The 56,499-nt window shown below is 52.6% G+C and carries 53 protein-coding genes and 5 pseudogenes (2 of these 58 running past the window's edge); 20 read left to right on the forward strand and 38 right to left on the reverse strand.

Features of this window, described 5'->3' with window-relative positions; translation table 11 throughout:
* The 4 genes from PHU01S_RS09575 to PHU01S_RS09590 form a co-directional block, all read right to left on the reverse strand.
* On the reverse strand, positions 1-109 hold the beginning of the coding sequence (locus tag PHU01S_RS09575; RefSeq protein ID WP_127507350.1) for an MFS transporter. The gene continues 1,157 nt to the left of window position 1, outside the view; only the first 109 of its 1,266 coding nucleotides appear in the window; the start codon lies at positions 107-109; the stop codon falls past the left edge of the window.
* A gap of 43 nt (positions 110-152) precedes the next feature.
* The gene (locus PHU01S_RS09580; RefSeq protein WP_049868563.1) at positions 153-962 is read right to left on the reverse strand and encodes an SDR family NAD(P)-dependent oxidoreductase; all 810 of its coding nucleotides are present in this window, start codon (positions 960-962) and stop codon (positions 153-155) included.
* A 328-nt stretch (positions 963-1,290) separates the two neighbouring features.
* On the reverse strand, positions 1,291-2,505 hold the full coding sequence (locus tag PHU01S_RS26990) for an isochorismatase family protein (protein WP_218032437.1): 1,215 nt from the start codon (positions 2,503-2,505) through the stop codon (positions 1,291-1,293).
* A 107-nt stretch (positions 2,506-2,612) separates the two neighbouring features.
* A complete protein-coding gene (locus PHU01S_RS09590; protein ID WP_127507352.1) occupies positions 2,613-3,863 on the reverse strand; it encodes a helix-turn-helix domain-containing protein in 1,251 nt (416 codons plus the stop codon).
* 148 nt (positions 3,864-4,011) lie between these two features.
* Here PHU01S_RS09590 and PHU01S_RS09595 point away from each other — a divergent pair, with 148 nt between their 5' ends.
* From PHU01S_RS09595 to PHU01S_RS09605, 3 genes are all read left to right on the forward strand, one after another.
* Positions 4,012-4,767: an SDR family NAD(P)-dependent oxidoreductase gene (locus tag PHU01S_RS09595; RefSeq protein ID WP_021878151.1), complete on the forward strand. Its 756-nt coding sequence runs from the start codon at positions 4,012-4,014 to the stop codon at positions 4,765-4,767.
* Positions 4,768-5,011: 244 nt separating this feature from the next.
* Positions 5,012-5,611: a TetR/AcrR family transcriptional regulator gene (locus tag PHU01S_RS09600; protein ID WP_048743543.1), complete on the forward strand. Its 600-nt coding sequence runs from the start codon at positions 5,012-5,014 to the stop codon at positions 5,609-5,611.
* 72 nt (positions 5,612-5,683) lie between these two features.
* Complete coding sequence (locus PHU01S_RS09605) at positions 5,684-6,913, forward strand: MFS transporter (protein ID WP_048743545.1); 1,230 nt, start codon at positions 5,684-5,686, stop codon at positions 6,911-6,913.
* A 90-nt stretch (positions 6,914-7,003) separates the two neighbouring features.
* On the opposite strand, the gene PHU01S_RS09610 is transcribed toward PHU01S_RS09605, so the two are convergent.
* The 3 genes from PHU01S_RS09610 to PHU01S_RS09620 all read right to left on the reverse strand — a co-directional run bounded on the left by PHU01S_RS09610 (position 7,004) and on the right by PHU01S_RS09620 (position 8,926).
* Entirely contained in the window at positions 7,004-7,765 is a 762-nt protein-coding gene (locus tag PHU01S_RS09610; protein WP_127507354.1) for a FlxA-like family protein, read from the reverse strand.
* Between the two features lie 128 nt (positions 7,766-7,893).
* Positions 7,894-8,448 carry a hypothetical protein gene (locus PHU01S_RS09615; protein WP_127507356.1) on the reverse strand — a complete coding sequence of 185 codons (555 nt, stop codon included), beginning with the start codon at positions 8,446-8,448 and terminating at the stop codon, positions 7,894-7,896.
* Positions 8,429-8,926 carry an RNA polymerase sigma factor gene (locus PHU01S_RS09620; RefSeq protein WP_048743549.1) on the reverse strand — a complete coding sequence of 166 codons (498 nt, stop codon included), beginning with the start codon at positions 8,924-8,926 and terminating at the stop codon, positions 8,429-8,431. The genes PHU01S_RS09615 and PHU01S_RS09620 overlap by 20 nt, the downstream gene beginning before the upstream one ends.
* 252 nt (positions 8,927-9,178) lie before the next feature.
* Between PHU01S_RS09620 and PHU01S_RS09625 the strand changes: the two genes are divergently transcribed.
* Positions 9,179-10,039: a hypothetical protein gene (locus PHU01S_RS09625; RefSeq protein ID WP_127507358.1), complete on the forward strand. Its 861-nt coding sequence runs from the start codon at positions 9,179-9,181 to the stop codon at positions 10,037-10,039.
* A 133-nt stretch (positions 10,040-10,172) separates the two neighbouring features.
* On the opposite strand, the gene PHU01S_RS09630 is transcribed toward PHU01S_RS09625, so the two are convergent.
* Both PHU01S_RS09630 and PHU01S_RS26275 read right to left on the reverse strand, forming a co-directional pair.
* Positions 10,173-11,180 (reverse strand): SDR family NAD(P)-dependent oxidoreductase, encoded by a 1,008-nt coding sequence (locus PHU01S_RS09630; protein ID WP_127507359.1) that lies wholly within the window; start codon positions 11,178-11,180, stop codon positions 10,173-10,175.
* A 135-nt stretch (positions 11,181-11,315) separates the two neighbouring features.
* Positions 11,316-11,579 carry a hypothetical protein gene (locus PHU01S_RS26275; RefSeq protein ID WP_127507362.1) on the reverse strand — a complete coding sequence of 88 codons (264 nt, stop codon included), beginning with the start codon at positions 11,577-11,579 and terminating at the stop codon, positions 11,316-11,318.
* Between the two features lie 153 nt (positions 11,580-11,732).
* Here PHU01S_RS26275 and PHU01S_RS09640 point away from each other — a divergent pair, with 153 nt between their 5' ends.
* Positions 11,733-12,716 carry a nucleoside hydrolase gene (locus PHU01S_RS09640; RefSeq protein WP_048743552.1) on the forward strand — a complete coding sequence of 328 codons (984 nt, stop codon included), beginning with the start codon at positions 11,733-11,735 and terminating at the stop codon, positions 12,714-12,716.
* 146 nt (positions 12,717-12,862) lie between these two features.
* Here the strand turns inward: PHU01S_RS09640 and PHU01S_RS09645 are convergent, their stop codons facing one another.
* The 5 genes and pseudogenes from PHU01S_RS09645 to PHU01S_RS26280 all read right to left on the reverse strand — a co-directional run bounded on the left by PHU01S_RS09645 (position 12,863) and on the right by PHU01S_RS26280 (position 15,975).
* Entirely contained in the window at positions 12,863-13,726 is an 864-nt protein-coding gene (locus PHU01S_RS09645) for a type II CAAX endopeptidase family protein (RefSeq protein WP_127507364.1), read from the reverse strand.
* A 290-nt stretch (positions 13,727-14,016) separates the two neighbouring features.
* A pseudogene (locus PHU01S_RS09650) lies at positions 14,017-14,430 on the reverse strand (TMEM175 family protein); the annotation flags it as partial.
* Positions 14,431-14,549: 119 nt separating this feature from the next.
* Positions 14,550-14,993 (reverse strand): SRPBCC family protein, encoded by a 444-nt coding sequence (locus tag PHU01S_RS09655; protein ID WP_021878138.1) that lies wholly within the window; start codon positions 14,991-14,993, stop codon positions 14,550-14,552.
* A 12-nt stretch (positions 14,994-15,005) separates the two neighbouring features.
* A complete protein-coding gene (locus PHU01S_RS09660) occupies positions 15,006-15,494 on the reverse strand; it encodes a MerR family transcriptional regulator (RefSeq protein WP_127507366.1) in 489 nt (162 codons plus the stop codon).
* A 121-nt stretch (positions 15,495-15,615) separates the two neighbouring features.
* A complete protein-coding gene (locus PHU01S_RS26280) occupies positions 15,616-15,975 on the reverse strand; it encodes a hypothetical protein (RefSeq protein ID WP_127507368.1) in 360 nt (119 codons plus the stop codon).
* On the opposite strand from PHU01S_RS26280, the gene PHU01S_RS09670 reads away from it, so the two are divergent.
* Positions 15,962-17,050, forward strand: coding sequence for an MBL fold metallo-hydrolase (locus tag PHU01S_RS09670; protein WP_048745111.1), 1,089 nt, complete (start codon positions 15,962-15,964; stop codon positions 17,048-17,050). The genes PHU01S_RS26280 and PHU01S_RS09670 overlap by 14 nt on opposite strands.
* 166 nt (positions 17,051-17,216) lie before the next feature.
* Here the strand turns inward: PHU01S_RS09670 and PHU01S_RS09675 are convergent, their stop codons facing one another.
* From PHU01S_RS09675 to PHU01S_RS09685, 3 genes are all read right to left on the reverse strand, one after another.
* On the reverse strand, positions 17,217-17,681 hold the full coding sequence (locus tag PHU01S_RS09675; protein ID WP_048745110.1) for a DUF8821 family protein: 465 nt from the start codon (positions 17,679-17,681) through the stop codon (positions 17,217-17,219).
* Positions 17,682-17,764: 83 nt separating this feature from the next.
* The gene (locus PHU01S_RS09680) at positions 17,765-18,367 is read right to left on the reverse strand and encodes a class I SAM-dependent methyltransferase (RefSeq protein ID WP_127507370.1); all 603 of its coding nucleotides are present in this window, start codon (positions 18,365-18,367) and stop codon (positions 17,765-17,767) included.
* A gap of 89 nt (positions 18,368-18,456) precedes the next feature.
* Positions 18,457-19,137: a TetR/AcrR family transcriptional regulator gene (locus PHU01S_RS09685; protein WP_127507372.1), complete on the reverse strand. Its 681-nt coding sequence runs from the start codon at positions 19,135-19,137 to the stop codon at positions 18,457-18,459.
* Positions 19,138-19,275: 138 nt separating this feature from the next.
* Between PHU01S_RS09685 and PHU01S_RS09690 the strand changes: the two genes are divergently transcribed.
* Positions 19,276-20,628 (forward strand): MATE family efflux transporter, encoded by a 1,353-nt coding sequence (locus tag PHU01S_RS09690; protein ID WP_048745114.1) that lies wholly within the window; start codon positions 19,276-19,278, stop codon positions 20,626-20,628.
* Positions 20,629-20,709: 81 nt separating this feature from the next.
* Here the strand turns inward: PHU01S_RS09690 and PHU01S_RS09695 are convergent, their stop codons facing one another.
* The 4 genes from PHU01S_RS09695 to PHU01S_RS09710 form a co-directional block, all read right to left on the reverse strand.
* On the reverse strand, positions 20,710-21,057 hold the full coding sequence (locus PHU01S_RS09695) for a VOC family protein (protein ID WP_048745108.1): 348 nt from the start codon (positions 21,055-21,057) through the stop codon (positions 20,710-20,712).
* 189 nt (positions 21,058-21,246) lie between these two features.
* The gene (locus tag PHU01S_RS09700) at positions 21,247-21,720 is read right to left on the reverse strand and encodes a PAS domain S-box protein (protein ID WP_127507375.1); all 474 of its coding nucleotides are present in this window, start codon (positions 21,718-21,720) and stop codon (positions 21,247-21,249) included.
* 1 nt (position 21,721) lies between these two features.
* A complete protein-coding gene (locus PHU01S_RS09705) occupies positions 21,722-22,561 on the reverse strand; it encodes an alpha/beta fold hydrolase (protein ID WP_127507377.1) in 840 nt (279 codons plus the stop codon).
* A 327-nt stretch (positions 22,562-22,888) separates the two neighbouring features.
* Complete coding sequence (locus PHU01S_RS09710) at positions 22,889-26,857, reverse strand: S-layer homology domain-containing protein (protein ID WP_127507380.1); 3,969 nt, start codon at positions 26,855-26,857, stop codon at positions 22,889-22,891.
* A 298-nt stretch (positions 26,858-27,155) separates the two neighbouring features.
* Between PHU01S_RS09710 and PHU01S_RS09715 the strand changes: the two genes are divergently transcribed.
* Positions 27,156-28,319 carry a response regulator gene (locus PHU01S_RS09715; RefSeq protein ID WP_127507382.1) on the forward strand — a complete coding sequence of 388 codons (1,164 nt, stop codon included), beginning with the start codon at positions 27,156-27,158 and terminating at the stop codon, positions 28,317-28,319.
* A 27-nt stretch (positions 28,320-28,346) separates the two neighbouring features.
* Here PHU01S_RS09715 and PHU01S_RS09720 read toward each other — a convergent pair whose 3' ends face one another.
* Both PHU01S_RS09720 and PHU01S_RS09725 read right to left on the reverse strand, forming a co-directional pair.
* A complete protein-coding gene (locus tag PHU01S_RS09720; protein ID WP_246029189.1) occupies positions 28,347-31,439 on the reverse strand; it encodes an ATP-binding protein in 3,093 nt (1,030 codons plus the stop codon).
* Positions 31,440-31,814: 375 nt separating this feature from the next.
* The gene (locus tag PHU01S_RS09725; RefSeq protein WP_127507384.1) at positions 31,815-32,411 is read right to left on the reverse strand and encodes a TetR/AcrR family transcriptional regulator; all 597 of its coding nucleotides are present in this window, start codon (positions 32,409-32,411) and stop codon (positions 31,815-31,817) included.
* Between the two features lie 209 nt (positions 32,412-32,620).
* On the opposite strand from PHU01S_RS09725, the gene PHU01S_RS09730 reads away from it, so the two are divergent.
* Positions 32,621-33,025 carry a VOC family protein gene (locus PHU01S_RS09730; protein WP_127507386.1) on the forward strand — a complete coding sequence of 135 codons (405 nt, stop codon included), beginning with the start codon at positions 32,621-32,623 and terminating at the stop codon, positions 33,023-33,025.
* Positions 33,026-33,428: 403 nt separating this feature from the next.
* Here PHU01S_RS09730 and PHU01S_RS27125 read toward each other — a convergent pair.
* The 3 genes and pseudogenes from PHU01S_RS27125 to PHU01S_RS09745 form a co-directional block, all read right to left on the reverse strand.
* A pseudogene (locus tag PHU01S_RS27125) lies at positions 33,429-33,560 on the reverse strand (EVE domain-containing protein); the annotation flags it as partial.
* Complete coding sequence (locus tag PHU01S_RS09740) at positions 33,553-34,137, reverse strand: DinB family protein (protein WP_048745103.1); 585 nt, start codon at positions 34,135-34,137, stop codon at positions 33,553-33,555. The pseudogene PHU01S_RS27125 and the gene PHU01S_RS09740, both read right to left, overlap by 8 nt.
* A 66-nt stretch (positions 34,138-34,203) precedes the next feature.
* Positions 34,204-35,151, reverse strand: a pseudogene (locus tag PHU01S_RS09745) (helix-turn-helix transcriptional regulator).
* A gap of 867 nt (positions 35,152-36,018) precedes the next feature.
* On the opposite strand from PHU01S_RS09745, the gene PHU01S_RS09750 reads away from it, so the two are divergent.
* From PHU01S_RS09750 to PHU01S_RS09770, 5 genes are all read left to right on the forward strand, one after another.
* The gene (locus PHU01S_RS09750) at positions 36,019-36,342 is read left to right on the forward strand and encodes an ArsR/SmtB family transcription factor (RefSeq protein WP_048745102.1); all 324 of its coding nucleotides are present in this window, start codon (positions 36,019-36,021) and stop codon (positions 36,340-36,342) included.
* A 20-nt stretch (positions 36,343-36,362) separates the two neighbouring features.
* Positions 36,363-37,328 (forward strand): TIGR03571 family LLM class oxidoreductase, encoded by a 966-nt coding sequence (locus PHU01S_RS09755; protein ID WP_083436291.1) that lies wholly within the window; start codon positions 36,363-36,365, stop codon positions 37,326-37,328.
* Between the two features lie 30 nt (positions 37,329-37,358).
* Complete coding sequence (locus PHU01S_RS09760) at positions 37,359-38,366, forward strand: LLM class flavin-dependent oxidoreductase (protein WP_127507390.1); 1,008 nt, start codon at positions 37,359-37,361, stop codon at positions 38,364-38,366.
* Positions 38,367-38,472: 106 nt separating this feature from the next.
* The gene (locus PHU01S_RS09765) at positions 38,473-39,495 is read left to right on the forward strand and encodes an LLM class flavin-dependent oxidoreductase (protein WP_127507392.1); all 1,023 of its coding nucleotides are present in this window, start codon (positions 38,473-38,475) and stop codon (positions 39,493-39,495) included.
* Between the two features lie 216 nt (positions 39,496-39,711).
* Entirely contained in the window at positions 39,712-40,740 is a 1,029-nt protein-coding gene (locus PHU01S_RS09770) for a zinc-binding alcohol dehydrogenase family protein (protein ID WP_246029190.1), read from the forward strand.
* A gap of 196 nt (positions 40,741-40,936) precedes the next feature.
* Here PHU01S_RS09770 and PHU01S_RS09775 read toward each other — a convergent pair whose 3' ends face one another.
* Positions 40,937-41,731: an SDR family NAD(P)-dependent oxidoreductase gene (locus PHU01S_RS09775; protein WP_048748742.1), complete on the reverse strand. Its 795-nt coding sequence runs from the start codon at positions 41,729-41,731 to the stop codon at positions 40,937-40,939.
* Positions 41,732-42,018: 287 nt separating this feature from the next.
* Between PHU01S_RS09775 and PHU01S_RS09780 the strand changes: the two genes are divergently transcribed.
* Complete coding sequence (locus PHU01S_RS09780; protein WP_048748741.1) at positions 42,019-42,465, forward strand: GlcG/HbpS family heme-binding protein; 447 nt, start codon at positions 42,019-42,021, stop codon at positions 42,463-42,465.
* A 128-nt stretch (positions 42,466-42,593) separates the two neighbouring features.
* Here PHU01S_RS09780 and PHU01S_RS09785 read toward each other — a convergent pair whose 3' ends face one another.
* From PHU01S_RS09785 to PHU01S_RS09805, 5 genes are all read right to left on the reverse strand, one after another.
* Entirely contained in the window at positions 42,594-43,733 is a 1,140-nt protein-coding gene (locus PHU01S_RS09785; protein WP_048748740.1) for a zinc-dependent alcohol dehydrogenase, read from the reverse strand.
* A gap of 182 nt (positions 43,734-43,915) precedes the next feature.
* A complete protein-coding gene (locus PHU01S_RS09790; protein WP_084781725.1) occupies positions 43,916-45,343 on the reverse strand; it encodes a GntP family permease in 1,428 nt (475 codons plus the stop codon).
* A 50-nt stretch (positions 45,344-45,393) separates the two neighbouring features.
* Positions 45,394-46,527 carry a glycerate kinase gene (locus PHU01S_RS09795; protein ID WP_049868584.1) on the reverse strand — a complete coding sequence of 378 codons (1,134 nt, stop codon included), beginning with the start codon at positions 46,525-46,527 and terminating at the stop codon, positions 45,394-45,396.
* Positions 46,524-47,390, reverse strand: a complete 867-nt coding sequence (locus tag PHU01S_RS26885; protein ID WP_127507396.1) for a methyl-accepting chemotaxis protein — start codon at positions 47,388-47,390, stop codon at positions 46,524-46,526. The genes PHU01S_RS09795 and PHU01S_RS26885 overlap by 4 nt, the downstream gene beginning before the upstream one ends.
* 156 nt (positions 47,391-47,546) lie before the next feature.
* A complete protein-coding gene (locus tag PHU01S_RS09805) occupies positions 47,547-48,734 on the reverse strand; it encodes a CdaR family transcriptional regulator (RefSeq protein WP_127507398.1) in 1,188 nt (395 codons plus the stop codon).
* Between the two features lie 186 nt (positions 48,735-48,920).
* Between PHU01S_RS09805 and tlp the strand changes: the two genes are divergently transcribed.
* Positions 48,921-49,145, forward strand: coding sequence for a small acid-soluble spore protein Tlp (gene tlp / locus PHU01S_RS09810; protein ID WP_048748327.1), 225 nt, complete (start codon positions 48,921-48,923; stop codon positions 49,143-49,145).
* A 202-nt stretch (positions 49,146-49,347) separates the two neighbouring features.
* Here tlp and PHU01S_RS27130 read toward each other — a convergent pair whose 3' ends face one another.
* Genes PHU01S_RS27130 through PHU01S_RS09825 form a run of 3 tightly spaced genes read right to left on the reverse strand, consistent with a single transcriptional unit; the run spans position 49,348 to position 51,262 of the window.
* Positions 49,348-49,734, reverse strand: coding sequence for an SCO family protein (locus PHU01S_RS27130; RefSeq protein WP_127507436.1), 387 nt, complete (start codon positions 49,732-49,734; stop codon positions 49,348-49,350).
* Positions 49,735-50,241: a GNAT family N-acetyltransferase gene (locus tag PHU01S_RS09820; RefSeq protein ID WP_021877650.1), complete on the reverse strand. Its 507-nt coding sequence runs from the start codon at positions 50,239-50,241 to the stop codon at positions 49,735-49,737.
* 19 nt (positions 50,242-50,260) lie between these two features.
* A complete protein-coding gene (locus tag PHU01S_RS09825) occupies positions 50,261-51,262 on the reverse strand; it encodes a glutathione S-transferase family protein (RefSeq protein ID WP_127507401.1) in 1,002 nt (333 codons plus the stop codon).
* A gap of 610 nt (positions 51,263-51,872) precedes the next feature.
* On the opposite strand from PHU01S_RS09825, the gene PHU01S_RS09830 reads away from it, so the two are divergent.
* On the forward strand, positions 51,873-52,079 hold the full coding sequence (locus PHU01S_RS09830) for a hypothetical protein (protein WP_164763038.1): 207 nt from the start codon (positions 51,873-51,875) through the stop codon (positions 52,077-52,079).
* Between the two features lie 210 nt (positions 52,080-52,289).
* On the opposite strand, the gene PHU01S_RS09835 is transcribed toward PHU01S_RS09830, so the two are convergent.
* Complete coding sequence (locus PHU01S_RS09835) at positions 52,290-53,414, reverse strand: NADH-dependent flavin oxidoreductase (RefSeq protein ID WP_127507405.1); 1,125 nt, start codon at positions 53,412-53,414, stop codon at positions 52,290-52,292.
* Positions 53,415-53,643: 229 nt separating this feature from the next.
* Here PHU01S_RS09835 and PHU01S_RS26625 point away from each other — a divergent pair.
* Positions 53,644-53,766 (forward strand): annotated as a pseudogene (locus PHU01S_RS26625) (LLM class flavin-dependent oxidoreductase); the annotation flags it as partial.
* A 155-nt stretch (positions 53,767-53,921) separates the two neighbouring features.
* On the opposite strand, the gene PHU01S_RS09845 reads toward PHU01S_RS26625, so the two are convergent.
* On the reverse strand, positions 53,922-54,413 hold the full coding sequence (locus PHU01S_RS09845; RefSeq protein ID WP_127507407.1) for an SRPBCC family protein: 492 nt from the start codon (positions 54,411-54,413) through the stop codon (positions 53,922-53,924).
* Positions 54,414-54,760: 347 nt separating this feature from the next.
* Here PHU01S_RS09845 and PHU01S_RS09850 point away from each other — a divergent pair, with 347 nt between their 5' ends.
* Positions 54,761-55,105: a hypothetical protein gene (locus tag PHU01S_RS09850; RefSeq protein WP_049868591.1), complete on the forward strand. Its 345-nt coding sequence runs from the start codon at positions 54,761-54,763 to the stop codon at positions 55,103-55,105.
* Positions 55,102-56,049 carry an LLM class flavin-dependent oxidoreductase gene (locus PHU01S_RS09855; RefSeq protein ID WP_127507410.1) on the forward strand — a complete coding sequence of 316 codons (948 nt, stop codon included), beginning with the start codon at positions 55,102-55,104 and terminating at the stop codon, positions 56,047-56,049. The genes PHU01S_RS09850 and PHU01S_RS09855 overlap by 4 nt, the downstream gene beginning before the upstream one ends.
* Positions 56,050-56,404: 355 nt before the next feature.
* Here PHU01S_RS09855 and PHU01S_RS09860 read toward each other — a convergent pair.
* Positions 56,405-56,499 (reverse strand): annotated as a pseudogene (locus tag PHU01S_RS09860) (FN3 associated domain-containing protein) (its annotated part continues 331 nt past the right edge of the window); the annotation flags it as partial.

Genomic DNA, 56,499 nt, shown 5'->3' on the forward strand with positions numbered 1-56,499 from the left:
AAAAGAGGCCCGCGGAGTTGTTGAGTGCAGCTTTTCCCAATCCGACCATGATGCAAAGCCCCAGCAAAATCCACCACGCGTAGTGGATTTTCTTTTTGGCGTGATTCATCGCGTTTTTTCTCTCCCCAATGCTAAGGTTCCTTGCGCGAGCGCTAGCCGCTCTGCGCCGCTTTCATGAATTGCTCAAAATCCGGAACGGTCGGGTTGGCGATATAATGTCCGCCTTCAACCTGGATCGTCTGTCCGGTGATGAACTTGGATTCGTCCGATGCCAGGAACAGCACGGTATGGCCGATATCATCCGGTTCTCCGTGGTAAGGCAGCGCGTTGTATTTCGCGAACAGATCCAATACCTGCGGCGGCATGTTGTTTTTGGCGGCCGGCGTCAAGATCAGTCCAGGCGCGACGCCATTGCATCGAATGTTATGCTTGCCATACTGGGTCGCGATATATTTCGTCAGGTTGACGACACCGGCCTTCGAAGCGCCGTAGGCAACGCGGACGGCATCGGAGGCGAAGCCCGCCATGGAAGCGGTGTTGATGATCGAGCCGCCGCCGGCTTCGATCATGTGAGGGATCGCGAACCTGCAGCCGAGCAGCACGCTCTTCAGGTTGACATTCATCAGCCGGTCCCACTCATCCAGATCGACGTGGACAGCATCCAGATCCTTCTTCAGATTTGTCAGCCCCACATTGTTGAACAGGACCGCAATCATGCCGTACTGCTTGACGGTGAACTCAACGGCTTCCTGAATCGAGACCTCGTCGCCGGCATCCAGGAAGATGCCGACCGCTTCTCCGCCTTGAGCCTTGATATTCTCAGCCGCCGCCTTCGCCCCGTCGACGTTGAAGTCGGCAATAACGACCTTGGCCCCTTCCTTCGCCATCAAGCTGGCGGCGGACAAGCCTATTCCCGAAGCCCCTCCGGTAATAAGCGCAACCTTTCCGTTCATTCTTTCCATTTGGTTCAGGCTCCTCTCTCTGAAACGTTTGATGACGCATGCCGCATCATCTATATTTAGATGTTTAATTATTAGACGTCTAAATAGTATCAAAAGATCGTTCCCGGCGCAATGGAAACTCCGACTGGAAATGGCTTAAATACTGGGAGCAAGGCAATAAAATGGAACCCGGCCCTTGTGTTCCGCGCCGAACGGATTCTTGTCCTCCGCCGCCGCGGACCGCGCATCAAAACCAAAAAAGGCTCCGTGGTCGGAGCCCTGGATGGCTGCAGGCGGTTATCAAGAATCGGGTGAGGATGATTGCCCTTCCCCGCTGGGCGGCGATGGCCTACAAATATTTGTTCAGGTTGTTCCACACGACGGCATATCCGCTGGGAAGCATGTGGATGCCGTCGACCGCATACTCCTTGTTCAGGTTGCCCTCCTCGTCGGCCAATCCCTCGTTCACGTCGATGAAGACATAGCCATGCTTGGCCGCCAGCAGCTCGATGGCTTCGTTCGCTTCGCGGATCGCCTCGTTCGTCCGGTTGCGGAACACTTCTTCCATCGACTCTCTCGGAACGAATGGAAACTCCGCCTTGGCATTTACGGGATAATAAGCCATGACATATACTTGGCACTCCGGCAATCTCCGGGCAATCCGAGTCAGAATCTCGTCGTAGTTGGCAAGCAGACGCTCCAGCTTGTAATCCGGAGCGCTGATGTCATTGGTTCCGATGTTGATGAAGAGGCTGGAGGGCTCCAGCTCGAAGATGCATGCTTCCAACGACTCCAGCAGCTCTGCCGTCACGAAGCCGGCTATGCCGCGGTTATACAGGCAGCAGCTGCGATCCAGCGTTTGCTGCAGCTCGTTGATCGGGAAAAACTCCATCAGCGACGACCCTGCAAACACCGTTTGCCCCTTACGGGCCAGCCGGTTGAGCATCGAGTACTTTCTCGCCTTCTCCTTCTTCTCGTCCAGCGCTTCCGGCCGCACAGCCAGCGAGTCCGCCCACTGGTCGACAGAAATCACCTCGGCCTGGAGAGGAAACACCTTGTCCATGAGAACGCGATGGACTTCGGGATCGGCATCCAGGCATGCATCGGCAAGCACCTTAAGCGCAAAATCCTTGTCTGCCGCTTCCCGCAACGTCGATAAAACGACTCCGCTTGTTGCGATGCCGCTGAGAATGAGCGTATCGATCCCATTGGCGCGGAGGATGACTTCGAGGTCGCTTCCGGTGAATGCGCCGACCCGGAGCTTGGTCACGATCGGCTCGCCTGGCCAAGGCTGCAGGGAGGAGTGAATGTCCGTAGCCGCTTCCGGCACGGCCGCTCCGGCACGGCCCGCAATGCCGCCGAACATTTTATTGCGTGTATTGATCTCGGGATAGCCCTCGCGAAAGGCTACCCGCACGAAAATAACGGGAATCGAGTGCCGGCGCGCGGTTTCAAGAGCTTTTTGGAATGGGAGCAGCGCATTCTCGTGTTTGATGTAACGAGATACGACGCTGTTTTGCATATCCATGACGAGCAGCGCGCTTTGGCCCCCTGAACTGTGCATGTGCTCATCCTCCTTTTCTCCACGTACCGAATTCAACCTGCCGATTGCATTCTCCTGCCCGGCCGGCGAAACGAAAGGCGATCATGCCCCTTGGGGCGGGAGCGGCTCTAATGAAGCTTTCGCATCGGCCGCCGTTCCGAGCGACGGTAGGCGCGCGGGGTCGTCCCTTCCCATTTCTTGAACACCTTGATGAAATAGCTCTGGTCGTGAAAGCTCAGCCACGCGGCGATGTCGGCGACCGGATAGTCGGTCAGGGCCAGAAGCTTTTTGGCTTCCCCGATCCGCTCGCGCTGGATGTACTCGGAGAGGGTGAGGCCGACCTCCTTCTTGAACAGCCCGGACAGGTAATTGGGGCTGAGATGGACGCGCTCGGCGAGACGGCCCAGCGACAGATCGCCGTACAGCTGGCTTGCGATCTCATGCAGGCAGTCCTGCACGGAAGGCGAGTAATGGCCCCGGCGCACCTGAGCCACCCGGTCGACGAAGTCGAACAGCGCCTTCGTCATGACGGCTCCGACCTCCTGCAGCGAGCCCATCTCCTCCAGCTGCTGGATGTAGTAGTCGCTGAGCGTGAACGCGTCCTCCTCATGCAGGCCGCCCTCGACCGCAGCCCGGCAAATAAGGGCGATGCCTGTAATCATCAGGTTCTTTTCGCTGCGGAGCCGGCTGCGCTTGGCCAGCACGCCGAACTCATCCTCGCCGATGATGAATTCCATCGCGAAGGTGCGCATCCGCTCCCTCTCCCCGGTCCGCACATAATGCAGCAGGACGCGCTCATGAGCCAGATTCGCATGCAGCAGCCCGCTGCGGCGGCCGCGCGACAGCTCTGCATCCGACTCTCCCTTGGAGGCGGCCGGCTCCTGCAAGGGAAAGTCGGCCAGCAGGCTTGCGGCCGGGTCGACAGACTGCCGGCGGATGGCATAGTGGACCATCAGGCTGAGCGCGCGGGCGCGATCCGGAGGCAGGAGCGGCACCTCCTCGTACAAGTCGAGCAGCGGACGGCGGTTGGCCGCATGGAGATTCTCCAGCTCTTCGCTCCACAGGCCGTCATGGGGGCGCTCCTGCACGATAGGGCCGAGCACGAGCGTGCCGGCCAGGCGTTCCTCGTCGAGCGCGTTCACGAAGAAATATTGCAGCCGGGAGCGGGTGAAGTGGACCGGCTGGTCGGCGGCATACAGCGCGTATTCGTAGCCGGATACCTGTTCGCGGACGAAGGAAGCGAAATAAGGGTTTGTCCGAAGCGGATCGCCGGCGTATTCGGCTTCGATCCTCCTCCCCGGATGGATGACAAAAACCGGCACCCCCAGAGCATCATGGAGAAGCCGGCCAAAAACGGCCAGCTCCGGCAGCTTGTTCATGCGTGCGTCCACCTCCCGAGAATCTCAGCCAATAGAATGAGTAGAAAATACTACAAATCGGAGAAAACTACAATTATCGTCCATGTAAGCGCCTTACACTATAGAGGCAGAACCGATGGAACTACACTCCGGAAAGGAATGAACGCATATGTTGGACCATAAAATTGCGGTTGTTACGGGAGCGGGAAGCGGCATCGGCCGCGCCACCAGCCTGAAGATGGCAGGCTGCGGAGCGAAGCTCGTCGTCGTCGACTTCAACGAGGCGACAGGCCGGGAGACGGTGCGCCTCATTCAGGAGCAAGGCGGCGAAGCGGTCTTCGTGCAGGCCGACGTGTCGAAAGCCGAGGACGTCCGGCGCTATGTGCAGGCGGCTCTGGACGCCTTCGGCCGCATCGACGTGTTCTTCAACAACGCAGGCGTCGTGCAGAAGTTTTCCAAGCTGGCGGATATCGAGGAGAGCGAGTTCGACCGGATCATGAGCGTGAACGTGCGCGGCGTATTCCTCGGCCTGAAATACGTCCTCCAGGTCATGGAGAAGCAGGAGAGCGGCGCAATCATCAATACCGCCTCCACCGCAGGCGTAAAAAGCGAGCACAGCGCTTCGGCGTATTCCGCCAGCAAGCATGCGGTCGTCGGCCTGACAAAAGGCGCGGCGATGGAATACGTGAAGAAGGGCATCCGCGTCAACGGCATCTGCCCGGGCGGAGTCGAGACGGCGCTGACGAAGGGCGTGGAGCAGGCGTTCATGTCCGGCGGCTACGTGCCGGAGGAAGTCGCCAACATGCGGATGGGACGCTACGCCCAGCCGGAGGAGCTGGCAGAGGTCGTCTGCTTCCTCGCCTCCGACCGCGCCAGCTACATGACCGGCTCGATCGTGCTTGCCGACGGCGGGCTGACCCTGTAATTGAGGAGGAGAAGCCGAAGCGGCTTGACCGCTTCGGCTTTTTTTCGCCTGCGCCTGTGCATCCTTCTCCCGTCTGGCCCTGATATCCACCCCACCTGCCACGGTTCGCCCATCCCGCCGCCATCGGCCGGAATATACCAGGAGCGGAATCGGCATCCTAGGGTTGAACCTGTGCGCCTATTCTTCTATAATACTGAATAAATGTTCAGTATTATTTCACCGCCCGAATCGAGGTGACGCCGCGATGAACAAAAAGCAGCAGCAGACCGAGCAGACCAAGAAAAAGATCGCCGAAGCAGCGCGGACGCTGTTCATTCAAAAAGGATACAAGGCCACGTCGATCGACGAGATCGTCAAGGCGACCGGCTGCAGCGCCGGCAACATCTATTACCATTTCAAGAACAAGGAAGGCCTTATTCTCCATCTGCTGGATGAATGGAACCTGGAATGGGAAGAAACATGGCTGGCGCAGGAGCACCGCTACGAGACCGCAATCGAGAAGCTGTACGGGATGGCCGAGCATCTGGCTCTCGATCAGTGGAACCACCCGCTGGCCAAAGCCGTCGACGAATTTTTCAACCTTTCGGACAAAACATCGGATGTGGAAGAACGGATGAACGAGATCGTCCAGGGGTATCTTCTCTTCAACCGCCAGCTGCTTCAGAAAGGAATCGACAGCGGAGAATTTGCCGTCGCGGACGTGGGTGCCGCGGCCATGATTCTGGACAGCCTGCTGTACGGCCTCAGCCAGCATACCCGGCGGATGCAGCGCGACGAAGCGCTTGCGGCGTATCGAACAGCTATGGAGATGCTCTTGCACGGCATCGCCAAGGCGGCCCGTTAGCCGCCTTTTTTTCGCCATAATCTAGAACGAATATTCAGGATTCAAGCGCACTTACACAGGGGGATCAACATCATGACTCTATTGCTGAAGAAACGCGGAGCTATCCTGCTCCTTATGCTCAATCTGTTTTTAGTGTTTACGGGAATCGGCCTCGTCATTCCGATCATGCCGAAGTTCATGGAGCTGCTTGGCATCACGGGCAGCATGGTCGGGCTGCTTGTAGCCGCCTTCTCGCTCACCCAGCTGCTGTTCTCGCCGCTGGCGGGCCGCCTGGCCGATGCGTTCGGCCGCAAAAGGATGATCGTCGCCGGCATGACGGTGTTCGCCGTGTCGGAGGCTTTGTTCGGCCTGGCCGAGCAGCCATGGCTGCTGTTCGCCTCCCGGCTGCTCGGCGGCGTCAGCGCCGCCTTGATCATGCCGGCGGTCATGGCCTATGCGGCGGATGTCACGACTCGCGAAGAGCGCGCAGCCGGGATGGGCTACATCAACGCGGCCATTACGACCGGCTTCATTATCGGGCCCGGAATCGGCGGCTACATCGCCGAGTTCGGCCTGCGCGTTCCTTTCTATGCCGCAGCCGCAGCGGGACTCGCCGCCGCTTGCCTCACCTTTTTCGTCCTGCAGGAATCCAATCCGGCTGCCGAGGCCGAGGCGCCTACCGATGCAGCCCCTTCTTCGGGCAATCCGCAGAAGGGCTTGGCCGCCCAGCTCGTGACGGCGCATCGCGAGTCTTATTTTCTCAGTCTGATCATCGTGTTCACCTTGTCGTTCGGACTCGCCAACTTCGAAACGGTGTTCGGCCTGTTCGTGGACCAGCAGTTCGGTTTCGGGCCGAAGGACATCGCCTTCATCATCACGTTCGGCTCCATCGCCGGCGCCGTCGTCCAGGTTACGGCCTTCGGCCGGATTCTGAATCGATTCGGCGAGAAGCGCGTCATTACCACCTGTCTTCTGTTTGCCGGCTTCTTTATCCTGATGACCTTGTTCGTGCATACGTTCTGGCTCATCTTCGCCGTGACGTTCATCGTCTTTCTGGCGATCGACATCCTGCGGCCCGCCATCAGCACCCAGATGTCCCTGCTCGCCAAAAACGAGCAGGGCTACGTGGCCGGCTTGAATTCAGCGTTCACCAGCCTCGGCAACATTGCCGGACCGATCATCGCCGGAGTGCTGTTCGATGTGAATATTCATTATCCGTATACGCTCGCCAGCATTGTCCTGCTGCTCTGCTTCGTCATGTCGCTGCGGATGGAGCGCGGACGGCCGCGGGAGACGCCGGAATCCGGACGGCTGCCGAGCTGATCGGACACCCGCAGCAAAAAGCCGTTCCGGCTTGCCGGAACGGTTTTTTGAGGCTCAGCCTGATCGTCGGGCTTCCTGGGCATTCATGGCTTATACTCGGATATCGATGGAAGCTGCTGCCGGGCGCAGCGAGCCGGCAGAACCAACGTCGGCAGCCTGCAGCTCCTTGGATTTCGAAGGGCTGCCGTTCTCGTCTTCATCTTCCGGAAGGACCGCGCCATTCGAATTCATGTTGTCCTCGCTGCTATTGGAGATGTCATTGATCTCGGAAATAAGCTCATCCATTTTTTTATCCACGACATGGATCTGAGAATGTATTTCCTGCACCATTTCCCGCTTCATCTTATAGACGGTTTCTTCCGCATTCTGGAGCATTGCCGATCTTCCCCCGTCATCCGAGGGACCCGCCTCCAGCATGGTGCGGTCGGATCGGACTCCGCCCTCCAAGGTTTTGATTTCACCGCCCATCTTGGCTCGCAACCCAACCGATTTGTTCAACTCGGTCAGAGAAGAGCTCTTCTCGATAATAACGGCAAGGTGTGGATCATGGGCCGTTTTGGCCGGAGGAGAAGCCGGTTCAGGCGACCGTGTTTCAGGAGCGCTCCTCTTCAGATTCTCCATCCTGATTTCAGAAATTCTGGAGTCAATTTGCTGCATGCCGCTTGTCAGCGACTTTACCCGCTCCATTTTCAGCTTGGAATCCATCTCTTTGTTGCTGCTGACGCTGGCCAGCTCTTCCTGTATTTTTGCCCTTTGTTTATTGAGCTGCTGGATTTCCTTATCCTGTGCGGGGCTTGAAGTGATTTTATTCGACCCTCTATCCGTTTTCGGCACAGCGGAAATAGACGACATAGGAACCTCTCCTAATTAAAGTTGAAATTGGGTTTCCAACCCAATATCGGAAGAAGAACCTGAATGAATTAGCCCTTCCCATCCCGGCAAGTTGCCGCCCATCAGCGTCTATTCTGCCAACTAAGGAGTTAATGTTGCGGGGCTATATTGTTGTAGATCACATCAGCCGTCACCTTACCGGCGCCGACATCCTGTGAAGTATAGCCGGACACGGCATTCCCGACTTTAAATTCCTTCTGCAGCAGCTCTTCCGATGGCTTGGCGGCCGTTGGACCGTCGATGCCCAGCTTGGTTTGATCCGTTACCGTTACCCACAGGTCGCCTATTTTGAAGCTTTTGCCGTCAGCGCTCACTTCGGAGATGACACCATCGATATTGACGGCGACTTTCCCCATGACAGGAGGCTTAGTTGCAACCTGCGTGGGCTCGGGGGCAGTCGTTGGGGCCGGTTGGTTCATCGTCAGGATGCCGACCGACAACGCCGCGCACGCCGCGATTCCAACGGCCCAGCCTGCTGCCTTTCTTTTCTTCGCTTTTTCCATGTGCAGCTCCCCTTTTTGAATGTTCTCCTTGGCTTTCGTGGTCCTATCCATTTCCCGCATCAGCTTCTCATACGTGGCTTCATTAAAATTCTCGCTCGTCTTCACACCGGACATAGCCGATTTATAAACCGATTTTTTCATCTTCCAGGCCTCCAATCTTCTCTTTCAAGAGGGAGCGTCCTCTTGCCAGCCATGTACCTACCGTTGCGGATTTCGACTGCATAATGACGGCAATTTCCTGGATCGAATACCCCTCATAATAGTGCAAGTGAATCGGGATCCGATATTTCTTGTCCAAGGCGAGCACCGCCTGCAAAATCTCGTTTTCTTCCTTTGGGAGATAGCTCAGGTTTTCCGGAACCGGATTTCTGCTCCTGAACCATCCCGTTTTAAGCATATTTTTGCTTTTATTGATCGCGGTTCGAATCAGCCACGCTTTTTCATGCTCGCCGCTTTCGAATACAGGGCGCTTTTGCAAATAGGCGAGAAACACTTCCTGCGCCACTTCTTCTGCATCCGCTATATTTTTCAAATAGGCAAAGGCGATTTTAATCAAGCTTTGCGAATATAAGTCCAAGGCCCGCCGCACAGATTCATTGAGCTCAAATGAATGGTGCACATCCGCACCCCCTTTCCCTTTGAATACAACTGAGGGTCCCTCTATTTTTCATTGGGGCCCATTTTATTTTGGCGAAAGGCGATTCCAAGCCTTTCATGGCTATGAACGCAAAAAGGCCGCAGATGAATGCAGGCCTAGACGGAAAGTTTATTTCTATTTTTGTCCATTAATATTAAGAATATGGAATGTCGATCCGAGATTAGAAAAGTAGAGGACAATCGGAATAAATATCGAGATAGGGGTGCATGTCGGATGAAGATCTACAGCTCAAGCCCGTATGACGTGAATTTGTACCTGAATTCCAAGCAGCCTGCCGATAAACCGGCTTTGGTCGCAGGCACGATACCCGAACTGTCGCATGACACGGATACCGTGGCGATCAGCCCGGCTGCCAGAGAACTGGCGGCATCCGATCTGGTGAACCATTCGGCCATCTATTTTGGAACCGCCCAAATCAATGATTCGCTGAATCGCCTTCTCGACGGTCAGCCCTCAGAGGTGAGGGAGGCCGCATACGGCATCATTCAATCCAATTTCATTACCGACGTATCCGGAGAAGAGGAACGGGCAGCTTTATCGGAATTAGGCTTTGCTCAAGCCAAGTATATGGCGGACAACTACATGAAGGAGAACGATGCGGCTGAATTCATGCAGACCATCCGTCAAATCGGAGCGATCTCCAAAACCCGTACCGTAGACCCTGAAACGAATGAAATCCGTTATGAAACGCCGCCGCAAAGGCCTGTTGGAGCTCCGGACGATTATATCGACTTGGCGTATATGATGAAGAAATTCGAACCGAAAACGATGGACAAGCTGCAAGAAGCGATAACCGGCGGAAAAGACTGGAACAGCATCCTGCAATCGTTCGCCAAGACCGCTTCGGCCCGCAAGGATTGGGTGCAGGAATTCCGGGAAGCTGCAGGCAGGCAGACCGGGGACATTGCCGAGGAGAGCCGGTTCGGGAATGCCTCTACAGTCAGCATGGCGGAGTTTGTCCACGATATCAAGGCCGTCATTGCCAGTGCCGGATTCAAGCATCCAGAGTTGCTATCCGATTCTATAGAGGCATTTATGCGCACATTGGGCAGCCCGACATCCAGTTCGTACTAGCAGCTGCGTACAGCTTCCGAATCCGTTCTGACATTAGCGCTTCACGCAGCGGCTGAGAAAGCGGCGGAGGGCTTAGAAACATCGCCAGGAAAGTCCACCTCAACGATTATATGGACGATTGTATTACCCAGGATTACTTTGTGTTGCCAGGGGATATGCTCTTGAAACGAATTGGCTGGGACGCTGAACTGGCTCCTTTGAGCCTGCCGATCGTTGCCGTGATGCCTTCCTCGTAACTCGTGGCCGCGATCGGGCCGATTCGTCTCGCATACTTTTCCCCGCTGAGACGCAGCGGCTCCTTGGTCAGGTAGAGCATTTCCACCACTTCCTTCATGGCCGGCACGAATAGTCCAAGCAAGGACAGCCCAATCCGGCCGAGCGGGATGACAGGCTTGGATACGCCGCTCGCCAGTCTGGCGATGCGGACGATGTCAGAGCCCGTGATTTCTCCTCCGCCAGGCAGGTTCCATTCTTCTCCGTAGGCATCGTCCCTGAGCGCAAGCTCGACGGTCATTTTGGCCGCGTCCGGCAAATACACGTATTCGCGGGGCACATGCATGTTCCCAATAAACAGGGCCGGCTTGCCGGCCGCGACGGCTTCCATCGTAGAGCCCAGGTAGGAAGCCTGGTTCGCCGACGGTCCGTAATAATCCGGCAGCCGAACGATCAAGGGACGGGCATGTTCCCACCGCCGGTCGAATATCATTTGTCCGTACATCAGCCTGATCCGCCCTTTGCGGGTATGAGGCTCCTTAGGATGGGACTCGCTCACCCATTCGGACTGTCTCCTCCCGTAAGGGTAAATGCCGTCCATGACGACGACCTTCAGACGCAGCCGATTCGCTGCCTCCATGACAGCCTCCCCCAGCGGAAGCAAGCGCTCGGCCATATCCTGGTAGGGAACGTTGGCGCAATGGAAGAGGACATCCCCTTCCTTCGACGCTGCTTCAACCTCATCGGCAGAAAAGGCGTCTCCCGTCGCCAGCGTCAGTGCAGCGGGATTGCCGAGCTGCTCCGCCAGGCGGCTCAGCTTGCGAAGAGAACGGCCAAAGGCAATGACCGGGATCCCCCTCCGGATCAGCTCCTCGGTGACTGCCGCACCCGTTCCTCCAGCAGCTCCGATGACAATGGCCTTGTTCATTTCGCTTCCTCCTTATTTGTGATTGATCAATCACTAACTATGGAATCCACTATACCGCTTTGTTAGTGATTGGTCAATCACAATTTTCAGGAAAGAAAGGGCCGATTGCTCAGCCCTTCATCCGTTTCGGGATATTCAAAGCCATGGATACGTTGCAAAGCATTCCCCGAGCCAAAAAAGAATCGTTCGATCTTCCGGGTCCGGAATCCCCGCAGAGCGGAACGCCTCCTGCACCAAGCGGCGGACTTCCCCAAGCCCTGCCTTCATGGCCGTCCTCGGCTTCTCCCGCATCGTCAGCGCCTGCATCTGAAGGAGCGTCTCCTGTCGGCGGGAAGATAGAATCTGCTCATACGCGGAGATCAGTTCCCTTACCAGCTTCTCGAATGATGGATCAATCACTATTCAAAGGGTACCAGCAATTCATGCCGGGAACAAACGAACAACAGGCTGCCCCGAAAGCCTTCGCCGCTTGAATCGGTTTGAAAGGACACCGTATACTAAGTGGACAACAAGGACGACCCTATCGACCGACAGGAAGGAACGAACCCATCCATGAATACGAACCTCCGCTTGATCATCGATACCGACACTGCCGGCGACGACGTCACTTCCCTGCTGTTCGGCATGCTCTGGCCCGGCGTGAGCGTAGAAGCGATCACGACCGTAATGGGCAATATTCCCGTCGAGCAATGCACCCTCAATGCGCTGACAACCGTGGAACAGGCGGGGAAAGGCGGAAAGGTGCCTGTGTTCCAGGGCTGCGATCGGCCTCTGCTCCGCCCGCTGGTACAGGCCGCATACGTTCATGGAGCGGACGGCATGGGAGATTCCGGCTTCCCGCCGCCTGCGCTCAAGGCCGAGGACGAGCATGCGGCAAACGCCATCGTCCGGCTGATCAACGAGCATCCGGGAGAGCTGGAGCTGGTCGCGCACGGTCCTCTGACCAATCTGGCAGTCGCCTACATGCTCGATCCCTCTATTGTCCATAAAATCAAAAAAGTATGGGTCATGGGCGGCTCCTGCCACTTCCGGGGCAATATTACGGCAACGGCGGAGTTCAACTTCTATGTCGATCCGGATGCCGCTCAAATGGTTTTCCAAGCCGGTTTCCCTATCGTCATGATCGGATGGGACATCTGCTGCCGCTACGCCCTTGTCGGCGGCGAGGATCTGGCCAAGCTCGAACGCATCGATACGCCGATCGCCCGCTTCTATCGCCAAGTCAACCGCAAAGCGCTCGCCTTCAACCTCGCAAACGGCTTGAACGGCGTGACCCATCCCGACTCGGTCACGATCGCCATGTGCATCCGGCCGGAGCTGATGCTCCGCTCGCAGCGCTGCCATGTCGAGATCGAGTGCCATAGCGAGAGCAACCGCGGCTTCAGCGCCGTCGACACGCGGCCTGCTCCCGAAAACACCCCCGCATGGAGCGGCGGCGAAAGGACGAGCGCCGAGGTATGCCTGGAGGCCGACTACGGCTTGTTCTACCGCATGCTGACGGCGATGCTGAGCGGCGACTATCGGGAATTCGTGTAGCCGTTATCGACGGACGGACACTTCTTTGAAATGTCCGAACCGAGACCAGCTTTTCGCTTGCGAACCGATTCGACAGAAAAAGATGCGGCCGACTCAGCGGTTGAAGCTTCGGACCGCTCCGCTGCGAACCTAAACATCGCCTCTCTTCAGAACGGCCTTAAGCTCATTGGCCTCCTCGACATGAACCATGCCGCTGCCAGCAAGGCAATAGCGACCAAAATTCCCGATTCTCCCGTCCAGAGCAGCGCATTTCCGCCTTTGGAGGAGGCATCGAAGACGTCCTGAATGATGGCATTCCAGGATGCATGCAGGAAGACCGCAGGCCATATGCTGCCGGTTGTCAGCCTCAGGCGTCCGATGATGAAGCCGAAAGAGGTGACCGATACCATGAATAAAATTACGGAGAGCACAGGGTAGGGACCGGAATAATACAGCCCGGCAATCATCACGGGAAGATGCCATACCCCCCAAATCATCCCGCTGGCGAGCATCGGGCGCGGAACGCGGGCGTCGATCAGCCTAGTAAGCATATACCCGCGCCAGCCGAGCTCTTCTCCGACGCTGCCGATCAGCCCGACTGCCGTGCCGGCAACCATCTGCAGCAGCAAGAGCCCTATGAAAACAATTGCAGGCGGAGCCTTGATGAAGAAATCCGGGGCCGCGAAATCCACCAGTCCCGCAATCCAAGCCGTCCCGTAGGCGAACAGGCCGATGACGGCAGGAAACAACAAAATAAAAGGCAATGTCCTCCACGTCCGCCTCCCCCCTGTCTTCAAGGAGATGTCCGCTGTGCCTTCACGCAGCAGCAGACGCGCGAGGATGGAGGACAAGCCGGGCGTCCACATAAGGAACAGGACAAAGATCGGAATTTTCAAAGCCAGGATGTAGCCGAGCGTGGAGAGCGGGATGAGCATGGAGAAGAAGACGAGAAGTCCCCTTCTGGCAAGTCGAATACGCTCCCTCTCTCTGTCTGTGCCTGCAGCGGGTGCATGGTCGAAATTCGGGTTCATGAATGACAGCTCCTTTTTTTATGTATAAATCTATTTAGAACTATAGCAATGGCTCCATCTTCAGCAGAACCGACCCCGGTGCAGTATTCCCCCCCGACCAAAGACCCGCCGCAATGCGACCTAAGCCTAAATCTGCCGCCGGAGCCTCAGCAAGCGGAAGCGGATCGTCAAGACGCGCAGGCCATTCAACAACGAAAAAAAGCTTTCCAAAGCCGGTTCGGCTGGAAAGCAATCAGGTCCACACACACATCGTTACAGCTCGGCCCCAAGCAAGATTTAAAGATCGTCGCTCAGCGGTCTCCCAAAGCCTGCTCGATTCGCTTGTCCGGCACGAACCAGATCGCCGCGACGAGCGCGAAAAAAAAGCCGGATATCCACGGACTCGCGTATGCGGTCAAGACCGCGAGCAAGTAGAGCAAAGGGGATAGCTTGCCTTTCCAGTCTTTGCCCATCTGCATGACAAAGGAGGAATCGCCGGCATGCTGGTTCATAATCGCGCGCTGAAGAAGCCAGTAGGAGAGCGCCGCCAGCGATAGAATAATCCCGTACAGCGCTGTCGGAGTGGCTGCAAAATGGCTTTCTCCCATCCAGGCTGTCGTGAATGGAATAAGAGACAGCCAGAAGAGAAGCAGCAGGTTCAGCCACATCAGCCTCCCGTTCATCGTACGGACCATGTGCAGCAGATGATGATTGTTCCAGTAGATGCTCGCTTCCCGCGCTCATTCGACTCTTTCAGGTTCGAAAGCGATGCTCCCGATGCGGCCCGCGCCTTGATGGCGGCGTCCGGACTTCCAGCAGCGGCTAGGCTGGCCGTACGAAATGCTTACGCCTCTCCTTGGAATATCTTGCCCAAAGCGTCCAGCATGATGGTTGTCCCATGTTCCCGTATTTCCGGCGTATCGTGTCCGTCAAGAAACGCGCCTTGCTCGGTGAAGATCAGCTTGGTGCCGTCATCCACCTCGATAAGCTCGACCGTAGTCATCGAGACGGAGATCCGTATATCGTTCGAATCCATGGTGTAGGTGTACACTATGCGCCGCTCCGGAATCAGCTCCTGGTAGCTCGCATCGAAGGTGAAAATCGGCCCTTCCGGCGGCCCGCCCCTGCTGTACTCTCGCCCGCCAACCCGAAAATCGAAGATGTCCGGCTTTGAGAACCATCGGGCTTTCGCAACCGGGTCCGACCAAGCCTGATACACCCGCTCCGGCGAAGCGGCATAAGTCCTCTCGACGACAAAGGTCGCATGCTTCACAAATCGTTCGTTCATTGTTCTTCCTCCTTAGGTTTCGTCACTCTGCTTCTCGGCAAGAAAGTCCCCCAACTGATCCAGATTACGCTCCCAGCTCATCTGCCGCTCGAGGACGGGCTTCTCGAATCCCGTCTTCATCGCTTGCAGAAGGCTCGTGAAATCTTCAACCGTCAATGGCGCCTTGCCTTGCAAAAGCTTGGATGCATGTCCCAGCAGCTCTAATCGTTTCTGCTGCATTTGAATCTGCTCCTTGATCCGGCCGATCTGCAGCTGGACGATCTCAAGTGGACTGATCCACCCGGCGCCGAGAGCGGACTTGATCTCCTCCAGAGACAGCCCCAGCTCCTTCAGCGACAAGATCTGGTGCAAATATGACAGATCCGCCTCACTGTACAGCCGGTGGCCGGATTCCGTCTGACCCGATGGAGAGAACAATCCGATCTGGTCGTAATAACGCAAGGTTCGAACCGTAAGCCCCGTCAGAGTGGCGAGATCCCCGGTCTTCCACTGTCTCTTCATTCCCCTCTCCATTCTTTGGCGCTAGCTTTCTACCGGTATCTTTATTGTGAACCATGACGCAGCGTAAGGTGCAAGCGGAAAAACCGGCATTCTGCCAAGATCTTTTTTCGGCGCGGAGGATTCATTGAAACTCGACATCGGTAACAAATGGGCTTTGCTGGATTAGAGGCGGCAGTTGCTCCGCATCGCAGTTTCCAGACAGCTTGAGGGTTATTTCCATGGCGTTTGAAGCTGTTGTGAAACCAAGCGGTTCGGCCAGCCAAGAACGAACGCAAAGGACCGCTTCGCAAATTCTCGCCGGAAGGGTTATGATGAATAAGGTTGTTCTAACAAAGGCGGATTCAAACCATCCCGAATCGGAAGAGAGTCCCATGACGGCAGCATGAAAGCTAAAGCGAGTCGCGGAATTTGCGGATGGGTCTGTTGCCGTTCTACTGAAGAATGCTGGAGCGAAGGTGGTATGCAGCTTGTGGTGGTTCATTATTCCTTTTGGCGTCATTGCCGCCCTTTATGTAACGTTTCTATTCTATCCGGCGTTAGGCGGACGGATATCCCGTGAAGAGCGCTCGGCGTTCGTTGCAAAGGGAGCTTTATATTCCGGCCGTAAATTCAACAACATCATTCCAACCTCTACCGCTGCCAGTCCTGCTGCTATGATTGCCGTGGCGAAGGAATTTATCAAAGGCGGGAATAATCGCAAGCCCGCTGCAGCACTCCCGATCGACCGGGTCGATCCCGCTGAATTCACGGGCTCCGATGAGACGAGCATCGTATGGTTTGGACATTCGACGTTTCTGCTGCACATGGAGGGGCAGACCCTCTTGGTCGATCCGATGCTCGGCCGCGCACCGTCGCCCTTTCCGCTATTCGGAGGCAAACGGTTCAGCGGTCGGCCGCCGCTGGATGCCGAGCAATTGCCGCCGCTGGACGCCGTACTCATCACCCACGATCACTACGATCATCTCGACTACGGCACCGTCAAACGGATCAAGGATAAGGTCGGCCGCTTCTTCGTACCGCTCGGCGTAAGGGCTCATTTAATTCGATGGGGCGTAGATCCGGACAAAATCGAGGAGCTCGGTTGGTGGGATACCGCTGCCTTGGGAGGACTGCAGCTCGCTTGTACGCCGGCGCGCCATTTCTCGGGCAGGCGCGGAGTCGATCAAAATGCGACTCTTTGGTGTTCCTGGGTCGTGAGAGGTCGGCACAAGAGCGTCTTCTGCAGCGGAGACAGCGGTTACGGTCCCCACTTTAAAGAAATCGGCGATCGGTACGGACCTTTCGACGTTGCCATGATGGAATGCGGCCAGTACGATGCAAGCTGGGAAGCAATCCATATGATGCCGGAGCAGACGGTGCAGGCGCATCTTGATGTGCAGGCGAATCTGCTGATTCCAATCCACTGGGGCGCCTTTACATTGGCTCTCCACGAATGGACCGATCCAATCGAGCGTGTCGTTGCAGCAGCAAGCCAACAAGGCGTGGCGATCGCAACGCCAAGGCTCGGTCAAACCGTCCTTGTCGGCGCTCCGCAATCGTCGGCCTGGTGGAAATAGGCGAATCAAACCGAAAGCAGCACGAGTGCTTACCGCTCCGTGCTGCTCTCTTCTTAATTAACCGTGAATGGATTATCCGATGATGTTACGAGAAATACGGCTTCCACACATGGACATGCCACTGTTTCTCATTGGCTGCGTGTGGGATGCCGAACGACATGAACCTTTAATATTCTCCCTTAATGACGAAAAACGAACCCCGGATTGTGCCCGCTAGTTTAGACTTCTGCCTGGCAAACTTGAACTTCTCTTCCAGCTCCTTCGGTATGTCCATCCCCTCTGAGAGCTTGAAGCCAACCGCCCTTTTCTTAGGGTCGTCCACGGTATACATAACATTGATCGAAAGACCGTCCTCATAAAAGACGTAGGCAAATTTGATGTTCTCCACTTGGAAACGCGACGTTTCCAACGGTTTGGCCGCAAACTCGATACCCCGTTCCTCTTTTAAAATCCGGTTCACATAATCCAGCGTCTCCCGGCTTTCGCTTGCCGGAACAACCGTAAATTCATGCTTGTATTTGTTCATAAAGTAACGGGCCTCATTGGCACGCAGACCAGCAAGCGCGTCGGCTACAGGTGAAGACTCTAGACCAACCGTGGACACATGATTGAAGTCAACGATATAGGACATTTCCATCTCTCCTTTTCATCTCATTATTCCCAAAAAAACGCGGGTACTTTCGGTGTGGCTCACAGCACTGCTTGCACGGCAAGTCACTTTTGAGCATCAAGTATAAACATCGTTGCATCTTGTCCCATGAACAAGTTATCTCCGGCATAAAAAGTTTTGGATTGAATGTTTCCATACCCCATTTTCGTCATTTTGCCGATTAATTCCTCTTGATGGAATCCATTATGAACGAGATCTGAAACGATATGTTCATTTTTATTGAAATCGACGATAAGCAAATGTCCTCCTTCATGGAGAACGTCAAATAACCGGGATAGGACGAATTCGTAATCCTCGATATGAAGCAGCACCTGAGCCATGAAAATATAATCCGCACGTAAATCCGATAACTCACTCTTTTCAAAATCAAAGCATAGTGTATGTGCATTCGAAAGATTGGAATCGGAAATTTTTTGCTGGATTTGATTAATCATGTTCGGTGAAGCATCCAGAAACAGCATGGAATGAAAATCGTTCAGCAAATTCATGCCGACAAGACCGGTGCCGCATCCAAAATCGATTGCATTCTTGCTTTTAGCGTCAGCTAAATGTTCACGAATGGCATCCGATGATACCTTAGCGATATGGATTCTCTCCGGCGTGTCATATGTGCCCGCTATCCTTTCAAACTTATCCGTATTTCCCATGTTCACCTCTCCAATCGATCTCAAAAAGGCTTCGCATCATAAAATTTGCCGTTGCTTGGCGAATTCCGCTCATTCGAAACTACGGCGTTCTACTTCTTCTGCTCCACAATGACCTGCTCGATCCCCAGCAAAATCAGCTTCAATCCGAACTCAAAAGCCCGGTCGGTCCCCATCAGCTCGAACAGCCCGTTCGTGAACATCCTCCGGAACAGCCCCGCTTCCGTCTCGCTCATGGAGTCAAGCAGCGCAGCCATCTCCTCGCCCGGAAGCACTTCCTGTTCTTTAAGGACAGCGGAAACATTGCGCTCATGCTGATAATTGTCCAGAACAAAGTAGAAGACATAGTTAACTAGCGTAGTAACCACCTGCATCTTCTGCTCCTGCTCAAGCGGCGTCGATTCCACGCAGAGCAGCATGCGGTTGGTGAACCGGATGATGTCCGGTTCGTGGGGCAGCGTCATCATCATGAGCTGCGTGGAGCAGGGATACCGGCTGAGCACATTCCGTACCGTTGCCGCAAGATCCGTCAGCTGCTCCTTCCAGTCTCCGTCGGAGTGGAACTCCTCCAGAATCATTCTCGAAACCTGGTTCGCCAGACGCTGGTACAGATTCTGCTTGCTCTTGAAGTACCAGTACAGAGAGGGAGCCTGGATTCCCAGCCGGTCGGCCAATCGCCTCATGCTGAATTTCTCGATGCCATCCTCTCCCAGAAGCTCCCACGAGGTTGCCAAAATCTTATCCTCCGAAATTTGAGGCTGCTGCTTTTTCATCCTTATCCGCCCTTTTATCTAACAGTGTAAGTTTATGCTTTACAGGTGCATAGGTTCATGATATCATCTAACACTGTAAGGTTCAATCTAACACCGTTAGAGTGCAAGAAAAAATAAAGGAAGAAAGCAGTGATCTCCATGGAGGCAGAAAACCTTCACTACTTCGAAAAAGCGCCAATCGCAAAAGCCGTCGCTCACTTCGCCGTACCGATGATGCTCGGCACGTCGATGGGTGTCATCTATTCCATCCTGAATGCCTATTTCCTCGGCACCCTCCACCATACGGCCATGCTGACCGCACTCGCGCTGACCTTGCCGTTGTTCGCGGCCATTATGGCGCTGGGCAACTTGATTGGCATAGGCAGCGGCGCGTTCATCTCCCGCTTGCTGGGCGAGAAAAAATATGATGTTGTCAAGCATGTGTCCTCATTCGCCTTTTACAGCAGTCTATTTCTCGGCCTAATTGTGATGGCCGTCGGCCTCCCGATAATCGATCCCATCGTTCATGGGCTGGGGGCGACGCCTGACTCCTTCGGCTTCACAAAGGACTATGTCACCGTCATGCTTATGGGGTCGCCCTTCGTCGTGTTATTCTTCACACTGGAAAATATCGTACGCTCCGAAGGAGCAGCCGTCACGTCGATGATCGGCATGATTCTCAGTGTTGTCGTCAATATTATTCTCGATGCGCTCGTTATCTTCGTCTTCCATTGGGGTGTGATCGGCGTTGCGTCCGCTACGGTCATTTCCAACCTCGCGGCAGGTGTATTCTTTGCCTTTCATATCAGATACAAGAGCTCCTTCTTAACCATTTCCGTAAAATGGTTCAAGGTGACGATGGACATTCTGGGCAATATATTCAAAATCGGAGTCCCCGTCTTTATCATGAGCATCTTCTTGGGAGCCATGTCGCTCATCTTCAACCATTATCTTGTGGATTATGGGAATCAGGCCGTAGCGGCTTATGGCGTATCGTCCCGTTTATTGCAATTTCCCGAATTTATTCTGATGGGCCTGTGCGAGGGAGTCGTACCGTTGATCGCCTTCACCTTTACAGCCAATAAACTGCGCATGAAGCATGCCATTGGATTTACAATCAAAGCGATTGTGGCGTTGGCAGTCGTTTTTGGCGTCATCGTCTATCTGATTTCCGACCACTTGATCGGCATGTTTACGAATGACCCGCAATTGATTGAAATGGGCAGCTACATTCTGCATGTGACGTTCCTATCCTTGTTCATTACCGGAATGACCACGTTGTTCACGGGAATCTTCCAAGCAACAGCGCAAGGAACGGCAGCGTTTATTATGTCCATTATTCAAGGAATCACTCTGATTCCCGTGCTCTATATCGCCAATCGAATGAACGGCTTCCACGGGGTCGTCTGGTCGCTCGTCATCGCGGATGCCGTCGCTTTCCTTGTCGGCGCCGTCATGCTGTATGTCCTGCGGACCAAGCTGCAGCCGGATTTGGAATCTTTGGTACAGTAGAAGAGCTATGCCGCTGTTGGACGAAGCTGCCGCAATCAAGCAATTTCCCCGTCAGCTCAATAGCAAATGAATGACAACTCGTTATTTCTCCCAAAGCTCGACAAGTCGACCGTCGGGATCTTCAATCCAAATAAATTTTCCAAATTCACTAGCCTCTTTTTTCTTTGCAAGAGGTACACCAATACGTTCAAGATGCTCAATAGTCTCGTCTAGATGATATACTTGGAAATTCAACATCACTTGTTGTTCTGTTGGAAAATAGCTGTCATTCTCGGTGAAGAAAGAAAAGATCGTCTCATTTCCTGATTGGGGTTTTATCACAGTCCCATTCCAATTTTCAATCTCAATTTTCAACACTTCACTGTACCATTTTTTTGTTTCTTCAAGATTTTTAGTTCTCCAAAATATTCCTCCAAAACCTTTTATCATGGTTATCATGCTCCTCTGTCATGAAATTTTCTGCTATCCGATTGCAATAGATATTCGAGCTTAAATTTCAAGTTCCTGTTACAGGCAAGACGCCCGTGCCGTCCCGGAAGCATCAAAGCCGCCGGACCTCTGACCGAGTCCGGCGGCTTTTTCGTCCAGCCATTTTTTTGGGATGCTTCTGTATTGCATTTATTCCACAGGAGTCGATCCCTGTATCCTGGCAAGCTCATCACGCTTCAGCTTCAGAAGTTTCTCGATCCGCTCGAGTTCTTCCCTGGCTTGGCGCGAAGCGTTCTCGGCCTGTTGAATCTGCTGTTCATAATCCATCCTCCGGCATACGGGCATTAGAATGAAATCGTATACCCATCCGCCATCCCGTTCCGCGCCCGAAGCGTTCAGAAGCACAGGGAGGACCCGGCCGCTGCTCGTTTTCAAAGTCAAATACATCTCCTCGACGCTCCGGTTCAGCTTGATGAGAGGAAGGAAATATAGTTGGAAAAAAACCTGGCTGGAACGGGTCAGCAGCGATTCGAAGCTGCTTCCGCAAATTCCCTGTTTCTCATATCCCAGCAATCGGCACAGCGTGGCGTTGACCTCCCGAACGTCACGATTGTCGTCCATCAACACATATCCGCAAGGTGCACGATCCAGTTGTTCGTCCATGCTATCGTCTGAGCTCGGCTTTTCGGGCGCTCCCGGCCGATGCCAAGTAGGCTTGGATCAGCCTGATCGTTTCCTCGGGATGGCTCATGTGCGGACAATGGCCGGTGGCATCCATGAGCTGAAATTCGCCTCCCGGCATATGATGGGTGATGTAAGCCCCCGCTTCCAGCGGTGCGATCACATCCTCGGCGCATTGCAGAATCAAGGAAGGCACCTTCACCTGTCCCAGCTCCCCCCGGTAATCGGAGAGAAAGGTCGCTTCGGCAAACCGCCGGGCCACCTTCGGATCGGTTGCGCAGAAGCTCCGCTCAAGTTCGGCGGACAATTGGGGGCGGCCCGGATTGCCCATAATGACAGGTGCCAGATAGCTGGCCCATCCCTGATCGTTTTTGTCCATCATATCCAGCAGAGCGAGCAGATCCTCGCGTTCAAACCCTCCTATATAATCGGGAAGGTCGTTTATATATCGGGCAGAAGGGCCAATCAATATCAGTCGTTCAAAATATTCGGGTCTGCGGATTGAAGCGAGGATGCCGATCATGGCGCCTACGGAATGGCCCACGAGAATAGCGTCACGGGTCTCCAGCGCCTCGCATATATCCAATACATCCTGGGCATATCCGTCCAGATCGCCGTAGCGGACCGGGTTATAGGCCCGGATGTCCGACTTGCCCGATCCGACAAAGTCAAACAGGACTACCTTGTATTGTTCTTCGAACGCAGGTGCGACAAACCGCCACATGTTTTGACCGCAGCCGAAGCCATGGGCAAAAATCAAATGTTGGGTGCCGCTGCCTGTTACTTGAACGTTGTTGCGGACAAAAGTCTGTTGATGGTCCATACTATTTCCTCCAGTTCACAAATTTTCTTCGAATTCATAGGGTGAACCGCTCGGAAAATGAATCTCATTATGCTAGTATATCAAACCTGCTGAATAAAAGATTAACAATCCATACCAATGAAAAACTCACAACAAGCGCGAATCGGTTCTGCTCCAGGCCACTAAGGGACGCATATGCATAGGAGAAGCACAACGGCTCCCGGTCATGCCGGACCTCAATTCGTCCCGGATTAAGAGAATTGTCTTCCGGCGAAAAAGAGATGCCTTTAGCAAAAAAAACAACCTTTGCTGACATCGAAGTCAGCAAAGGTTGTTTGATTGGCACGATTACTTATCAATAATGTTCGTTATTTTCAACATCCTTGCGATTAATGCCGTGACCTCCGCACGCGTCATTGGTGCTTTCGGACTCAACACCGCAGGTCCATTCCCCTGGATAATTTCCGCTGCAATCAATTGAGCAACGTCTGCCTTTGCCCAAGCAGATACGCCAGACGCATCCTTGTATCCCGCCAGTGCCGCAGCTGCTTGTTCATCGCTCAACGCGGCTCCCGAATCTATCAAACGGTATGCGCGGGCAATCATCGAAAATCCTTGTTCCCTGGTCATTTCCCGATTGCCGTAGAAGCTTCCATCGTTGTAGCCGCGAACGATGCCGAACTCATTCGCAATGGCTACGGAAGCGCGGTACCATGCTGAATCCGCAACATCCGGGAATATATTTTGCGGCACATCCTGACGCATCAAGCCCAGACCCAAAACAACGATGTCAGCAAATTCAGAGCGCTTAACATTGCGGTTCGGCGAGAAAGTATTGCTGCCCGTACCGTCAAGATCAAGTCTTGCAGCAATATTGTTGACATCCTCTTTGCCCCAATGTTGTCGTACATCATCAAAATCCTGAGGATTCCAGATGACCGAGTACGTACCGCTGCTGCGCAGATCATTGATCCTTGCAAAATAACGGTTATCGATCTTCGTCACCGCTGTCGGCACATGGAAAACGCTGCCGTCCGGGTTGATAACGACGCCTGTCGTAATCCGGTTCGGATCGATGCCTTCCGGAAGGGCGATGTACTTAGGCGCATATCCGCTCAGCTGCCCGAATCTGGCCGTCTTGCCGCTATTCGTGAAGGTCAGGTCGAGATCAACCGGGTTAACCAGCAGTTCGTAGCCTTGCTCTGCCGCTTTATTCTTAGCGTTCTGAATCCATGTATCCGCGGAACGGGAGATGTTGATTTGAACGGCAATTTCGCTTAATGCGGAGTTCCCCAATTGCTTGGACACCGAATCAAGGTTCATCTTTCCGCCAGGAACCGGATAAACGGCCAGCGGGTTGCCGATCTCAAGGCTTGCGCCCTTATCGGCCAATTGCCTAACCGTTTCTGCCGTCAAGCCGTCTACCTTCACATCGCCGTCCTTCGGAGAACGAATCGCGAGCTTCTGCCCGCTGCCCTGTGCCAAGGTCTCGTTCAGCTTGTTCAGATCCACTTGAACCCACGTTGTCGTACGGTCTCCCGAAGTTGACGTTTTCCCGGTCGCAAACGCGCCGTCCTTGTCGTTCACGGAAGTTTTGATCCCGGACTCTACCGGATTTGTTGGCGTTGCCGGAGTTGTCGAGGGTACAGGTGTTGTTGGCGTCGGTGTGCTTCCGCTGTTATTGCCGCCATTGTTTCCGTTAGATGCCGCAGCCGACGTGTGAATCCGCGCTGCTTCGCTGATAGCGGACGCGTTTTGCGTAGCCGTCTCTTTCACCCGTGTTACAAAGGCATACTCCGTATCCGGCGTCAGTCCGTTGAACGTCAGGCTGTCTTGCCACGTCAAACCGCCATCCTTGCTATACTCCTGACCGGCTATGCCTGTCAATGTAATGCTCGTTGCAGTCTTGCCGGCTTCTACCGGCGCGCTCGGTGCTTTAGGACCTTCCATTTTTGCAACAGATGCCGTAGCTGCGCTTGTTACACTACCAGCCGCATGCGTGCCATCAGCTATAACCTTCACGGTAATAGCCTTGCCGATATCGTCTTCAGTCAACGTGTAGCTCGCATTTGTCGCTCCTGAAATGGCAACTCCGTCTCGATACCACATATAGGCCGGCACGTCTTCAGTCGTGCCCGAAGTATATGTGATCGCCGACAAGTCTGCCGTCAGCGTCTCGCCGTATTTAGCGGTCCCGCTGATGGAGACGACGCCTCCCATTTTCGGAAGATCAGCGTCCGAAGTGCGAATCGTTGTCGCCTCGCTGACAGCGGACGGGCTTTGCGTGGCCGTTCCTTTCACCCGCGTTACAAACGTGTAATCCGTTCCCGGCGTTAACCCGTCAAATGTCGCGCTGTCTTGCCATGTCAAGCCGTCGTCCAGGCTGTACTCCTGACCTTCAACGGCCTCCAACGAGATGCTCGTTGCGGTTTTGCCAGCCTCTACCGGCGCGCTTGGTGCTGCAGGTCCGTCCATTTTCGTGACCGGCGCTGTCTCGTCGCTCGTCACGGCGCCAGTCGCATGCATGCCGTCGGCTGTAACCTTTACGGCAATGGGCTTGCCGATATCGGGCTCAGTTAACGCGTAGCTGGCACTCGTCGCTCCCGAGATGGCGACTCCGTCCCGATACCACTGGTACGTCGGAACGTCTTCCGTCGTGTCCGGCGTATACGTGATACCCGACAGATCCGCCGTCAACGTTTGACCAGCCTGGGCTGTGCCGCTGATCGCCACGCTGCCTCCCATCGTCGAATATCCCGGCGTTCTAACGCTTGTGCCGCTTACGCCCGTTGTAGGAAGAGGGCCGGTCGTGTCGGCAGGAACCGTCACGATTTGATACTCGGTAGCTGGATCAAGGTTTTCAAAAGTCAATTCGGAATCCGTACCTGTTTTCCAATCGCTTACCACGTTGCCTTGCGCATCGGCTATAGCATATTTAGCCAAAGTCGATGATGGATTTATCGTAATTGTTGTTTTACCGGGATTTCCCGTATCTTTTCCAACTGCAACGTTATGATCGCCTACTGTCGGCAAAGTAATGGCTTTCGTCTCAGCGGCCGTACTTGGAGTTGTAATGCTTGCATTAAATGTCGTCGAAGCGGCTACTTTGTAAGTCCCACCCGGCATTAAGGGCTTAAATACGATCGGAACTCCGTTGCTTGGATACCACCCGTATGCATCGGCCGTAATTTCATCGCCGTTTTGATCATATGCCTTATATCCCGTAACCGGGTTACCGTCCAGATCGGTGACGCTCATTACCGTACTTACGTCAAGAGGGGTGGCAATGATTCCGCCTGAGCCTTCATAAACAGCTGACGTTACGCTTTTGATACCGTCCGTAAAACTTGCAACATCCGTGGGGGCTGTAATGATGTCGCCTATGGCACCGGGACTATACTCGACAATAACGCCCGGATCCTTGTAGGCACTAGTCCCGCCGTGTGTATTATTTACGGCTACGTAGCCTATTTTGGTATTATTTGTATCCAGTACAAGTGTGAGATGGATGAGAGCTCCGTTTTGTACATAATTGCTCGTCAGCTCAAGACCGGTTGGCTGAGCGTTTGTTACATACCTTGTCTCCGTATAAGCAGGAGTGCTCCAGCTGGATGCCTCCGTAGTTTTAGTGGCGCCTATGAAGCTTACAAAGCTCCAGCCTCCTGTCCAAGGAGTCTTAAGCTCTTGAAACAATCTAGCAATGGCCAGCATTTCTTCAGGATGGTCGGCTGTCGGCTCTACAAGATGTCCGTTATTGGCTTTTGCAATCGTCACAGCATCATTAAAAGTCATGGTGCTCAGTCTTTCCACATATGCAAAGTGACGGCCATTGTAGGTGCGCACAGAGGTTTTTCCATTGCTCAATTGCGCCCCCGGCGTCACATTCACGGTGACGCTTTGGGTTTGCCCTGAATCTTGTGTAAATGTCATCGTTCGAATAACAGCTTGAATTTCTTCATAAACAGTGCCGCTTGAAAAATTGAACACTCTATTTTTAGGTGTGGATTTGTCCGTAACAACGCCGCTGATTGTTATGCCATTGGTCAACTCGGTAATACCGTTTGAAAGAGTTCCAACAGCAATCGATCCATTATTTACAGCTACAGTAAAATATCCGCCCCCTTCATTAACGATGCCATTGCTTTCAAAGGCAGCATTTGATAGCTGATAGTTTGTTTCGGATAATCGAATAGGAGTGCCAAGATTAAGGATGGCTGTCTCCGCTGCTCTAGCTTGTGACGCGTGAAACGGCATCATCGTCAATACCATGACGATTGCCATGAGAAAAGATAACGTTCTTGAACTTTTCAATTTCATCTTTCGTTCATTCCTCCTAAAGAAAGCTATTGAAATGGTCGCACAGCTTCATCACCTCTCCCCGCCACAAGACAACTAGCGGAGAGACCGTAATGCGCGGTTTTCTATGCACAACATCATAGACAAAACATCTAACCAAACTCTAACCACAACTAATATAGGTCTGAAGGAAGTGAACCCCATCTCCATTTCGGATCCGAAATCCAACCATTTTCTTATTAAATAGATATCAGCTTTTACCGATATAGATACAGCATTAGAGTGGATTCAATGTTCGACAATTAGGGGCTGCGTATGAATGAAAGTCATGCTGGTGGACGATGAGCGGCTGGCGTTAGTCAGGCTGGAAAAAATGCTGGGGGAATTTCACGATTGCCAAGTAATCGGATCCTTCTCGAAGGCAGAGGTAGCGATTCATCATATTGGCGAATTCAAACCCGACGCCGTCTTTCTGGATATTCAGATGCCGGGATTGAATGGTTTGAGGGCAACAGAGAGAATACGTCCTGTCTCGCCGGACACGAAAATCATCTATGTGACAGCCTATGACGAATACGCGATTGAAGCATTCGAACTGAATGCGACCGATTACTTAATGAAGCCGTTAAGGCGCGAACGCTTGGGCCGAACAATACAGCGTCTACGGGAGCGCGTTGTTGAGCATAAATTGGAGTCTTCGAAAGAAGAAGGATTGTTGTACCATTGTTTGGGTGCCATGCAAATCCGGAAGCCAAACGGGGAACTGGAGTTTTTGAAGTGGAGAACGACGAAAGCGAAAGAGTTGTTTGCCTACTTGTTGCATCATCGCGGAAAAGTCATTAGCAAGAATATATTGCTGGAATTATTTTGGCCCGAAATGGATGAACGAAAAGGGCTCGCCAACCTGCAGACGAGTATTAATCGGATTCGAAGCGTATGGAAGGATACAGCCGGAGAAGGCTATGTCACCATCCGATATTCTCAATACGGATATGTCCTTGATTCGAGTCAGCTGCGAATTGATGCGGAAGAATGGGAGCAAGAGCTTCGCAGGTTAAGCCCTGTTTCAATTGAACTAGCCCCTGAACATCAGCGATTGGCCGATATGTATCGCGCTAATTTTTATGATGAGGATAATTATGCGTGGGCGGAGAGCGAACGCCAACGGCTCAAGGCACTTTGGCTGCAGCATGCTCGGCAGCTGGGGCAATTCTATTGTTCTCATGACATGAATATCGAAGCGCTGGGAGTTTATCATCAAATACAAAAGAAGGATCCCCTGAATGAAGATAGTTACCTGGCGCTAATGAATATATATGCTCGGCTGAATGACACGGTTTCCGTTACTAAACAGTATGAATTTATGGTTCAAATCTTGAAACAAGAAGCAGAGGCCGATCCCGGCCCCGGCATATTGGAATGGTATGCACAATGGAAAGAATCTGATAAAAGAGCGGTGCAGGGACTGATCAAATCCAAATGATTCCGCATTGTCTTCACGAATTTAGGCTTAGCCTTTCTTTCCCCTGATTTTCGGCACAATAAAACGGACAATAGTGCCTTGATTGGGGACACTCCGGATTTGCAATCCTGTGCCGTATATTTGTTTCAGTCGCCGATCCGTATTGAACAAGCCGACTCCCGCCCTTCCTTCCAACCGACTGTCCAGGACGCGCTTCACTGTTTCCTCATCCATTCCTATCCCGTTATCCGCAACCGAAATTTCCGCCTCATGTTCTTCTTGGGTAATTCGGATATGAATTTCTCCGCCTTCATCGCGACTCAGAAGGCCGTGTCGTATTGCGTTTTCGACTAGAGGCTGGATGCAGAGCGGGGGGACCAACAAATGAAGCCCTGAGTCGGCCTCCCAGCGAATGGTTAATCTGTCCTCAAATCGTTCCTTTTCGATATACAAATAGGAGCGGACAAGACCAAGCTCATGATCAAGCGGAACGAACCTCTGCAAGTTCCGAAAATCAAAGCTTGCCCGCAAGTAATGGCCGAATGCCTCAAGCAACGCGCTCATTTTATCATGATCGATTTCGCTGAGAGCAGCTATCGAATTGAGCGTGTTGTACAAAAAATGCGGTTGGATTTGCGCCTGAAGCCATGCCGCTTCCATGCGCAGCCTTTCCCGCACGGATTGCTTCAATCCAGTCAATGCCCGTACCCTGGACTTCAATTCCATCGCATCAACAGGCTTCGTCACATAATCGTTGGCGCCATGCAAAAATCCCATCTCTATATCTTCCGGTCTGCTCCGGGCGGTCAAGAGCAGAATGGGGAGCTCCGAAACGGAAAAGCGCTCACGAATAAAGCGGGAAAATTCATATCCAGACATATGCGGCATCATAATGTCGGCAATGATCAAGTCCCATTCTCTGGTATCCAGAACGGCAAGTGCTTCACGTCCGCTTGCAGCTGTGACGACAGTATACTTTTCCGAAACAAGAAGATGGCTCAATATCTTTAAATTGACCGCATCATCGTCTATGACCAGAATGTTTGGCCGGTCCGAATCGGTTACCGACTCAAGTCCGGTATAATCGCCGCAAGGTTCAGAGGCAGCAGCAACAGCCGCTTCTGCATACATGGCCGATCCCGGAGCAATCGCTTCCGGATCGAATTGCCTGAAGGAAGCATCCGATAACGGCAGCATGAAGCTAAATACTGAACCTTGGCCCGGAGTAGAGTCGACCTGCAATGTGCTTCCGTGCAGCTCCACCAGTTTTTTGCATATGCTTAGCCCGAGCCCGAGCCCGCCTCCAATCGCCGTTATGCCAGAGTCCCCCTGCTCGTAGGGCGCAAACATCCTCTGCTGCGTTTCCAGATCTATCCCGATCCCGGTGTCGGCGACGACGATGTTCACCTTGCCGTCCTTGACCTCGGCCTTTATTGTGATATGTCCTTGATCTGTATATTTCACCGCATTGTGAAGCAAGTTGAACAAAATTTGCGTAAGCCGGTTTTCATCGGCCATGACACTGGGAAAGTTGGCCGGAATGTCGTTGACGATGCGAATCGGCTTGCCTTCCGTCATGAAACGAAGCATATCGGTCACACCGGATGCGACTCCCTGAACGCGGACACTCTCTATGTGCAAGGAGATGCCATTCTCCTGAAGCCGCGTCATGTCCAGCAAATCGTTGAGCATGTATGACATCCGCTTGCCTACGGAAATAAGCAGCTTCATGTTCTCTTTGTTTTTGTCGTCCTGATCTTTAATTCCGGTATCCAGAACGGTCTGGGCGATGTTAAGAATTCCATGCAGCGGATTCCGCAATTCATGGGACGTGTTGGCCAGGAAATCGTCTTTCAGCTTGTCCGCTTTCTGCAGCTTCTCGGCGAGCTTCACCGTTTGGTTGGAATTATGGAAATAGCGTTTGAACCAGAAAGACGCAAAAGCGAGGAACGCAACGATCAGGTCGATCGGGTAATAACCCATGTCGAGCAGACCCTTAAGATAACCACCAATGATATTAGTCAAAACACTGATTAGACCGATGACCAGATAAATGGCGTTTTTATCGCTCTTCAGAGCCGTACGCAGCGACAACATCAGAAAGTACAAGCAAGCGAGCAAATCTAGGGTATAGTACACAGCTAATGCGCTCAGCCCGTACCTGGCTGGCAAAAACACAATCAGCAGCGCCGCAATCACACAGAGCACGAGAAACCAGCGAAACACTCTGTTTTGCGCATGCTCCGGAAAGAGGCTTTTGGCAAATTGCAGCAGGAAGGCGCCTACTCCAATAAAGGACAGAAGAACGAGTTTAATAGACCACTCGTAGTTGATGGCCGGCAGCCAAACGAGCAAAAGCTTATCATCGTCGAGCAGTGTCATGACAACGGCACTAATAACGAGCATGAAGAAATAGATCAAAGTCTTTTGTCGGGTGCCGATCAGATACAGAATTAGCGCATACAAGGCATGAATCAACAGAACGACACATACGACTACCTGCATGTTGATGGAAAACCCTACTTCTTTGTCCACCGCATGCTCACTGCCAAACTTGATCGATCCTACCAAACCGCCTTGTAAACTGTTGTCATAATTCGCAACTTGTATGACAATATCGATTTCGCCTGTATCCGCCTTGAAAGTGGCGGTATATGGCAAGCTTCGGGCTGTATACTGATGTTTGATTTTTGCCGGCTGCCCCTCTCTTGCCAAAAGACGATCGTTCACATATAGTTCGGACGAAGTACGCACATTCGAAACGCGGACGCCATAGGTTAGTTCTTTATCCGGGTTGACCATGACGCGCAAACGATAGGAGCCATAGCCATATGGGGAATTATGCGAAGATATAGACGAGTCCCACTTTCCGGGAACTTGAATGAACAACCTCCCCTCTCCGGATGAGATTGTGCTGGAGTCGCTTTGCATTACAAGCTTGCCTGGATAGAACTCCCACCCTCCATCTAATGTAACCGTGCGATCCTTGGTGAAGTCGAAGCCGCGCAAATCCAACTCGCCCCGAACCGCACGAGGGTGATCCGGCGACGCCTGAAGAAAAGCCCAGATGATTCGAATCAGGATTAAGGTGATAAAGAATGACCCTGTAATCAGGACCGCTTTTCGTTTTGTCATCATCATCCAACCTGTTTCGACAAAACCGAGGCAATTCCTTTGATCATGATGATTAAATCGTGAACATATGCTGATAATGAAAAAAATGCCCCTAACATCTATAGAGCGAAATTTAAAGGTCAGGACATATTGAAACGGCTTGATTTCACATCGCTAAACAAAGTATGTAAAGAGTGCTTTCCCAAACGCATTCCCGTGAAAGAGGAAGCATCTCCTTTTTCACCAAAAAGGACCTCAACTTCCACTGTAACGTGGAGACTGAGGTCCTTTTTTCGAGGACTCGATCGCGTTGCGCCGGGATGCCGAAGCATGTGGGCGCTCAAACCAGATATTCGTTGGTCCGCCATCGATGGCGGGCCAAGCAGCGATAGGCGTCTCGTCCTATAGTGAAGCGAGTACGCGCTTGATGATCGCCTTTACGAACGGGACGTCGATCGGTTCGCGCGAGAACCAGCGGCGGTAGAAGAGCGGCCCCAGCAGGGCCGCGACGATCGTTGACATGTCGGCATCGGCCGACAGCTCGCCCCTGTCTACCGCGCGCTGCAGAACTTCTCGCAGGGGTGCAGCGTGTCCGCGTTGAATCCGACTGTGGATTTCCGCGAACTCCGGATTACGCTCGGCGGTGTCGACGATTGACGGCAGGACAAAGGACCAGTTCGCCGTCGGCAGCAGGTGCGCGATTTCCTCCAGGATAGCTGTGACGTCGCCTTCGAGCGTGCCGGTGTCGGGTACTTCCTGCTCGGCAATCATCCGTGAACAGGCGTCGATCACCAGGGCTTCCCGCGTCGGCCAGTGGCGGTAGATGGTCGTCTTCGCGACCCCGGAACGACGCGACACCTCGTCGACGGTGAAGCTGGCCACACCGCCTTCGCTGAGCAGTTCAAACGCAGTGGTCAGGACGGTATAGCGCGAACGCTCGACGCGTCCATTCACCTTGGCCGACGGCACTCGTTCAGACTTCTTGGACGTTGTCACCATCTTCCCTCCAACATAAATGGACTTAAACAGAGATTCGTTGCCTTAACAGAACCGATTCTTCCCATTATACCATGGCGGCATCCTTGCCGCCGGGACTGTGACCGCGCCAGCGCCCAGAGACGATTTTGCCGTTCACTTGTATTTTTTAGATCAATATGATACGATACCGTATCGTAGCGTTACATTCCATTAGGAAAGGTTGATTTCTCATGAATTTGGCTTCTGTACGCATCATTACCGACGACTTGGATCGGCTTGTCGCGTTCTATGAGAAAGTCACAGGAATTTCGGCGATGCGCCCCGCGCCTGTCTTTGCTGAGTTCGTTCTGCCATCGTGTACGCTGGCGATCGGCCACTCCCAGACGGTACCGCTGTTCGGCGCCGGTTCCGCGCGCGCGGCCGACAACCACACCGTCATCATCGAGTTTCGCGTCCACGACGTCGATGCCGAGTACGCGCGCTTGAAGCCGCTTGTCGACGAGTGGGTGCAGGCACCGACCACAATGCCATGGGGGAACCGCTCTGCTCTGCTTCGCGACCCCGACGGCAACCTCGTCAACCTATTCGCCCCCGTTACCGAGGAAGCGCTCCAGCGGTTCAGCGGCAGGCCTTGACGGACAGCGCTCCTACGCAAGCGTCCCAATGGAATAGGCCCTGGAACTCTTCTGCTTGCCGCGGAACGTGATGCAACCAGACGCTGATGTCGTGATGAGCCGGGGTCACCGGCGGTCATCATGATTGCGACATCGGCGTCGAAGAAGGCACGGCCCATGTTGGCAGCACGCTGCTTTCCGTTCAATTAGGTCCTCATTCCGCGCCAGGAACAGAATCTAAATTTCGCCGTGTTCAGCTTAATGAGCCGCAGCAATAGCAAATTGCCTTGAGGCAATAATTGGGCGAACGATTTTCAAATCTTCCAGATGAATTCCCGTCAAGAGTTTCTCTTTCGGTTACAAAATCTTCCTGATCTCGTTGACATTCGATTCTCGCCTCCCGGCAGGGAATATATTCGATGTTCCGGCGGTAAGGCAAGGATTTTCCGTGGCACATCTGGGCGAAGCCGCCACTAACCCCCCGCTGCACATGCGACGCCGAGACGACGCCTATCCAATAAGAGGGCGTTCCGCTTGCCGGCCCAGGCTCACCCATGCGCCTGCTTCCAAGCGTCGTCCAGACGCATCTTCTGGAGCAAATGATGGCGATAGTGCATCTCGATCAGTCTGAACCATTCCAGCGCGTTCAATCCCCCTAATCGCGGATGGAGAACCGTATTTCGAACGATTTCCTTACCCGGTTCTAATCGCGCTTGGGTAACCGGATCAAACTCCGACGCAATTTTCGCTTCAATCTCGACCATCCGACGTACCGTATCCCGCAATCCGTCGACAAGTTGTTCCTTGCTTTCCGGTTGCGGCGGCGTGTATTGAGGGGACGGGGGAACTCGGATCCGATCCGGCGGGAAACTCCCCGTCTTGAACAGCTCCTCACCCGGCTTCGTCTTTCCCGCCTGGGAGATTTCCGGACTGCCGCCCGGTTCAAGGCACAATGCGGCGTTCCTCAACTGCATCAACTGCGCGGAACGAATTAAATGCATGTACATCTGACCAAGCGACCATTCGTCCTCCGCCGGCTTCCAAAGCAACTGATCAAAATTGGAGCCATCCAGCTCTCGAATATATCCACGGACCGTCTCCTCGAATTTATGCAACGTTTCTTTCGTATCCATTGCCGGACCCAGCTCCTTTTGCTTAAGCTGAATCCAGCATACAAAAACGCTACTGACAGCAGTTTGTCAGTAGCGTTCAAGCATTTTTTTGATTTCCTCGCGTACCCGTTTCCGCAGCGATTCCGGCTCCAGCACACGCACCGCGGCCCCCCATCCGAGCGTCCATTGAAGGAGATCCTCCACCCGCCGGACGCGGAACGTCGCCTGCCAGCCTTCTTCCCCCGGCTCGAACGACTCCATATAGAAATTGTCCGATTCCTGAACCCGGTCCGCAATGGCCTCGTCGACCAACATGTGGACGGTCACATTCCGATCATCTATAGGCCGGTGATCCTGAAAGCGAAAACCCGGAACGAGCAGGAACGAATCTTCCAGTAAGGCAAGCTCGTTCATGCGAGACAGCCGAAAGTGCCGGATGGCGTGCCTCAGCCCGCAGAACGCAACAAGCATCCACACCCCTTGGGAAAATACGAGCCCGTAAGGATCAACCGTTCGCTCGCCATGACGATATCCGTCCGAATCCGGCAGGTTTTTGGAGTAGCGGAAACGAACCCTGCGCTTCCCCAGAATCGCTTGGCGCAACTGTTCGAACGTCTCTTTTTCCTGCCCGCGCGTTTTCCCCCCTCTTTCGTTCAGCAGCCGAATCGCCGATCGGATCCGCTCGGTCTCTTCGCGTACGTTCTCCGGTAAAATCGCCTCGATCTTCTCCTGCGAACTGCGGGCCTTCGCGCCGTACTCGGCGTCTAGCCTTATTCGGACGAAATCCGCCCCGATGAGCAGCGCCACCGCTTCCTCCGCCGTGAAGCCGACAGGTGGGAGAAAGTAGCCCTCCATCAAGGAGTAGCCTACCCCCGGCGCACCCGCCACCGGAACGCCCGCTTCGCTTAGCGCTTGAACGTCACGGTAAATCGTGCGGATGCTCGTCTCGAACTTGGCAGCCAAATCCTCGGCTCACAGCACGCCTTTCCGCTGCAGCTCAATGACGATGGCCAACATCCGTTCGGTTTTGTTCACATCATCCTCTTCCTTTTCTGAAGCTTCAAAATGACTTCAATGCATTCCGAACTACCCAAGCGATTTTTTGAAATTAACATAGCCTGATAAACCTGATTCATGGTGAAGCCATACGTTATACCTTCGCTGTTTTTAAATGTCGTAATGGAATCCGGTATAGAAGAAGCAGCGGCGACAGCAGCTATACACCGGGTATTTGCGGAATCGTCTAACTCAACTCCGAAGCATTCGCTCACCCGATATAATTGACCCTGGAATGCGTGGTTAATTTGTTCCTGGAGGGAGAGCCTTCATCATCACTCTTTTAAAATAAAGAAGACATATTGAGCTCGCCAGCGCCAAAATCGCAATCAAGGTTAGAACCTTACTCCTGTTTTTGAATTCGCTCAATAGCCGTTCCCTTCCTCTCCTAATCATATTCCTAGATCCTTTTTTATACGTTTTACCTTGATTCAATCTTATCAGATTGCCAAGTTCATGACCTAACAAGTACGGTATCAACCTTTAAGCCGCTTCCATTACGCTTGCGAAAGAAGGCTGAATCTTCGCGCTGCCGATTTGGCGAGCCTTCAGAATTTTTAGGGAAGTCGTATGGAATCAAGGTGTTCCAGGTTACCACCGATATTTCCAATAAAGAACAAGTTGAATAGCAATAAATACGTGGGCATGAGATTCAATCCATTGCTGGACCAACGATTTCCACCCCTGTTAAAAGCATACCAATTGATTTTGGATACAAAGTAAAGTAATATTTATATATCGAGAATTATCAATATCCTTTTGCTCGATTAGTCCTTACTCATTCCAATCAAAATGGATTTCAATAAGCTCAGAAAGGGGAGGACGCCGTTGAATCGGGAATCAACGATGATAACTGACGAACAGGCAGTTGAAATTTTCAAGGCTCTGTCCAATCAAATAAGAGTAAATATTCTGCAAATGTTGAAAGAACCTGATCATCATTTTTCCACTCAGGCCCATGTTATCAAAGAAAAAGGCTTTGATGGCGGGGTTTGTGTGAGTGATATTCACAGCAAAGTAGGACTGTCGCAGTCCACCACCTCCCAGTATTTATCTATCCTGTTGCAAAGCGGTCTGGTGGAAATGAAACGAATCGGACAATGGACTTATTATCGACGCAATGAGGAAACCATCAAACAGTTTGAAAAGTATATAGGCTTGAAAATATGACCTTTTAAGGAGGACCAAGGGTGAGTTTTCAACATCATCGCGCCTATAACAGCATGTACCGGAAAGGCAAAATGACACTCGGATTTATCCTCCCGACTGCCAGGATGTCTAAAAATCCGATTATGGAGAATCAGCTGGAGCTTGCCCGTAAAATGGAGGAATATGGCTTTGCTTCATTATGGCTCCGCGATATTACGATACAGAATTTGAATATTGATGATAACGGCCAAAAGTACGATTTATGGATTTATTTGACCTATCTTGCTGCATATACGAAGCACATTGCGTTAGTGACAGGAAGTGTGGTTCTCCCTTTGCGCCACCCCGTCAGGGTAGCCAAGGAAGCGGCATCGATCGATCAATTGTTCCCAGGTCGATTGATTATGGGAGTGGCCTCAGGGGACAGGGAAAAAGACTTTACCGCTTTAGGGATATCTAAGCAGGAAAGCGGTCCGTTATTTAAAGAAAATTTCGAAATTCTCGACCGGCTGTTGAAAGAGGATCAGCCGACAATCCACAGCCGCGCCGGGCTGATCGATGGTACAGATATGAGGTTAATCCCAAAGCCTGTATCTTCGATTCCGACCATGGTGACGGGATTCAGCAATCAGTCCATCAATTGGATTGCCAGGAATGGGGATGGGTGGCTTCAATACCCGCGCAGCATGAATGAACAGGCTCAGCTTATCCAGGATTATCGTGCTTTAACTGATGGTTATGCTCCAGGAGAGTTTAAACCCTTCTCTCAAAGCTTATTCATCGATTTATCGGAAAATCCCGATGAAATGCCTGTTCCCATACCTTTAGGCTATTCCGTGGGAAGAAACCGTTTGGTCGATCTGCTTCATCAGTTTCAAACGATTGGCGTCAACCATTTGGCGTTTGTTCTGTATTTTTCCAAACGCCCTCCAGAGGAAGTCATTCAGGAGCTTGGAGAATTTGTTTTACCCTACTTTCCAACCCATAAAGGTACCGGCCAGCTTTAAGAAGTTGATTGTATAGAAGGAGAAAAATGTATGACAAAGAAAATAGACCTTTCCGTACTCGATCCCTCCCCAATTGTCGAGGGAGGATCAGCCGAGCTTTCCCTTCAAAACACGCTTGATCTCGCAAAGAAAACAGAACAATGGGGATATAAACGGTTTTGGCTTGCTGAACATCATAACTGGGCAGGAATGGCGAGCTCAGCATCCCCGATTGTCATTGGACGAGTAGCCTCTGTCACGGAAAAAATGCGTATTGGGTCAGGCGCAATGCTGCTTTCCCATTATTCCCCTCTTTCCGTGGCGGAGCAATTTGGAACATTGGAAACCTTCTTCCCCGGCCGGATCGACCTTGGATTGGGGCGGGCACCCGGCACCGACCCATATACCGCAAATGTATTGCGGCAGCGGGTTGCTGGTGAACCTGATTTTGACGCCAAGCTCCATGAGCTTATCGCTTATCTTTATGGTACAGGAACAGCCACTAAGGATGGTTCCTTTCGCTTTCACGCCATTCCCGGCGAAAAAACAAATGTGCCGATTTGGCTGTTAGGTTCCGGGTCCTATAGTGCCCAATTGGCTGGATTACTCGGGTTGCCTTTCTCTTTCGCGGGACATTTTGCTCCAGGCAACATGATGGAGGCCATCCAACTGTACCGTGATTCTTTCCGTCCGTCTCCATTTTTGGAAGAGCCTTATGTACTGTTAGCCGTTCAAGCGGTGGCTGCTGATGAGAAACAGGAGGCACAAAGGCTTGCCACTTCGATGTATCAAAAATTTCTTTTGTTGACCCGCGGACAGCCCTCGCCCATCTTGCCTCCTGTTGATCATATGGACGAGCTTTGGAACGATAATGAACGCAGGGCTGTTGAAGAACAGCTATTCACCTCCATCATCGGGGACCCTGCAGGTGTGAAGCAGCAGCTCCATGAGTTGATAGAACAGACTGGCGCTGATGAAATCATGGCTCATACAGAGATTTTTGATCATAAGGCACGGCTGCGCTCTTATGAAATTTTGGCTCAGGCTGCCGTAAATTAAACAGGGTCTGGTTTAATAAAGGATGTATTTTCTGCAGATATTAATTCAGTTGAGTTCATGTGATTTAGATTGAACAGTAAAAGAAGACAAGAAAGAAGATGAGCATATGCCTGAAAATAATAGAAAACAACTTACGGATATTCCATTCTCGGTCCTGGATCTGTCTCCAATTGCAGATGGAAGTACGCCGGCTGATTCCTTTCGCCATACTTTGGAGCTGGCCCGCCTCGCCGAAAAGCTGGGGTATAACCGATACTGGCTCGCTGAGCATCACAATATGCCATTTATCGCCAGCTCTGCAACATCGGTAGTCATTTCCCATGTTGCCGCAGGAACATCAAAAATCCGGGTAGGTTCAGGCGGCATTATGCTGCCGAATCATGCACCTCTTGTTATTGCTGAGCAATTCGGTACTCTGGAATCCTTATATCCAGGACGTATTGATCTTGGCTTGGGCCGTGCGCCAGGCACTGATCAGCTTACCGCACGTGCATTAAGACGCGACTTGAGAAGTTCAGGCGATGATTTTCCTGAGCAGCTGGCCGAGCTCCGGAATTACTTTGACCCTTCCCCGGCACAATATAGTCATGTCAAAGCAATTCCGGGTGAGGGATTAAACATACCTGTCTGGCTGTTGGGTTCAAGCGGATTCAGCGCCCAGCTGGCAGGAGAGCTTGGACTGCCGTTTGCATTTGCGAGCCATTTCTCCCCGCATAACACACTGCCGGCTATCCAGCTGTACCGCCGTTCGTTCAAGCCTTCTAAAGTACTGGACAAGCCGCATGCAATGGTAGGGCTAAACATCATTGCGGCCGACACGGATCAAGAAGCTGAACGGCTCGCTACAACATTGCAGCAGCAGTTCTTGAATTTGATGCGCGGGAAGGAAGTCCCCTTGCAGCCGCCAGTGGACAATATGAATGAAATAGCGAGCGGCAATGAAATCGCTGCCCTTCAGAATCAATTAGGAACTTCGATTGTCGGCAGTCCTCGAATCGTAAAAGAAAAGCTGGAAAAGTTTCTGGAAGAAAGTCAAGCCGATGAAATCATGGCAATCGCCCAGGTCTACGATCATAAGGCCCGCCTTCATTCCTATGAACTATTGGCAGAAATTACTCCGCTAAAATAGGTCAAAACCGGCCGATCCTTTTTTCTCCTTATGTTTACAGCTTCCCTTTAGGCAATACGGCGGCACACAATTAATTACGGTCCTATTAAAGGTTAAAAATAAGAATGTGATATTTTCTCTTTTTGGTATGGTTCCCCGCGCTGTTTGTAACGACGAACCGTGTTTTAGTCATTACCTTGCAAAGGGTATACTAGGAACGAAAGGATGTGGTTTATTATGGCTACAATGAAGGCGGTAGGACTAACTCGATACCTTCCAATTGAAAATCCAGCAAGCTTAGTAGATGTAGTTGTGGAGAAACCGAGAGCGACGGGCCGTGACATCTTGGTCAAAGTCATCGCCATATCGGTCAATCCGGTTGACACGAAGGTACGTGCGCCTAAAGACAGAGTTGAAGAAGTTCCTAAAATTCTAGGTTGGGATGTTGCAGGAATTGTTGAAGAGGTCGGACCGGACTGCTCTTTGTTCCGTCCGGGGGATGAAGTTTTTTATGCGGGCAGCATTGCAAGACAAGGCGGAAACAGTGAATACCATCTCGTTGATGAGCGGATTGTAGGGCGCAAGCCAGCTTCATTGAATTTCGCGGAAGCGGCGGCTCTTCCTTTAACCTCTATCACAGCTTGGGAAGCATTATTTACCCGAATGTCGATCTCTCCGGATTCGGACGCCAACAAAGGAAAATCCCTGCTTATCATCGGGGCAGCTGGGGGTGTAGGGTCCATTGCCATCCAGCTTGCAAAACAAGCGGGGCTCATTGTAATCGGGACTGCTTCCCGGCCGGAAACCGTCGATTGGGTTAAATCAATGGGCGCCGACTATACCATTAACCACCATGAGCCGCTCCTTCCGCAGCTTGAAGCGATTGGGTTTTCAAGCGTGCCGTATATTTTCTGCCTGAATGCTTTGGAAAAACACTGGGCCGGCATCAGCGAAGCCGTTTCTCCCCAAGGAGTCGTTTGCGCAATTGATGATCCTGCCTCTCCGCTCAACCTCAATTTGCTTAAGCAAAAAAGCGCCACCTTCGTGTGGGAGTTTATGTTTACTCGCTCGCTTTATGAAACGGATGATATGATCGAGCAACACTTGCTGCTCAATCTGATAGCTGATGCTGTGGATCATCAACAATTGAAGACGACGCTCTCCGAAGTGCTTGGACCGATCTCGGCAGAGCATCTTCGCCAAGCCCACAAGCTATTGGAGAGCAATAGGACGATTGGCAAGGTTGTTCTAGAGAATTTTGTTTGAACATCTGTTCTTGGAAAAGCACACAATAGAATTCCATTGCCCAATAAGAGAAGAAATAAGCCGACTGCTGGTTGTAGTCGGCTTCAATACATTTCTGAGTACCCTTGAAAGGGTTCCATATAGGTTAACCGCACGAGCGACGTGCGTTAATTGCACTTTTTCGATTCCAATGACTTGATGCTGAGAGGCGATTATTTCAATGAGTTGATTTTTCACTTTTATCCTTTAACCAGCTTTCAAATTCGGAGGCCACAATGCGTTCCCCCGTAATGCCCTCCGCTTCCGGTGAAGCCAAAAAGACAATAGGCTCCGCCATAACCTCCGGCTGCATCAGCCGGAATTTCGCCTCGATCTCGCTGCGCAGATCATCCGGAATCATTCCTGTCGCCGTTGCTCCGCCCGGAAGCAACAGGTTGACCGAAATTCCAACTTCCCTCAGATCCTCCGCCATGATCGCCGACAGCGATTCTGTTGCGGCGCGCGACGGACCGTACGGAACAAAACCCTTTCTTTTCATGGTCTCATGATTCATGGAAATGTTGATGATTCGCCCTTTTCCTTGTTCGATCATGAGTGGGGTGAATCCTCGCGCTACCAGAAAATAACCGGTGAGATTGGTTTCGATAAGATCCCGGAAGCCTGCCGGCGTTACCTTGTAAAAGGGTTGCGGATCCGCCAGAAAACGCGGGTTGACCGTTCGCATCCCGATGCCGGCATTGTTTACAAGGACATCCATTTTCCCCCATTCCGTTTTTACCCATTTCACCGCATCTTCTACCGATCCCTCTGATCTCACATCCAGTGGAAGTTCAAAAACAGTCGCATATCCCTTTTCTTTAAGTTTTTTTACGGCTTCAGTTAATTTTGGCCCTGGACGGGATGCTACTGCTACTTTTGCCCCTTTATCAAGAAGGGCTTCTGCCATGGCATAACCTAAGCCGTCGGAGGCACCGGTAATGATAACATGGACATTCTCCAATGCTTTTACCATTCTTTCACCTCATTCGTTAGAGTGCTTTCTTTCCGTGGAACAATTTCAAAAAGTTCGCATTGATTTCGAAAGAGCCGTTTTTCGTTTTTCCGGACTGCTCGCCGACATAGATGCCCAAGTTACCAAAAAAAGGGGACCAGACATCTTCGCATGAGAGCAAGAAAAGAAGCGGAAATTTACCCGCTCCATTCATGGATGTACGAATGCTATGATGACGGGATCGAAAGCATACCTAAAGCGCATGATTCATATCATGTATCGAATCAGTCGAGAGGGAGAGGACACAGATGTTGAAAATCACACTGGAAGTCGCCAAAGTGTTGATTCACGCAGCGGAACTCCGGGCAAGGGAGCTCGGGATCGCGGAAGTGATCGCCATCGTAGACGATGGCGGGAATTTCGTTGCTTCTCATCGGATGGACCATGCCTGGCTGGCCAGTGTCGACATCGCCCTTAATAAGGCATGGACGGCGGTCGCGCTAAAAATGCCCACGGCGAACCTTGCTCCGTTGGCGGTCCCGAACGGGGAGCTGTACGGGATCAATACGACCAACCACGGACGCGTGGTCGTGTTTGGAGGGGGGATTCCGTTGGCGTACGAAGGAAGAATCGTCGGGGCGGTCGGCGCAAGCGGCAGTACGGTCGCAAACGACATGGAGGTTGCGAAAGCGGCGGTGCGGGCTTACGCAACCTATCCAAAGGCGCGGATCGGGTCTTCCGGGGGCTTGCTGTAAACCTGGCGGTTTTAGCCCTATAACGGAACTAGGTCCCGCCAATATTGACGAAAGATCGGCTAAACACACGGGGCTGTCCCTCAGGATACAATTCCCCGTGGCACAGCCCCTCTTCTCATTGCCGTCATTTAAGGCTTCAGGACAAATTTAATGCATTCGTCCGCATGGTTGTAAAAGGTGTTGTACGCGTCATGCGCCTGATCGAGCGGCACTTTATGCGTGATGATCTCCGTCGGATCGAACTCGCCTGCCATAATTTTTTTATACAGCATCGGCATGTAATGAATGACGGGCGCCTGTCCCATGGTCAGCTTCACGTTTCGTTCCCAAATGTTTCCGAACATGAACTGGTTGTATTTAGAACCGTATACCCCTGTAATCTGAATTGTGCCGAATTTCCGCACCGCATTCATCGCGATGTTGATCGGGCTGAGCGTTCCGCCAACCAGCTTGGCCTTCTGCTCCTCCTCCTCCAATGGCGTCTTCTTGCCGTCCATTCCGACGCAATCGATGACGACATCCGCACCCCCGCCTGTTATTTCTTTTATATGCAGCCCCATGTCTGTGAAATCTTCAAAGTTGAAGATTTCGACTTTATTCATTTTTTTGGCATGGTTCAGCCGGTACGGGAGATTGTCGACTGCGATGACCCGTTTGGCCCCTTTCATCCAGGCGAATTTTTGCGCCATCAAGCCGACGGGGCCGCAGCCGAGCACCACCACCGTATCCCCCTGCTTCACGCCGCCGTTGTCCACGCTCCAATAGGCCGTCGGCAGAACGTCGGACAGGAACAGGAGCTTCTCATCCTCCAATTCGCATGACTCCGGAATAACGAACGGCATGAAATTGCCGTACGGCACGTAAAGCAATTCGGCTTGTCCGCCCGGATAATTCCCGTAACGTTCGGTAAACCCAAAGTAACCTCCCGTATCCACTTGAGGGTTGGGGTTGGAGTTGTCGCATTGGCTTTCCATTTCATGCTGGCAGTAATGACAGCTGCCGCAAGAAATATTGAACGGGAGCACAACCCGGTCCCCTTTTTTGACCTTTGTCACCTCAGGGCCCACATCTTCGACGATGCCCATCGGTTCATGTCCGACCACGTATCCGGTTTGGGCTTGAATCGCCCCCTGGTATATATGGAGATCGGAACCGCAAATGGCGGTCGAGGTGATCCTGACGATAATCCCGTCTTTTTTCTGAATCGTCGGATCAGCGACCTGCTTCACCTGCATGTCCTTCATGCCATTGAAAGTTACAGCCTTCATAATCACCCTCCTGTTATGGCACGCCTTGAACTTGCATGCATGCTTCTATTATGGAAATGGAGAGTGATGATCATACATTCCATGCACGGTATTTTCGACGAGCATGCCGGTGTAGGGAGCCCTAAAGCACTGCTTTAATAGTACTATTCTTCCTGCATCACTTTTAACAACAGGCGTAGTCCTTACAGGAAGAACAGCCCCATAATCACAACGACGACAATACCGACCAGGCCTTGAACCAATGTCGCCATGGTTTGGGCGCGATAGGCGGTATTCAGGTTCATCCCGGAGAACTGGGATACAACCCAGAAGTAGGAATCGTTAACATGGCTCACGACCATCGCACCGCATCCAATCGCCATTACCGTTAACATTTGCCCGATCGGCACCGATCCCATCATCGTATCGAGCCCCAGTGACGGAATCATGGGCATGACGAGAGTCGATGTGATAACCAGTGAAGCCGTCGAGCTGCCTTGAGCGGTTTTCAGGAGAGCAGCGATAATAAAGACGAAGAGAAGTGCTCCCGCACCGACCATTGCGCTGTTGCCGCCAATAAGCGTCTTCACGTAATCCGCAATCGGGGTTGCGCGGATGACTGCGCCCAATGCGCCGCCTGCTCCCGTAATCATGATGATGATCGCGGAGTCCAGAAGGCCTTCGCTCATCCATTTGGTAAGGGTTTCTTCGTTGCGCTTCGGAAGAAGCCAGAACATGGCGAGCAGCAACCCGATAAAGAGAGCGTTCACGGGTGCGCCGACAAATGTGAAGAACGTATAGGCAAAACCGCTCATCAGCAATTCTTTGTTCCCTTCGGCATCCGTTCCCACAGGGAAGTTGGCGAATGAACCCAGAGCCAGCAAAACGATAGGGACAAGCAAAGGAGCGAACGCTGCCGTTGCCGACGGCAGTTTGCCGAAGCGCTGTTTGTACTCTTCGAATGTTTCCGTTGCTTCATCAAGGTTGGAAGGCAGCTTGGAAGCGACTGTACGAGCCCATATGTGGCCTGCCAATGCAACCGGGATGGAAACGAAAAGACCGATTACGATGACCCAGAATAGTCCGTCCGGACCGATTCCGACATTCGTTGCGGCCGCGATAGGGCCTGGAGTAGGGGGGACAAGCGTATGAGTGGCGTATAAACCGGTTGACAGGGCAACGCCCAGCGTAACGACACTGACTCCCGTCTTCTTCGCCAATGATTTCTTCAGGGAAGAGAGGATAACATATCCGGAATCGCAAAAGACGGGAATGGACACGATCCAGCCGATAATGGACATTGCAACAGCTGGATGGCGGTCACCCAGCAGTCTAAGGACAACGTCGGCCATTTTAACCGCCGCGCCAGATTTCTCTAGAATCTTTCCAATCATCGTTCCGAAGATGATAACGAGACCAATGCTTGTTATAATTCCGCCGAATCCGCTGGTCAGAGTAGCCCCAATGTCTTTGATTAGAGGACCCTCTATACCGTTCAATTTGGCGAGCAGGTTCGTGCCCAAAGCCAGGATGTATGTAGCGGCCACGATGGAAATGAAGGGATGGAGCTTCCATCTTGCTGTCGCGTATACAATGAATACAATACATACAAGTAGAAGGCCTAGTAGAATAGGTCCTAAATTTATGGCTTCTTGAGTAAACCCGTCAGCTCCCACTGCTATTACCTCCCGATCATGTAGATACGAATAAGTTGTTCGGCTTGTTGTTCGAGCAGCTCGGCTGCTTGTTCCATCGCTTCTGAAAGAGACATAGGGCGGTTCATGATGCTGACTACCGCATGGACGCCTTCTTGATATAAGGCATCGATGCCCTTACCTATAGAACCGGATAGGACGATGACAGGTACGCCGTGTTTTCGGGCGATTCTCGCAACACCGCATGGCGTTTTTCCCCGGGCGGTTTGAAAGTCGGTCTGTCCTTCACCTGTAATAACCAGGTCGGATCCTTGTACATATTCTTCGAGGTTAGTCGTTTCAGCCACGATATCGAAGCCCGACTGAAGTTTGCCGCCAAGGACAGCTATGATTGCGCCAGCCACACCCCCGGCTGCACCGGCGCCCGGAACATTGTGGATCGCCACACCGGTAGACGATTTCAAGATGTCGGCGTAATGATGAAGATTGCAGTCAAGTTCGTATGCCATTTCGGCAGTGGCGCCCTTCTGCGGTCCGAAAACATAGGAGGCGCCATTCGGGCCGATAAAAGGATTATCGACATCGCAAGCTACCGTAAAGGTCGATTCCTTCAGCCGCGGATCCAGATCCGTCAAATCGATATGCGCCAAACGCCCTAAACTTCCGCCGCCATAAGGCAGCTCTTTGCCGTCCTCGTCGAGCAATTTTACGCCCAGCGCCTGCAACATACCGGCGCCGCCGTCGTTGGTCGCACTACCGCCGAGTCCGAGTATAAATTTCCGGCAGCCAGAATCAAGACCTGCACGAATCAATTGGCCGAAACCATAGGTGGTCGTAAGCATCGGGTTGCGTTCTTCTTCACCGATCAAGAACAGACCGGATGCCATAGCCAGTTCGATGATGCAGGTAACCGTGTCGCCTGAAACTCCGAAGCCCGAACGTATCTCCAAGCCTAATGGATTCAAGACGTTAGCCGACACCGTAGTACCGTTGGTCTGCTCGACCAAACAATCCATGGTGCCCTCGCCTCCGTCAGCCATAGGCGCGATGAAGATAGCGCTTTCAGGAAGCGCTTTGCGAATCCCTGCTTTTATGGCGAATGCGGCTTCTTTTGCCGACAGGCTGCCTTTGAATGAATCGGGCGCGATGATAATTCTCATTTGATGTCTCCTTGATCCAGTTCCTCCATCAGCTGTTCAATATGAACCACATGCTTCGCGACATCCTGCAGGGCTGCAGCTTGATCGTTAGCCGTGATTTCATTCGCTTTAACTTGCTTCTCGATGTTGCGGAACCTATTTTGGACTTGGGTAAGAGCGTGTTGAATCTCTTTTACGGATTTCTGACTCTTTTGGGCCAGCTTACGTATTTCGGATGCGACGACCTCAAAGCCTCTTCCGGCTTCTCCGGCTCTTGCAGCTTCAATAGCGGCATTCAGGCCGATCAGATTGGTTTGGTCCGCGATTTCATTGATTATCGTCAGAACCTCACCAACATTGTTGACATGCTCGCTGCCAGTCCGTACCTCTTCAGAAGCGGCTGCACTGGCGGATACGAAATCCTCTGAGCTTGCCGTGATTTCTTCGATGGAGGCAGCCATATTTTGCAGCAGCGAGAAGGCGTTGGAAGAAGTCCTGTTCCGCGTAACAGCTTGCTGATAATTCCGAAGCCATAGAATAACAGTCCTTACGGCAACTCTAACCACCGGGCGCATTTCTTGCGGATTACCCGTCATCCCGATGACACCCACACGATGGCCATCGAACTCAATGGGGAGATTGCATCCGGGTCGGACGCCCTCCATTCGAAGTGCGTCTTCTTCCGTTATCATAGCTTCATTCAGGAGGCCTTCCATAATTTTTTTGGCGCCTTCATGAACCGTCCCTTTTCTTTCCGGTCTCGTCGTGGATAGAATAACACCCCCAGCACCCATCAGATTAACGTTTTGTCCGGTTTCTTCATGAAGTATCATCACAATCTCATCTAAGAAGCCCTCTTGCCGTGACAAATCATAAAGATTCATATCGATAATTTCCTTTCCCTTCCGATGCTCAATTTCATTATAGAATGTGCTGATTTTGTTGCAATATATAAAACATACAAATTAGATAGCGCTTTCAATTCAATCTTTTATATATATTGTATAAAAAGTGGTTGCTGAACAGTCCTTTAATTAACCTTATTTCATGCGTACGAGAAGAAGCGCCACATGCATCTGGGCCGCTTGATCGAAGTTTCTAGGATTGTTGCCCGATATCTCTTTGATTCGATCCAATCGATACAGCAGCGTATTTCTGTGAACGCAGAGCATCTTCGCCGCAGAAGCAATATTTAAGCTGCAGTTGAGAAATGCGTTCAACGTCTCCATCAAATCCGGGAAATCGGGAAGAGCGCCCAGCGATCGGTCAATAATATGCGCCCTCGTGGAGGCATTTACTTCGGCACACATGAGCTCAAGACCGAGATCGTAAAAATGCTTGACGGCGGCGTTTTCAGGAAACAGCCGGTTTATTTTCAAAAGGGTTAGCGCCTCTTTGTAGGAAACGTGCAGGGCATCTGCGCCGGGTACCTGTCGTCCTACCGTAAGATAAGCTTTGGTGCTCATCCGCTCCGAGATCAATTTCCGGATTTGGTTCGAGATCGACTCAAATCGGCTTCGATCGGTCAAAGGCTGCATTTCCGTAATGATAACCCAACGGTTCCTTTGTACCCGGGAGCACAAGATTTGCCGGGGGTTTGGAAACAGGTTCGATATTTTGCGGACGAGCGATCGATGAATCTCTAACGTTTCTGTTTGTTTATCGCTATTTTCGGTTTGGATAACCCATGCGCTTCTTGGAAGGGTAAGATCAACGCCAAGCAGCTGGCCTCTGGCTATCACCGCATCGAGCCCACGGTCGTTCTGCCCGGCGATCAAATCCTGTACCAGAAAGTCGCGCGCCTTCTCCTCGTTGCCGACCTGTTCACTCAGGAAGGCTTGCTGCAGCATGAGCTCCGTCATCATTTGAACCGCTTTGCCGAAAGGCTGCACTTGATCCGGATCGCCCGTTATACCGATAACGCCTATGACCATATCGTCAAAGCGTATAGGCATGTTTATGCCTGGTTTGGTTCCTATCATCTTCTGATAGATCTCTTCGGTTATGATCTGGTCTACACCGTTCTGGATAGCCTTTGCGGCTCCTTCGTGAAAGATACCTATTCGCTCATGATCGCTGGAGCTGATGATAATGCCATTAGCGTCCATAACGTTCATATGCAATGCTGTTAATTCCTTTGTTTTCTGAACAATATTATCCGCAAGAGATCGAGTAAGAATCATCACATTTAACCTCACAACCTGTATTTTGATTTTTACTACCTCCATATACCAAAAAAAAATATTGCCATTTTGTTGGCATTTACGGGTCGGAAGGCAGCCTAAGTCCTAATGGCGGGAGGAATTATACCTTATATCGGTATCCAAAAGATAATGCATAAAACCGTTCGTTAGCGAACAAGCTACTTGTTAGTGCTCCAGCGAGCGCTTCAATTACCAGGAGGCGATAAACGTATGGCAAAACCGGATAATCGAGCAGATAATGTGGAGCATTTACAGCAAAGTATTCAGAATACAAAGCAAAACCTGAATGAAGCTGAAGAATATTTAAACGAATTCTCCTCTGAAATCAGCAGCGAGGAACGCAACCAAATCGAAGAAAAAAATGAACGCCGTAAAGTAAGCATTAAAGGCTTTCAAGAGGAAGTTAAGGACGAAGCAGCACATAATCAAGAGTAAGAAAAAAACGGCGATTCAACCCCACACCTGCAAAATGGGGCTGAATCGCCGTTAGCCTTTTAGGAGGACAATTCCGCCAGCAGCTTGCCATGTCTGTCAAGCATCCGGTCCATGGATGGTGAACAGCTATGACTCAACTTCATGCTTATCCTCCCATACCGTCTACGGCTGGTAGAAGTAGACTTTACTCCCAGCATTGCTCTCAACAGCGCCTTGAATGGGCTGTTACGATGGCATGGAACATATAGCAGCCGCGTAAATTGACAAGTGATAAAGTTCCTCCCTCATCTTTCATCACTAGAATGTCAAAATTGCCGGCCTCTTCCCCACGCAGAAAATCCCAGCCACTGAGGTCGGCCTCTAATTTTTCCGAATACTTTATAAGTGCCTCAGCGGTATCCCTCTCTGGGTCAATCGTAAAAGAAAAAAACTCTGCATCGCGGGTCCCGGCCTCGATCTCTAAGACGTCGAGCAGCTGCGCCCGAGCATCCGTACCGCCATCTGCCCCACGTGCTGGCGACGCCCCATATCGGCTACGTGACGCAAGCTGCCTGCCGTCGGTTCCTCGAGCACTCCGTCCGCAGGCCAGTCAGGCATCCAGCGAGAGCCTGAACGCTTTTACCGTAATGCCATCGTCCGCCGGTTGAAAATCATACTGCGGCACGTGTTCGAAACCAAGCCTCCCGTACAATTGAAGGGCGTCCTTCATAAACTCGCCGGTATGCAGGCCGATCCACCGGCAGCCTCGGGCTCTAGCCCGCCCGATGCATTCTGCGATCAGCGCCGATGCCACGCCCTTCCCCCGATATTCGGGAGACACCGCGAGCATTCGGATCTCCGGATAGGCCAGCTTCAGGGCATGGCCCTCGTATGCATCCGTGTCTGGCGGGAACATCGCCACGCTGCCTGCGATATGTCCGTCGACCTCGGCGACGATGAGATCGACGCCCGGCTGCGTGTCGGCTTCCGACGTGATCGCCCGCGCCAGCGCCTGCCAATGGGCGTCCGGAATGGACTTCGCGTGCTCGCGGTAGGCGTCCAGTCTTTGTTGCCGAATGTAGCTCCTCTCGCCCGTTGCGGCGTTGCGTAGATTCATCGTTTTCGACTCCTTCCTGTTAGACGCGAATGAGAAACTTTCCTTCCTGACCGCTCAGTACATGCCGATCGTGCGGCGAATCCCAGACGGCCAAGTCCGGCCCTTTCGGCAAAATGCCTGCTTCCGGCTTGTCCGTCGCAATGGTGATCGACAGATGATAGTGCCGCTTGATCGCGTCGAAATCGGTCGTGTCGCCGAATCCAGGGGTCTGGTACAGGTCGCGCGCATACCCCCACAAGTGTTTGAACTCGCGTATGAGGGTGCGGTTGGTCCGGAACGCGGTATAGTAAGCCGCATCGAACCGGACCAACGTCGTATACAGCCTGACGTCAGAGTCCGTGATGTAATCCCCGTGCAAAAAGCGGCGCTCCGACAGCCTCTGCTCCAGCTCGTCCAATCGGGCGAACAGCGTATCGTAAGCGGCGTCGTAGGCCTCCTGGGAGCGGGCGAAGCCGCATTTGTATACGCCGTTGTTGATGTCGTGGAAGATGGTCTCGTTCAAGGCGACGATCTGATCGTGCAAAGGCTCCGGATACAAATCGGGCGCATTCGGCTTGTGATAGGGGGCCCACGCCGTCTCCAAATCGTTGGTCAGCTTGAAATAGTCGTTGTTCGCGACCTCCCGCTTCTTCACGTCCACGACCGCCGGCACGGTCGGTCTGCCCTCGTAATCCGGGTCCGTCATCAAGTAAATCTCGCTCATATATCGAATGCCGAGCACCGGATCGACGCCGTCCGGGTCCAAAGAGAATTCCCAGTCCACGCGCTGAAGCCTTGGCCTCATCGGACTAACGGTTCCCAGGCTGATCGCATCCTCGAGTCCGAGGACGCGCCGGACGATGACGGACCGATGGGCCCACGGGCATGCCGCGGACCACAACAGGCGGTATCGCCCCGCTTCGACCGGCAGCTCGCCGGGCCCATCCCCGAACGGGGTCGTGAATCGATTGATCTGACGTTTGAACGACCCGTCCTTCGTGATCTCGTCAGGCTTGTGGCTGGATTGTTCGCTCTGGGTCATATTTCTCATCCTTTATTGGGGATTTATAGCTTTTATTCTATCTCATTCTCGGCGGCCCTGACACTATGATGTGACTGGCGCCGCACCCCGTTCACGTCCACTGAAAATAAACCCAAAGCGCTTTCGTTATTCGCTCAGGCACAGCTTGGCACATGCTCATATATTGCTTATTTCACAGAGAAGGGAAGGGGAATGCTGTGGGGACGCATATCAAAATAGCCAACCAACAAATCGGAAAAGCACGGGAACACTTCGGAAAAGTAAAGGATAAAGAGCTGGCGGAAAGCTTGAAAGACTCTTCCACGCGGACGTCTTCATGCTGCTCGGGCGGTCAAATATAGGGGAGAAGTGTTGATCACCCTAAAGAAGCCGCCTATCCGCATATGCCGAAATGGATGCCAACCCGCGAGACAAGGCAGACCCTATTACATGATGGAGTGGATCGAAAATCGGAGGCTTGAAGCGGAGGAGTAAGGTTGCTTGCGCCTGGGGCGCGCGCTTGACGAGGTTTAAGCAAGATAAGCGAGAGGCGTATTGGTTTAAACGGCATGGGCATGATTGCATGACGCCATATCAGGACGCCGCGATTATTCTTCGGAAGCCCTCCGTGATGAGCATGCTGGCCGAGGAAAAAACCTTCCGGCGGCCCTCATCCACGGAGACGTTACTTCCGAACCTGATCAACCCCTCGCTCCTGTATGCGTTGCTGACGGGTTACGAAGAAATAAAGCTCCTGCTTCCCGAGAAACGAGCGTTGATCCGGGCCTTATTCGCCTTTCCGCGCGAAGCCTGGATCGCGGCCTTCATCTTGCGCTGAATCGCAAAGGGAAAACGCTTCGCCTGTTGAAGCAATCCTGGGATGCGCGCCTTCCCAGCCTTGCACCCATTTCCTGTCAATGCGGAGATGACCGTGATGATCAACAGCGCCGCCCACCCCAGCAGCTGTGAGCACCGCCGTACAGCCGTTTTTGTCATCGGCTTATCCCAAAATGGACGCATGACGGAAATGCCGGCTGCGGCGAGACGTTCAGTCCACCACCGGGAACCAGCCCGGTGCGCCCATGATGCCCTGCCAGAGCGGATGCGGAATGACCAGCCGGCGCTGGTCCTGCTTGCTGAGCGTCGTCGCGATCTCGGCCTCCCGGCCTTCCGCGACCTTAGCGACCCAATCGGGCTCCATGATCAGCTCGCGGCCAAGGGCAACCAGCGCTGCGCCCGTCAACAGCGCCTCCAGCGCTTCCTCGGGTGTATGCACGGAGCCGACGCCGATGACGGGCGTCCGTCCTCCGGCCGTATCCACAATCCATTGCAGCCGCGACTTGCTGTCGTCCGCCCCGACCCGCGGTTGGGACCGGAAGTCCATGAGCGACACATGGAGATAGTCCAGCTCCCGGCCTGCAAGCGCGTCAACCAGCTTCAACGTGTCGTCCATCGTGATGCCGTTCTCCTCCGGTTCTTCCGGCGAGAAGCGGTATCCGACGGCGAACGGCCGTTTGGCATGCCCGGCGACGACCCGCTTTACCTCCTCCACCACCGCGAGCGGAAAAGTCAGCCGTTTGGCCAAATCCCCGCCCCAGCGGTCGTCGCGGCGGTTCGTATGCGGCGAGAAAAACTGCTGCAGCAGGTATCCGTTCGCGCCGTGAATCTCCACCCCGTCGAAGCCCGCCTCAATTGCCCGCCGCGCCGTCTCCCCAAAGTCGCGCACGATGGCTTCGATCTCTTCATCCTGAAGCGGCCTTGGCCTGAAATTCCCGTTCTGTTCCGACGGTACGTCGCTCGCACTCACGATATCCCCGTTCGGCACCAGCTCCGGCGGACACAGGCGCCCCCCGTGGAAAATCTGCAGCAGCGCCACAGCGCCTTTTTCCTTGATCGCGGACGCAAGACGCCGCAGGCTTGGGATCATGTCGTCGGTGTCGGCACCGAATTCGCCGGCGAACCCTTTGCCGTTGCGGGTGACGTAGGTGCATGCGGTCACGACCATGCCGACGCCGCCGGCGCGACGGATGTAATAGTCGACCTCGGTGTCCGACACCGTGCCGTCCTCATTCGACGACCAGTTCGTCATGGGGGCCATGACGATTCGATTGTCCACCCGGATGCCGCTTCGCAGCGTAAAGTCTTCAAATAATGGCTTATACTTGGGGTTCATGCGCATGTCCTCCCTATGGATGATTAGACCTTCACTAGTTTGTTCAACAATAGGAAAAGCATGCGAAGATGGAGAAACACGATTAAGATGGCATCAGGATACTTACTGTACGCCGCAACCAATCGGGTACGACAGCTTCCCGACAGCGGATCTGGCCGACAAGCCCTGCCGGGAAATTTAATTCCGCGGTGACGAGGAAAAAGAGGAACACGATGTCATCGTGTATGATCCAGCCGAATCATACCGGAACACGCTGGATTTTGCCACACATGCCGACAAGTGGGGATACCACCGGTATTGGCTTGCGGAGTACCACAATAGGCCTTTTATCGCGAGCTCGGCCACTTCCGTTTGACCGAGCCGTCACCGACTGCGAAAGAAAAACCGTCAGGGAACGTCCCCGACGGCTCTGCAGGATTGGTGAAACGATGTCGGTTCCTTGTTGGGATGAGATGCACCAAAAGCCCGGCCTTCCAGGCCAAGCTCCTTACATATTCCTCCGACAAATCAGCCTGAATCGGAGATGCCCGCTTTGCGTCTTCTCTCCAGTTCTCGTTCCAGGCTCTCTTTTCCCCGGTCCATCGCCCAGTAGTGGTTTGCCCGGAACAACGGCTTGAAAATTGGCGACAGATATCTCAGCAGCGGCTTGTCGGCAGTCACGTACCAATCGAAACGCGCGTTTACGTAATCGCCGTCCTGTTGAAACGTCCACGTGCCGTGGCCGGTCAAATCGCCTGTGCCCTTCAGCGAAATGCTGTGAGGCGCCTGCTCGCCCGTTTTGCAGGACTGCCAGCGCAGCTTGTACGGCAGCTTGCTCTTCGACAGAATGGCGTACACCTCGCCGCCGGTCTCCAGATCTTTGCCGGCCGAATCGATCCTCAAGTACACGCTGGGCCACCATCTCTGATAGTCCGGGAAATTCGAACAGATTTCGAAAACCTCCCAGATGTCTCCTTTAATCCGCCATTCCGTCGGCATATAGTACTCGTTCGTAGCCATGTTCCCTCCTGTATCAAATTACGGGTTTTATTCCATATCATGTTTCTATTTGTAATAATACACCAAACCCCAATTTCCGGTGAACGTGCATCTCAACATTTTTTTTAAGAAAACGTACTGCGGCATCGGTTCAAACCCGAGCTTCGTATCCAAGTTCAGCGCATCTTTCATAGACTCGCCGGTATGCATCAATTCGCGACGCTGCAGCATACAACTCACCTATCACGATTCGAATTGAAAGCCAGGAAGGTATAGGAACGGAATTAATCGTATATGTACAAAATGAATAGGAATAATAAGCAAGATAAAGTGTTCTTGCACAGGAGTTATGAAGGGAGTCCATTACTTTGAATGTTGAATTGTTAAAGGATCTGATTAAGGATGATCGGGGCAATTATTACGCAGCAGTCCACAAGGAAGGGAAGGAGCTGACTTTGGTTAATGCGATGCTAGAGCGGTCTTACGTAGATTTATTGGAGTTTAATGAGGAATTCAAAAACAAGTATGCAGAGTACGAGCACCAGTTCATTGGCAAAATCATCATGGATAAGGTGCGGCACGACGTCGTATTCGCTTCCAAAGAGGACGGTCATGGCCGAATGCATGATTTGGGCAAGGTAATGAGCGAATACACGGTTACGTTTATCGATATGATTGAATTTTACCGACATCCTCGAACAGGACGCCTATGACAGCGAAACCGATTAAACTTAGTGTTTTGGATTTGGTCCCCGTTTTTGATGAGGTCGATGCAACCTTTGCACTGGGACAAGCTGTAGAGCTGGCTCAAGCAGCCGAAAGACTGGGATATTTCCGTTATTGGGTGGCGGAACATCATGATATGCCAGGGCTGGCATGCACCTCAACGGATGTGCTGCTATCGCATATCGGTGCAAAAACGCAAAGCATTCGTATCGGATCCGGGGCATTGCTGTTGCCGCATTATAAGCCTCTTAAAGTTGCAGAATCCTTTCATTTGCTCGCTAGCCTGTACCCGGGACGAATTGATCTTGGGTTAGGAAGGGCGCCCGGCGGTTCCGCTGAAGTCAGTCTCGCTCTTAGTGACAACTTTCTTGAAAATGTCTGGAAAATGCCAGAATTGCTCCGGGGAGTTTCCGAGTTTTTGCAGGGGAGCTATGAATATGAAGGACGTCGGATTACCGCCCGCCCAACTCCATCCGTACCGCCAGAACTGTGGCTGCTAGGGACAAATAAGAAAAGCGCGGCTTATGCGGCTGAGTTTGGAACCGGTTATGTTTTTGGTCAGTTCATGAGCGAAGTAGCCGGGGAGGAAGTATTAAGGGCTTACCGCGAAGGGTTTACTCCGTCAGCTCTTTCCCCTGTACCGCGAGCGATCGTTGCCGTTGGTGTCGTTTGCGCGGAAACAGAGGAGGAGGCAGAGAGGCTGGCATCCTCGGGTACAGCTTTGTTTCAACAAGAAGCTTCCGCAAGGGAAACGGCTCCGCTTTCGGAGCGTAAGCTGCTGATAGGCACGCCTGAGAGCCTAAAGAAAAAGCTCCAACAGTTATCTCACTTGTATGGCGTTGATGAATTCATTGTCGTTACAATGATTCCCGACTATCGGAAACGGTTGCGTTCTTTTGAGCTGCTTGCCCATGCATGCTTAATGGCTTAATTCGTTAATTTAGAACACAGAAACCTCCTATGGTCCATAGGGGATAATTATCCTTCTATAGCCTTCCTCCACCGCTTTTACCGTTCTATCGGCCCTCCTTGACTCCCATTTTTCGCCCTACTTATGATATGGTTCACCGTATCAGCTATATTCCATAAACAAAGGCACCCAAACGGGTGCCTTTGTTTATGGAATCCCAGTACAACCAGCCTAAGGCATCGTGAATTGGGCATTATCATTACCGCTCTGGATCGTTTCGCTCAAGTCGCTGGTTTGAACGTTGGACACTTGGACGCTTACGTAGATGCCAGGCTCTAAGCTCGCCAAGCTATCGACCTCAAGCGTAACCTCGTTCTCATGCCCAACGCCGCCCCAAGTCACGGAATGAACGAACGCCGGTTGGGAGAACATACCGTTCTGAATCAACACCGTGTAGTTGCCATTCTCTGC

This window comes from Paenibacillus humicus NBRC 102415 (genome assembly GCF_004000905.1).
Taxonomy (GTDB): domain Bacteria; phylum Bacillota; class Bacilli; order Paenibacillales; family Paenibacillaceae; genus Paenibacillus_O; species Paenibacillus_O humicus.

What these genes read in the sequence shown, in the direction of transcription:
- PHU01S_RS09770 (WP_246029190.1), top strand. Translation starts at nt 39,712, where the DNA reads ATGGCTACAATGAAGGCGGTAGGACTAACTCGATACCTTCCAATTGAA.
- PHU01S_RS09600 (WP_048743543.1), top strand. Translation starts at nt 5,012, where the DNA reads ATGAACAAAAAGCAGCAGCAGACCGAGCAGACCAAGAAAAAGATCGCC.
- PHU01S_RS09765 (WP_127507392.1), top strand. Translation starts at nt 38,473, where the DNA reads ATGCCTGAAAATAATAGAAAACAACTTACGGATATTCCATTCTCGGTC.
- PHU01S_RS09785 (WP_048748740.1), bottom strand. Translation starts at nt 43,733, where the DNA reads ATGAAGGCTGTAACTTTCAATGGCATGAAGGACATGCAGGTGAAGCAG.
- PHU01S_RS09830 (WP_164763038.1), top strand. Translation starts at nt 51,873, where the DNA reads ATGAGCATGCTGGCCGAGGAAAAAACCTTCCGGCGGCCCTCATCCACG.
- PHU01S_RS09630 (WP_127507359.1), bottom strand. Translation starts at nt 11,180, where the DNA reads ATGAACAAGGCCATTGTCATCGGAGCTGCTGGAGGAACGGGTGCGGCA.
- PHU01S_RS09775 (WP_048748742.1), bottom strand. Translation starts at nt 41,731, where the DNA reads ATGGTAAAAGCATTGGAGAATGTCCATGTTATCATTACCGGTGCCTCC.
- PHU01S_RS09845 (WP_127507407.1), bottom strand. Translation starts at nt 54,413, where the DNA reads ATGGCTACGAACGAGTACTATATGCCGACGGAATGGCGGATTAAAGGA.
- PHU01S_RS26990 (WP_218032437.1), bottom strand. Translation starts at nt 2,505, where the DNA reads ATGCACAGTTCAGGGGGCCAAAGCGCGCTGCTCGTCATGGATATGCAA.
- PHU01S_RS09660 (WP_127507366.1), bottom strand. Translation starts at nt 15,494, where the DNA reads ATGAAGAGACAGTGGAAGACCGGGGATCTCGCCACTCTGACGGGGCTT.
- PHU01S_RS09805 (WP_127507398.1), bottom strand. Translation starts at nt 48,734, where the DNA reads ATGGAGGTAGTAAAAATCAAAATACAGGTTGTGAGGTTAAATGTGATG.
- PHU01S_RS09700 (WP_127507375.1), bottom strand. Translation starts at nt 21,720, where the DNA reads ATGGACGAACAACTGGATCGTGCACCTTGCGGATATGTGTTGATGGAC.
- tlp (WP_048748327.1), top strand. Translation starts at nt 48,921, where the DNA reads ATGGCAAAACCGGATAATCGAGCAGATAATGTGGAGCATTTACAGCAA.
- PHU01S_RS09610 (WP_127507354.1), bottom strand. Translation starts at nt 7,765, where the DNA reads ATGTCGTCTATTTCCGCTGTGCCGAAAACGGATAGAGGGTCGAATAAA.
- PHU01S_RS09705 (WP_127507377.1), bottom strand. Translation starts at nt 22,561, where the DNA reads ATGGACCATCAACAGACTTTTGTCCGCAACAACGTTCAAGTAACAGGC.
- PHU01S_RS26885 (WP_127507396.1), bottom strand. Translation starts at nt 47,390, where the DNA reads ATGAATCTTTATGATTTGTCACGGCAAGAGGGCTTCTTAGATGAGATT.
- PHU01S_RS09690 (WP_048745114.1), top strand. Translation starts at nt 19,276, where the DNA reads ATGGAGGCAGAAAACCTTCACTACTTCGAAAAAGCGCCAATCGCAAAA.
- PHU01S_RS09720 (WP_246029189.1), bottom strand. Translation starts at nt 31,439, where the DNA reads ATGATGATGACAAAACGAAAAGCGGTCCTGATTACAGGGTCATTCTTT.
- PHU01S_RS09695 (WP_048745108.1), bottom strand. Translation starts at nt 21,057, where the DNA reads ATGATAAAAGGTTTTGGAGGAATATTTTGGAGAACTAAAAATCTTGAA.
- PHU01S_RS09645 (WP_127507364.1), bottom strand. Translation starts at nt 13,726, where the DNA reads ATGAACCCGAATTTCGACCATGCACCCGCTGCAGGCACAGACAGAGAG.
- PHU01S_RS09590 (WP_127507352.1), bottom strand. Translation starts at nt 3,863, where the DNA reads ATGAACAAGCTGCCGGAGCTGGCCGTTTTTGGCCGGCTTCTCCATGAT.
- PHU01S_RS09725 (WP_127507384.1), bottom strand. Translation starts at nt 32,411, where the DNA reads ATGGTGACAACGTCCAAGAAGTCTGAACGAGTGCCGTCGGCCAAGGTG.
- PHU01S_RS09595 (WP_021878151.1), top strand. Translation starts at nt 4,012, where the DNA reads ATGTTGGACCATAAAATTGCGGTTGTTACGGGAGCGGGAAGCGGCATC.
- PHU01S_RS09680 (WP_127507370.1), bottom strand. Translation starts at nt 18,367, where the DNA reads ATGGGAAATACGGATAAGTTTGAAAGGATAGCGGGCACATATGACACG.
- PHU01S_RS09625 (WP_127507358.1), top strand. Translation starts at nt 9,179, where the DNA reads ATGAAGATCTACAGCTCAAGCCCGTATGACGTGAATTTGTACCTGAAT.
- PHU01S_RS09605 (WP_048743545.1), top strand. Translation starts at nt 5,684, where the DNA reads ATGACTCTATTGCTGAAGAAACGCGGAGCTATCCTGCTCCTTATGCTC.
- PHU01S_RS09685 (WP_127507372.1), bottom strand. Translation starts at nt 19,137, where the DNA reads ATGAAAAAGCAGCAGCCTCAAATTTCGGAGGATAAGATTTTGGCAACC.
- PHU01S_RS09820 (WP_021877650.1), bottom strand. Translation starts at nt 50,241, where the DNA reads ATGAATCTACGCAACGCCGCAACGGGCGAGAGGAGCTACATTCGGCAA.
- PHU01S_RS09655 (WP_021878138.1), bottom strand. Translation starts at nt 14,993, where the DNA reads ATGAACGAACGATTTGTGAAGCATGCGACCTTTGTCGTCGAGAGGACT.
- PHU01S_RS09835 (WP_127507405.1), bottom strand. Translation starts at nt 53,414, where the DNA reads ATGAACCCCAAGTATAAGCCATTATTTGAAGACTTTACGCTGCGAAGC.
- PHU01S_RS09760 (WP_127507390.1), top strand. Translation starts at nt 37,359, where the DNA reads ATGACAAAGAAAATAGACCTTTCCGTACTCGATCCCTCCCCAATTGTC.
- PHU01S_RS09640 (WP_048743552.1), top strand. Translation starts at nt 11,733, where the DNA reads ATGAATACGAACCTCCGCTTGATCATCGATACCGACACTGCCGGCGAC.
- PHU01S_RS09855 (WP_127507410.1), top strand. Translation starts at nt 55,102, where the DNA reads ATGACAGCGAAACCGATTAAACTTAGTGTTTTGGATTTGGTCCCCGTT.
- PHU01S_RS09750 (WP_048745102.1), top strand. Translation starts at nt 36,019, where the DNA reads ATGATAACTGACGAACAGGCAGTTGAAATTTTCAAGGCTCTGTCCAAT.
- PHU01S_RS09740 (WP_048745103.1), bottom strand. Translation starts at nt 34,137, where the DNA reads ATGGATACGAAAGAAACGTTGCATAAATTCGAGGAGACGGTCCGTGGA.
- PHU01S_RS09730 (WP_127507386.1), top strand. Translation starts at nt 32,621, where the DNA reads ATGAATTTGGCTTCTGTACGCATCATTACCGACGACTTGGATCGGCTT.
- PHU01S_RS09715 (WP_127507382.1), top strand. Translation starts at nt 27,156, where the DNA reads ATGAAAGTCATGCTGGTGGACGATGAGCGGCTGGCGTTAGTCAGGCTG.
- PHU01S_RS09825 (WP_127507401.1), bottom strand. Translation starts at nt 51,262, where the DNA reads ATGACCCAGAGCGAACAATCCAGCCACAAGCCTGACGAGATCACGAAG.
- PHU01S_RS09710 (WP_127507380.1), bottom strand. Translation starts at nt 26,857, where the DNA reads ATGAAATTGAAAAGTTCAAGAACGTTATCTTTTCTCATGGCAATCGTC.
- PHU01S_RS09795 (WP_049868584.1), bottom strand. Translation starts at nt 46,527, where the DNA reads ATGAGAATTATCATCGCGCCCGATTCATTCAAAGGCAGCCTGTCGGCA.
- PHU01S_RS09780 (WP_048748741.1), top strand. Translation starts at nt 42,019, where the DNA reads ATGTTGAAAATCACACTGGAAGTCGCCAAAGTGTTGATTCACGCAGCG.
- PHU01S_RS09615 (WP_127507356.1), bottom strand. Translation starts at nt 8,448, where the DNA reads ATGAAAAAATCGGTTTATAAATCGGCTATGTCCGGTGTGAAGACGAGC.
- PHU01S_RS26280 (WP_127507368.1), bottom strand. Translation starts at nt 15,975, where the DNA reads ATGAACCACCACAAGCTGCATACCACCTTCGCTCCAGCATTCTTCAGT.
- PHU01S_RS09580 (WP_049868563.1), bottom strand. Translation starts at nt 962, where the DNA reads ATGGAAAGAATGAACGGAAAGGTTGCGCTTATTACCGGAGGGGCTTCG.
- PHU01S_RS09675 (WP_048745110.1), bottom strand. Translation starts at nt 17,681, where the DNA reads ATGTCCTATATCGTTGACTTCAATCATGTGTCCACGGTTGGTCTAGAG.